Origin of the sequence: Micromonospora sp. NPDC023737 (genome assembly GCF_040639715.1) — a bacterium.
Lineage (GTDB): Bacteria > Actinomycetota > Actinomycetes > Mycobacteriales > Micromonosporaceae > Micromonospora.
This window is the reverse complement of record NZ_JBFAAL010000008.1, coordinates 173,014-230,684: the sequence shown is the minus strand read 5'-3', so window position 1 is coordinate 230,684 and position 57,671 is coordinate 173,014. Positions and strand designations below refer to the sequence as shown.

Below are 57,671 nucleotides of genomic sequence, written 5' to 3'. Positions count from 1 at the left end.
TTGTTGGTGATGCTCGCTCCCCCTATTTGGTTGCAGGATTTCCTGTACGCCCGGCGCCAGGCCCGTCGAGCCGCGAAGCCTTCGCGTTGTGTTCAAATTGGGCCGGCCCACCCGGGGCCGTCGTCCGGCAGCCCTTCGGAGCTGAGGGCCGGAGACTTAGGCCTCGCTGTCCCACCTTCCGACTTCGGTAGCGGGGGTGACGTCGGTGGCGGTGGGGCGGCGGTGGCGGCTTCTGACCAGTCCTCGGCGGAAGCCGGTTACCTCAGGTGGCAGCGACCTCGGCCAGATGCGTAGAGCGTGAGGCTGGGACTGCATGAACCCTGGAGCGGCGTCGCCTTTGTGTGCCAACCAGCTGTCCATGCCGAGCCCGCTTTCCTGAAGTCCACGGTCAGCGAGGGCGGCACGGCCTGCAGCCCGGTCACGATCGCCCGCCACAATCCGGCACGCTGTCAACGTCGGAACAGCCTGTAGACCGTCTGCCAGGGTCGTCCGTAACAACTCCGGCACGTCCTGCAACGGCGAGCCGATGCGGACCCGCCAACGGATACCGTCGATAAGCTGCCGTCTACTCCACATCGGCGGCCGGCCTGGCTTCTTGCTCCTGACAGCAGCGTCACCTTCTGCTGCTCCCAAGACGGCCAGCCTGGAAGGAAGACCTCACCCGCGAACACCGCACCATCCGCGCCCGAGTCGAACACACCCTGGCCCGGATGAAGGACTGGAAGATACTGCGCGATTACCGCCGCGCCGCCCACACATTGACCGACGCCGCCTCCGGCGTCGCCAACCTGCACAACATCACCCTGACCTGGTGACCGCCGGATTCCCGTATGGCACCTGCGGGGTGCGCGGCCCAGTGATGTGCTCCACGTCTTCCACCGGCGTGGCCTCGCCAGCCTGCTGGCGCAGCTTGTAGCCGGCGCGGCACGCACCGCTGGCCGCCGCCTTCCTCCTCCACACGGCACGGGATTTCCGGGGCGCTGCTCGCCGCCGTAGCCGTCTCCTGCGCTCTCGCCGCAACCGGGATGCTCCTTCTGCCCGCTCCTCGATATCCTCAGCCCGGTTTTCCGGCGTAACCTCGGTCAATGACCACGGTCGAGGTGCTGGTGGTCGGGGCGGGGCCGACCGGTCTGGCGCTGGCCCGGCAGTTGGCGGCCTTCGGTGTGCACCTGCGTCTCGTCGACCGTGCCCGCGATCGGGTTCACGAGTCCCGGGCGTTGGCGATCCAGCCTCGTACGCTCGAGGTTCTCAAGGGTCTCGGCGTGACAGACGACCTGGTGGCTGCCGGTAACCCGGCGGTGCGGATGTGCCTGCACGCGCGGGGCCGAGAGCGGTCGGTGCCGCTGTTCGACCTGGGCCTGGAGGACACCGCTCATCCGTATCTGTTGTTCCTTTCGCAGTCTGAGACAGAGCGGCTCCTGAGCGAGCATCTGGCGGCCGCGGGGGTTGAGGTGGAGCGCGGCGTCGAGTTGGTTGGACTGGACCGCACCGGCGACGGCGTCGTGGCGACGCTGCGGCACGCGGACGACCGTGAGGAGCGGGTGGCGGCCCGGTTCGTGGTGGGTTGCGACGGTGCGCACAGCACGGTCCGACACCTGGCGGGGATCAGGTTCGAGGGCAGCTCGTACCCGCAAACCTTCGTCCTGGCCGACCTGGAGGCAGACGGGATCTGCGGCGGTGCCGCGCACGTGTTCCTCTCCGAGCACGGGATGCTGTTCCTCTTCCCACTCGGCAGCCCGGCCGGTTGGCGGCTGATCGCGATGCGACCGCCCGCCGATTCGACCCCGCCAGACACCCCCGTCACCCTCGCTGAGGTGCAGCGCCTCGCCGACTCGTACAGCGGGGCGCGCGTGCGCCTGCGTGACCCGATGTGGATGACGAACTTCCGGCTTCACCACCGCGCCGCGGCCCGCTACCGCGCCGGGCCGGTCTTCCTCGCCGGCGACGCCGCACACATCCACAGCCCGGCCGGTGCCCAGGGCATGAACACCGGCATCCAGGACGCGATCAACCTCGGCTGGAAACTCGCCCAAGCCCTGCGCGGCAACAGCGACCCAGCCCTGCTGGACAGCTACGAGGTGGAGCGAGCACCCGTCGGCCGGATGGTGCTGCGCTTCACCGACCGGGCATTCAACGTCGCCACCTCCACCAATCCGTTCGTCCGGTTCGCCCGGACCCGGATCGCGCCGGCGCTGATCCCCCTCCTGATGGCACCCAGGCTCGTGCGTGCCACCGCCATCCGCACGGTGGCCGAGCTGAACATCGGCTACCGGCACAGCCCGCTGTCGGTGCAAGGCCACGATGCCCCACGCAGCGGACCCCGGGCGGGGGACCGGCTGCCCGATGCCCCGCTGACTGCCGACGGGCTGACGCTGCACAAGCTGACGGCCGAGCCGGGGTGGCATCTGCTGCTGTGCGGACCTCCCGACGCCTGGCCGTCCACCTCCACCACCGCGCTGGACCGGTATCCGCTCACCGTGCACCGACTGACGGCAGCCGACGTCGCGGCGGCGGGCCGCTCATCCGCGGCGCCGGCGCTTCGCCGGCTCGGCATCGCTGGCGCAGCCGCCGCTCTGTACCTGGCCCGCCCGGACGGGCACATCGGCTACCGATCCGGGGGCGGCGACTTGAGTGGCCTGGTGTCGTACCTGGACCGCTGGCTCGCCACGTAAGCCCGGTCGCCGGGTTCGTCCTCAACACGGACGGGAGTTGCCGGGATGACAGCCACCAAATCTTCGAGCTCGCGCTCAACGAGCGACGTCCGAGCGGTGGGCGAGTCGGGACGGCCACGACTGCCGGAGCCCACCCGGTTCGAGTGCCTCTGGATAGCCTTACGGGCCGCACACGTCCTGCAATCCACGGTCAAGGTGCCCTCGTGGGCGGATTGTTCGGCTGACCAGGAATTCAACAGTGGCAACCAGGGGAGAACAATGAGGGAAGACGATCTGCGGGACCTGGTCGAGCGCAGTCCGTGGCTCATCCGGGCGCTGGGCGTCGTTCGGGCCTCCGGCCTGCCGGACGCGTGGATAGGGGCGGGCGTCATCCGAGACCTCGTCTGGAGCGAGCGGTACGGCGACGGGTTCGACCCCTCGCTGGTGCGTGACGTCGACGTCGTCTTCCTCGACCCGGCCGACCTGAGCCGCGACAACGACGACCGGGCCACCGCGCGGCTGCTGGCGGCCTGGCCGGAGCCGCCGTGGGAGGCGAAGAACCAGGCCGCCGTGCACACCTGGTATCCGGCAAAGTTCGGCGGCGACCCGGTGGCGCCGTTGCGGACCATCGCCGATGCGGTCGCCACCTGGCCCGAGTACGCCACTGCCGTGGCCGTTCGGCTCGACGCGCACGACCAGGTCACGGTGTGTGCGCCGCACGGCCTAGATGACCTGCTCGACGGCGTGTGGCGGCGCAACCCGACCAGGGTCAGCGCGGAGATCTCCCGGCAGCGACTCGCCCGTCATCGCCCCGCCGAACGCTGGCCCGGCGTCCGCGTGGTGAACTAGGCCGACGCTCGAAGCCCGCGGAGGGTTGCCGCCCAGGTCTGCGACGTTGATTCTCTCGCCCCACCGGTGCCCAGCGTGGAAACAGGCCCTACGACGAGGACTGCTCGCATGTCCCCACCGCCCACGGTCCGTAGGCCGCACTACCTGACCTTGCGATCGGCCAGCCTCTATCCCGGTCGCGGCGGCCGAGATGTAGTCCGAGCGCACGCAGTGGTGCCGCGCGCAGGTGGCCGTAAATAGCGGCACCCTGGATGTGGTCGACTTCCGCGAGGTCGACCACATCGGCGCCGCCATTGGCGGCCGGCGTTGATTCGCACCTGGTGCCCTCAGCTGGAATCCGACCGGTAGCGCCACCATGGGCGGGCCGCCGTCGTACGCGAGCCTCCGGAGCCGCCAGACCACATGGGATTTCCAAGTGGCGGCCACGTGTCAGGCGGACTCCCGCACCGCCGTCCCAACAGCATTGTCGATCAGGTACCGCCAGCGTCCATCCGCGCCGCGGCGCACGACATCACTTGCCGATCCTTCGATGTGCACCTGCTTGCCGTCGGGACCGGTGCCTTCAATTGACCAGTCCAGAACGATCTGGGCGATATCGCCGGCGACGAACACGTGGCGCGCCTTGGCCTTCAGCGGCAGACCGAGACTGATGTCGCGCTCGAGCTGGGCAGCGATCTCAGTGGGATCGGTGATGGCTCGGCCGTCGCGTGCGACGAACACGATCCCCGGCTCGAACTGCTCCATCATCGCGCTGACCTTGCCGGAGTTGAATCGCTCCATGAGCGATGCGACGACGCCTTCGGGTTCGGTGGCGAGTGGAAAGGACTCAGACATTTCGGCTCCCTGTTCGTGTTGGTTGAACGGTCCGGCGACCAACTGGCGGCCTCGTCCAGCGGTCCTGCATCTTTCCGGCGGACAGCGCGCGCTCAGGCGCGATGGCTGGTGTTCAATTCCGATGCTCGGCCAAATGCGACCCGGGGAATGCCGGATCCAGAACGTCGGCATATTCGGGATGGGACCTGACGAATGATGCCGCGAACGGACACGTGACGGTGGCGGTCTTTCCCTGCGTTCGCAGTTCGTCGAGGACGCCGCCGATGAGCTTGGCGGCCAATCCCTTTCCCCGGAACTCGGGGAGCACGGACGTTGCCATCAGCACGACGCGGCTTCCGACCTTGTTGTAGACGATCCCAGCGGCTGTCCGGCCCTTTATCTTGGCCTCGTAGATGCCGAGCGCGCTGTTGTCGGTGATGACGACGTCTTCCGCGTCGGGCGCGATGGCTCCCGGCAGATCCGAGCCACCCACATCTTGCGCGGCGCTGGTCAAAGTGATCATGTCCTCGGCGTTGGCCGCCATGTTGTCTCCTGAATCTCGCCTCTGGTCAGCGACCTGGGGCCGCGGGTGATCACTGCCATGCGCCCCTCCCATGTGGCCGGCGGAAGCGATCTCGCTACCACCCGTGCTTCCACTCAGCCAGTGGATGTCGGCGTGGTCGCCGCCCATGAGTCCATCGCCAGCGAGTACCCCAGGTATGGGATTCTCTGCGGCGGCGATGTGGTCGGCCGTAATCCGGGGTGGATTAACTGGACCATTGCGTCCAGCGTAGACAGGCGTGGTGCCCGCCGCCAAGCCTGATCGGCCGTCGGTGGCGTGCGGCACAACGGCGCACCTGGGGATCATGTCGGTTGGCCCCTATTCGGCGTATGTCTCCCAGGCGGCGCATGATGGACTAGAGGGTCCATGATGTGCGGCTAGGGATTGTTCCGAGTTGGTCGTTGGACATGTCGGTTCGGATGGATCCCCAGCGTCGAGGGAGTCGCTGGGCGGCACCTCGGACCAGGGACTCCTGTGGGAGGGCTTCAGCGGGCCGGCGTCGATCAGCGCGGCCGGCCGATTTCCTTTCGAAATCGTCGATCTCCGCACCAGCGGAGCCATCGGTGGTGCCAGCTGCGGCGATATCTGGCCGGGATCGTACGGTGGAGATTGGCTCAACCCGAATTATCGCGAGCCATTGAGGCTCTGGCGCGAATATCGAAGCTTGTCGCCGCCGCCTGCGCTGTCTGGCAGCAGGCAACCGCCGCTCCCTCAGGGTGGGGGAGCGCGCTGCTACAGTCTAGTCGACAACGGGACCGTAGGGTCCGGCGTATGGCGTTCCTTGGGGCGTCGTTGAGGGTGCCGGCCGACCGCGTGCGTCAGCAGGTCGGGCCGTAAGGCGGTGGTCTGACCTGCTCAGGGTCGAGGCGAGTCGCAGACCTGGCATGGTTGGGGCGCACGTTTGCGAGCGGTGCTGCGGGCTCGTAAACTGGACCAAAGCGTCCTATTACCTGATGGTCGGCGGAGTGGCCGAACTCGTCGGGCGGATGTGCCGCATATCGAGGACGGGGCAGGTAGGAGTCATCAGCCGCAGAGCCGACTCCGGTGGGCGGGCGTCGAGGCCCGACCGCGATTGCGACGAAGTCGGCAGAACGACGCGACGAACACCAACCAGCGGAACAACCGCTCACGACACACCGCAGATGTGGCACGGAGCGACATTCCAGCTTCAGCGGAAGTCGAACTTTACGGAGCAGGAGCACGAAATGATCGATACCGAGCAGTCTGCTGAAGATCTGGCGATTCTCGAACAGCTCAACCTCGGCTACAACCACTCGGGCCGGGCCGGCGGCGCCAAGCGCTTCACAGAATTCCTCGCCGACGATTTCATCGGGTGCCTGACCCGCCACCATGTCTGACACTTCCGCCCGGACGCGCTACGAGCAGTTCGTCGAACTTCATCGTGGCCCCGATGCGTTCATCATGCCCAACGCATGGGACGGCCCGTCGGCTCTGCTCTTCAAAGAAGCCGGATTCAAGTCCATCGCGACCTCTTCAGCGGCTTTCGCCGCGACACTGGGCCGGCTCGACGGCATCCACGCAATCAGCCGTGACATGCACCTTGACCATGCGGCCCTACTCACGTCCGTCAGCGGCCTGCCGATCAACGGCGACTTTGAGGATGGCTACGGCGAGACTCCCGAAGATGTCGCGGCCACTGTCGGCACCGCCGTTGCCCGCGGTCTCGCCGGCATCGGAATCGAGGACACCACTGGTGACCCCTCGAACCCGATCCGTCACTTCGATGACGCGGTCCGCCGCATCGCCGCCGCCGCTGCAGCCGCGCGCGGACGGATCGTGTTGACCGGCCGTACGGACAACTTCCTGTGGGGGATTCCCGACCTCGATGACACCATCCGCCGCCTCACGGCCTTCGCGGAAGCAGGAGCTGACGTCCTGTACGCGCCGAACCTGCCGGACATGGCCTCGATCAGCGCAGTCATCAAGGCAGTCGCGCCCAAGCCGGTCAACATCCTCGTCAGCCCCAAGGACACGGCCACCCTCGCGGAACTTCAGGCGATCGGTGTGCGCCGGATCAGCCTCGGGGTCGACCCGTACACGCACGCTCTCGCAGCTACACAGGTGGCCGCGGCGAAGCTGGCGCAGGGCGACCTGACGGCGCTCGCATCGAAGCTCAGCTTCGGCCACATCATCAAGCTCATCAAGGCCTGACACGGCCACCCAACCACGCAGCCCTGCACTGCTCTCATTCCGCCGAATCGGAACGTGAGTCGTCTCGAACACGCGCGTGAACCGCGCGGAACGTCCTCGGGTGACCACCGAAGGGAGCCCTGTCAGGAGCATGCGATCAGCGAGGAGAACATGACCGACACCGAACAGGCGGCGCCGACCCACCACCCATCGCCGGTGCGCGTGGTCACGGCAGCGTCGTGCACCGCCGCCATCCCGATCGAACCCGCAGCTGACCGCACCACCCCGGAGTCCGGCAGCAGGCGGGGCTGGTTGTCCGTCGGTGCGCTCGCGCTCGGCGCGTTCGTCATCGTCATGACGGAGACGCTCCCGGTGGGGCTGCTGCCGCAGATCGCCGACGGCCTGGATGTCTCGCTCGGCCTCGCAGGGCTGATGGTGCTCGTACCGGGTTTCAGCGCCGCGGTGTCCGCACCGCTGTTCTTCCTCCGTTCCGGCCGCTTGAACCGGCGCTCGGTCATCCTCGTCCTGGGTCTGACGGTGCTCGTGTCGAACGCGGCCGTCGCGGTGGCGCCGAACCTCGCGTTGGTGCTGATCGCCCGCATGCTCTTCGGCGCAACCCTCGGCGCCTTCTGGACCGTGGTCTCACCGGTCGGACCCAAGCTGGTGGGCCGTGGCGGCGGGACTCGCGCCATCACCATCATCGCGGCGGGCATTTCCGGTGGAACGGTGGTGGGGTTGCCCGCGGGCCAGTTCCTTGGCAACCTCGTCGGCTGGCGTCTCACGTTCGCCATTGCGGCGGCGGCGACACTGCTTGTCGTGGTCGTGCAGGCGGTCGTGCTGCCGGGTATTCCCCCGGACGGACGTACGCACCTGCGTGATCTCGTAGCGGTCGTGACGCGACGGGCCGCCCGGTTCGGGATGGCAGCGGGCGCGGTGGTGTTCATCGGCCAATTCACCGCCTGGACGTACATCACTCCATTCCTCATGGACCACACACAACTGTCCAGCGGCGTGATCTCCCTGCTCTACGTCATCTACGGCTGCGGTGGCATCGTCGGCTCAATCGTCGCCGGATCGCTGTTCAAGCGCGGAGTGATCGGCAGCTTCGCCGGGGCGGCGACGGTGGTGGCCGCATTACTCATCGGGCTGGCGTACCTGGGCTCCTTGCCCTGGCTGGCTGGGCTGTTGCTCGTGCTGTGGGGCCTGTTCTGGGGAGTCGTGAACCCGGGAACCCTGGTCTGGATACTCGACGCGGCCCCGGAAACCCCAGAGGCGGCGTCCGCGGTGAATGTGACGAACCTTCAGGTGGCCCTGGCGGCAGGGTCCGGCCTCGGCGCGGTCCTTGTGTCATCGACAACCTTGCAGATGGTGTTCCTCACGGCGGGCTTCATGGTCCTTGCCGCCGCCCTGCTCGCCGCGGTGGCGGCGCGGCTCGTGACCCTCGCCCGGAGGGAATGAGGGGACCGGGACGAGGTGAAGGGTGGCCGGGCGCGTGGGCGTGCGGCCCCCGAACCCTCAGAAGCGCCAGCATGGTTCATAACAAGAGAAAGACGGCTCTATGCAACACGTGACCCCAACGACCGATCTGGGCCGCCGGGACGGAAGGCTCGGGCTCGCATTCTTGTCTGCGGTGGTCTCACTGGTGGCCGTGTTCGCCGCAGTGGGCTCGACGATCCCTCTTTTCAACATCTACCGGGCCGAGGACGGGTTCACCAACGCCGGCATCTCGCTGACCGTCGTCGCCTACTCCGCCGCTACTCTCGGCACACTGCTGGTGCTGGGACGACTGTCCAACCATGTGGGCAGGCGGCCTGCGGCGATCGCCAGCCTCGGCCTGCTCGTACTGGGTTGTCTGCTGCTGTTGAACGTGCACCACATCGGCATCCTCATCGCCGGTCGGCTCCTGATGGGCCTCGGCGCCGGGCTGGCCAGCAGCAGCCTCACCGCCTACATCGTCGACGCCGCACCCAGCAGGCCGACCTGGCTGGCCTCCGTCGCTTCCAGTCAAACCGTCATGCTCGGTCTCGCCGTGGGCGCCATCGCCTCCGGCGCCCTGGTCCAATTCGGCCCCTGGCCACGTGACCTCATCTACCTGGTCGTCATCGGGTTGCTCCTCCTGTCTGCGGGGCTCGTCGCGATCAGCCCGGAGACGGTTACCCCCTCGCCGGGCGGTTGGGGTTCACTGCGACCGAGCGTTCGGGTACCGGTCCGCGTCCGGCATCTGCTCCCCGTCGCGGCCGCGGTGATCCTGGCAACCTGGGCAACCGGGGCCTTCTACCAGGCCTTCGTGCCCGCGCTGGTCGAGGAACAATTGCACACCAGCAGCTCGCTCGTCATCGGGCTGGTGTTCGCCGCATACATGGGCCCCAGCGCTCTGGGAGCCCCCCTCGGCGGCCGGTTCTCACCGGCAGCAGCTCAACGCATCGGCATGATCGGCTTCCTGGCCGGATGGATCGGCATACTGACAGCGATCATCACCGGTACGCTGCCGTTGTTCATCGGCGCGACGATCGTTGCGGGAGCCGCTCAGGGCATCGCCATCAGCGCCGCCACCCGCGGCCTGCTCTACGGCAGCGCTCCGCGCGACCGGGCGCCGATCTTCGCCGTCGTGTATCTCCTCAGCTACAGCGGCGCGACCATTCCCAGCCTCATCGCCGCCCAACTGTCCAGCGTCTTCTCGGTGCCGCACATCGCGATCGGGTACGGCGCACTCGCGCTCCTTGCCACCGCGTTCACCGTCGTCGCTGGCGGGACGCTGGAAGTCGATCATCAACGCCTTCGCCAGAAGGTCCGCTGACCCCGGCCTCGAGACCTGGAGAAATCCTGACCAAGCCGCGCTTCAGCTGGTCCCGGACGACCGCGAGGGTGCAGGCCAGCCTGGTCCTGCACCACGCGGAGAACCCGATCCATCGAGAAGGAGACGTTCGCTGATCAGCGGCAACGCCGCCCGTCGCATCGCCTGCGCGTTATCCGGCATCGGTGAACAGGCCGGCGTAGCGGTCCAGGTACAGCGGCCAGCCCTGGTCGTGAGCGACGCCGTCACGAACCGACTCCCAACCTGGGCCGTGCCGGTCCAGGTGGCGGTGCTCCAACTCGACCCGGGTCCGCTGCGGTGTCTCGGCGACGAACCGGACCTCGACCTCGCTGGCGTTGCCCGGATCCTGTTCGACCTGCCAGGCCGGGCTGATGTCCCAGCTGAACACGACCCGGTCCGGCGGCTCGAAGGCGAGGATTCGCGCCCAGGCGCACTCACTGCCGTCCTCGCCGCGGTCATAGATGTGCCCACCGACCTTCGGTTCGAACACGGTCTCCGCAATCGGCGACCCCAGCAGGTTGTGCTCCTTCGGCTTGAAGTCGCCAAACCGCTCCGTGAACACCGCGAACGCCCGTTCAACTGGCGCGTCGACCACGATCTGCCGCCGCACCACCGCATCCGTACCACTCATGATTCCTCCTCGTCAGGACGCTCGGTAGCGTCCCTGAAGCCGTCCAACGCCCGGCTCCAGTAGGCGTCGAGCTGATCTCGTAAAGCGGCCACGCCGGCGGGATTGAGCCGGTAGACACGCCGCGTGCCCGCCGTACGGTCCGTCACCAGACCAGCGCCCTTCAGCACCCGCAGATGCTGCGACACCGCCGGCCGGCTGACCGGCAGCACCTCGGCCAGCTCGCCGACCGCCCTTGGCCGCTCCGCGAGACACGCGATGATCGCCCGCCGCGTCGGGTCGCCCAGGGCGTCCCACCCATCCTCAATTCGGTAAGTGGCCACGAACGGTAAGCTACGGCTTACCAACGGGATCCGTCAAGCCCCGCCACTCAAAGCCTCCGAGTCGGCCAAGCGCCGGTAGCCCCGAGTGTCCCCGTGAGACACAGGCGTGGCTGTAAAACAGGATCGCGGTGGGGTGAGACAGCGCAGCGATGCTCCTGTTCGAGGCACCTGACCCTGGTCGACTGCTGGCTCACCTCGAGCCCCGTCCTCATCGACCTCCGGCCCGGGCGCACTCACCCCCGACCTGCAAGATCAGGGCGACAAGGCCTCACTCACCGTCGCCGCAGCCCGCACTCCCGAGCCAGGGTCTCGCGCGAGGGCCTTCTTCATCGCTCGCCGAAGCGCCGTGGAGTAGGCGGGCATACGTGATCGGCGCAGGTCGGTGATCAGCTCTTCGCCGTACCGGAAGCGGCGGTCAGCCACCGTCTCGACGGCACTGTTCGAAGTTGGGCGGGACACGTACGAGGCTCCCGCAACGCGAGTCTGTGAGATGTACTTGCGTCCGAGCATCGAAAAACGAGATCATCACGCATGCTCGACCCCTCGCCCGAGGACGACAAAACTTCACCAACGGTTTCCACGCCGGATTTCGTAGGTCGTGATCGCGAGATGGCGGCACTCACCGGCGCCTTGGCCCGGCCGCCGGCGATCGTGCTGGTGGAGGGCGAGGCGGGGATCGGGAAGAGCCGACTGCTGCGAGAGTGGTTGGCCGCGCCGCACCAGCGCACCGCCCTGGTCTCGGTGTGCCCACCGCTTCGAGAGTCGCTGACGTTAGGTCCGATCGTCGACGCGTTCCGTGGGATCGACCGGCCGGCGTCGCGATTGCGGCTCACCGAGCTTGCGGGCGCGTTACGGCCCTTGTTCCCGCAATGGTCCTCGGACCTGCCGCCCGCGTTGGAGCCTCTGGACGATGCGAAGGCGGCACGGCATCGCCTGTTCCGCGCCCTGGACGAGCTGCTCCGGGCTCTGTGTGTCGACGTTCTCGTGCTTGAGGACGCGCACTGGGCCGACGAGGTGACCTTGGAGTTCCTGCTGTACGTCACCTCCCGGCAGCAGTCGGACGGGCCAAGCCTTGTGATCTCCTATCGCCCGGAGGAGGTGGACGCCGGATCGCTGTTGCTGCGGCTGACGTCCCGGCTGCCTGCCGGCGTGACCCAGCTGAGGATCGCCCTGGCGCCGATGCGACCCGACGACACGGCGGCGCTGGTGTCCTCGATGCTAGACGGTAACCCGATATCGCAGGAGTTCACGACGTTCATGCACGAGCGGACCGGTGGCGTTCCGCTGGCGCTGGAGGAGTCGGTTCGCCTCATGTGCGACCGTGCCGACCTCGTCTTCCGCGGCGGGCAGTGGGTCCGGCTGAAGTTGCGCGAGCTGCAGGTGCCGCCGACGGTGCGCGACTCCACCCGGGAGCGGGTGGGCCGTCTGTCACCGACGGCGCAGCAGGCGTTGCGAGCCGCAGCGACGTTGGCTCAGCGGTCGTCGGTCGCCACGATCGCGGTGACTGCCGGCCTGTCACCAGATGCGTGTCGCGGCGCTATCGCGGAGGCGGCCGCGGCCGGCATCCTCGACGGAGACGACCGCGGCCAGTGGCGGTTCCGGCATGTGCTGGCCGCCACGGCTGTCTACGAAGCGATCCCGTTGACCGATCGCAGACACTTCCACCTGCTGGCCGGCCGGGCGTTGGAGGAGATCCAGCCGACGCCTGTCGCGCGCCTTGCCCGGCACTTCCGTGAGGCGGGGGAGACGGAGTCCTGGGCGCGGTACGCCGAGCAGGGCGCCGAGTTGGCCATGGCCTCCGGTGACCACACCAAGGCGGTCGCCCTGCTGGTCGACCTGTTGTCGTGGCCCGAGCTGCCGCCGTCGGATCGGGCACGAGTCGCGCGGATCGCCGGAGTAGCCGCGCTGGGCCGTCGTGAACCGGTCGACGAGGTCTACCACCGCGTGATCCGTACCTTGCGTGCGGTGCTGGATTGCCCCGGCCTCTCCGCACGCCAGCAGGCCGAGATCCGCAACCCCCTGGGTCGGCTCCTGATTCTCGGGGGAGAGGCGCAGGCCGCACTCAGCGAGCTTGAGCAGGCGGTGGTCAACCTCGACCACGACCCGATCGAGGCGGCTCGGGCGATGACCTATCTCGGCTGGGCCTATGCCGGCCCGTGGCCGGCGTCGACTCATCGCCGATGGCTGGATCGCGCCGCTGAGCTCACCGCCGATTTCGACTCTCCCGCCGAGCGGCTGAACCTGGCCGGCAACCGTGCCGCCGCGTTGCTCATGCTCGGCGAGGAGGAGGCCTGGGACGTCGTCGCCAACCTGCCCATCGACGGAGCGACCTCGGCGGAACGCCTCGACGTGGCCCGCATCCACGCGAACGTCGGGACCGGCGCCCTGATCTGGGGCCGGTACGCCGAGGCGGCGGAACACCTCGTCGTGGCCATGCGCCTTGCCGAGGCCGAGCAGGCGTCCCGGTTGCAATACAACGTCCGACTCGAACAGGCCAACCTGGCGTGGCTCACCGGTCGGTGGGAGGGTCTCGCGGAGCGAAGCGCAGCGCTCGCCGATGCCGACCGGGACCGGCCGGCGCTCTACCTCGGCACCGTCCGGCTCGCGGCCCGGCTGGCCGCCGCGGCCGGACGGCGGCGCGCTGCGGAGGAGCAGTTCCGGCTGGTTCTCGAGGAGTCTGCCCGTCTCGGCGCAGCCGACGACACGATGGAGGCCGCCGCCGCGCTGGCCAGGTTGTGGCTGACGGACGGAAACAGCGGCCGGGCGTTGCAGATCACGAACGAGCCGATGGACACCGTCCGGAGAAAAGGCATCTGGGTCTGGGCGACAGACCTCGTCCCGGCCCGGATCGAGGCGCACCTCGCCGCAGACGACCGCCAGGCCGCGACACGCCTGGTCGACCAGTTCGCCAGGGGACTGCGTGGCCGTACGGCGCCCGCGCCTCGCGCGGCGCTCACCGTATGCCGTGCCCTGCTGGCCGCCGCGGCCGGAGACCACGCCCGCGCGGCGACGGCATACGACCGGGCGGCGCGCGCCTGGAGCGCGTTGCCGCGCCCCTACGACGCCATGCTCGCCCGCGAGCGTCAAGCCGAGGCGTTGATGGCGCAAGGCCAGATCGAACAAGGCCGAGAGTTGCTGGCCGCACAGTACGAGCAACTGTTCAAGCTCGGAGCCCGCGGCGATGCGGACCGTGTCGCACAGCGGCTTCGCGAACACGGTGCCGACGTTCCGCGATTGTGGCGCGGCGGTCGACGTGGGTACGGCGACCGGCTCTCACCTCGTGAGCTCGACGTGGTCCGACTGGTTGTCGCCGGCAAGACGAACCGGGAGATCAGCCGGATTCTGGCCAAGTCGCCGGCGACTGTGGATCAACAGCTGCGGGCGGCGATGCGTAAGTTGAAGGTGAGCTCCCGGACCGCGCTAGCGGTCAAGGCCGTGGAGGCCGGAGTGTTCGCTGAAGAGGAAACTCTCGGCGACCTGTCGTGAAAATTGACGTATCCGCTGGATAGCTAAGGCCGCTCGCCGCCCCGAGCATGACTCCATGATCCATGGCCCTAGGGCAGTTCATGCCTGAGCGACCTATCGAGCGTGACGACGCGGTCATCGAGGACAAGCCGCCACTCGAGTTGTCGCGTGAGCCGCGCGTCGGCGCCCCCGACACCCCTGACGTCGCCGACGATGCCGACGACCACGAGAGCCACGACCCCTACCAACCCCTGTAGGCCAAAGGACTCCACATGAGACTCAAAGCCCTCACCGCTGCGCTGGCCGCAGCGGTCGGCCTGAGCATGATCCAGCCGCCACCGGCGTCCGCAGCTGAGCCGGATCCCGGCGCGGCCGCCGACAAAGTCGCATCGGACCTGAAGGACCGCTTCCGCACGGCGCCGGTCTCCGACTTTTTGATCACGTTCGACACCAAGGCCGATCTCGCCCCGGCCAAGAAGATCGCGGACTGGACTGCCCGCGGCCAGTTCGTCTACGACGCGCTGAAAGCGGCAGCGAAGAGCTCCGCGGCGTCCGTCTCCGCCGAGCTCGACGAGGCGGGCGTGAAGTACACGTCCTATCCGCTCGTCAACGCCGTGCTCGTCAAGGGCGGCACGCAGCAGCTCGCGCTCGACGTCGCCTCGATCGGGCAGGTCGCCGAGATCCACGCGGCGCCGCAGGTCGCGCTGGTGGAACCCGTGGACGAGAAGACGCCGGCCGACCAGGCCGTCCGTCCCGCCGCCCCGAAGGCCGCCGCCGAGGATGGCACCGTCACGTGGGGTCTGGACGCCATCCACGCCCCCGAGGCATGGGCCATGGGGGCCACCGGTGCGGGCATCACCGTGTCCAACCTCGACTCGGGCGTCCAGTTCGACCACCCGGCGCTGATGCACCAGTACCGCGGTGCGAAGCCCGACGGTACGGTCGACCACAACTACAACTGGATGGCCGCCCGCGGCACGTGCACCGCCGTGCCGTGTGACGACAACGGACACGGCACGCACACCATGGGCACCATGGTCGGCGACGACGGCACCAACCACGTCGGCGTCGCCCCGGACGCGCAGTGGATCGCGACGAACGGCTGCTGCGACAGCAGCGGCGTCGAGTCGCTGCTCAAGTCCGGCTGGTGGCTGCTCGCCCCGACCGACCTCCAGGGGAACAACCCCGACCCGTCCAAGCGCCCCCACGTCATCAACAACTCGTGGGGCCAGACCCTCGAGCACAGCTTCGACGGCTTCTTCCAGGCCATCGACGAGGCCTGGAGCGCCGCGGGCATCTTCAGCGTCTGGTCGTCGGGCAACACCACGCCGTACGCGGCCTGCGACACCGTCTCCTCGCCCGGCTCCGCCGAGAGCGCCTACTCCGTAGGCGCGTACGACTCGGACGGCACGCTCGCATTGTTCTCCCGCAAGGGCGAGGGTGAGGGTGGCCGGATCAAGCCCGAGATCTCCGCTCCGGGCGTCGCGGTCCGTTCGTCCTACCCGAACAACAGTTACGTCGAGATGGCCGGTACGTCGATGGCAGCTCCCCACGTCGCCGGCGCCGTCGCCGACCTGTGGAGCTACGACCCGACGCTCATCGGGCAGGTCGAGGAGACCCGCCGCCTGCTCGCCGATTCGGCCGTCGACGTCGACGACACCGAGTGCGGCGGTACCGCCGACTTCAACAACAAGTACGGCGAGGGCCGGCTCGACCTCGTCCGCCTGCTCGAGCTCGCGCCCCGGCAGGGCGGCACCCTCACCGGTGTCGTCACCGCCGACGGCGCGCCGGTCGCCGCAGCCGACGTGACGATCAGTGGACCGTTCAGCCGGTCGATCGGCACCGACAAGGACGGCCGGTTCAAGATCAACCTCCCGGTCGGCGACTACCAGATCAGCACCAAGGTCTTCGGTTACCTGACCGCCACCGCCAACGTCACGATCGCCCTCGGCGAGGACACCTCCGTCAAGCTGCCGCTCACGGCCGCCGCGCGCCACGACATCAGCGGCAAGGTCGTCGACGACAAGAAGCAGCCGGTCCCGAACGCCGACGTCGCCGTCAAGGACACGCCGCTGGACGCGGTGCGCACCGACGCCAACGGCGCGTTCACGATCGCCGGTGTGCCGGAGGGCCAGTACGGGCTCGCCGTCACGCCCAACGCCTGCTTCTCGCCGACGTCGCTCCCGCTGACCGTCGGCGCCGAGAACAAGTCGCTGGAGATCCCGGTCGGGCTCGTCGTCGACAAGGGCGGCTACAGCTGCGCCGTCTCCGAAGGCGAGTACCTGCGCGGCAAAGACCAGGTCGCGTTCACCAGCGGCGTCTGGGCCACGGTGAACCTGCCGTTCCCGATCGCGCTCTACAACGGCAGCCACGACACCCTCGGCATCGGCCTGCGCGGGGTGATCTCCCCGGACACCTCCACCGGACCCGGCAGCGGCGGTGCGGGCATCTTCCCGTTCTGGGTCCCGTCCCCCATCGAGTTCGCCCCGGGCGGCGGTGTGTTCACGGCGGCCGCCAAGGTCGACGGCGAGGACGCCTTCGTCGTCGAGTACCGCAACGCCAAGATCTGGTCCTATCCGATCCGGTCCGAGTACTCGGAGCCGGTCAACTTCTCGGCCACGCTCACTCGCTCCGGCAAGGTGATCTTCGGGTACGGCGACGGCATCGGCACCGACGACCCGGTGACCGGCGGCGCCCGCACCACCACCGGCATCCAGGGCTGGGCCGGCGTGGACGGCATCCGGTTCTCCGAGAACGTCCCGGTGCTCCACGACGGAATGATCGTCACCTACGACCTTCCGGACTGGGGTTACCTCGACGCGACCGTCGTTGACAAGAACGACGGGCTGCCGGTGGCCGGAGCCAAGGTCTCGTTCACCGACAAGAATGGCCTCGTCGAGAGCGTCACCACCAACGGCACGGGCATCGTGCACCGCCAGCTGCCGGTCGCCGACTACACCATGACCGTCGAGGCGCCGAACTACGTGACGGGGTCGTACGACTTCACCCTCGACAAGCTCTACGCGAAGGCGACGGTCGACGCGCGCCTCACCACGGGTGTCGCCGGCCTGAAGGGGAGCGGCCTCGACGCCGTTATGGGCACCGACCAGAACGGTGTGGGCTCGTTGACGTTGACCAACAACGGTTCCGCCCCGCTCACGTACGACCTCGCCGAGGCCGCGCGTCACCCCGAGCTCGATGCCACCGGCGCCACCACGCGCACCGGGAAGGGTGCGGACAGCACGATCGACCTCACCGCGTGGAAGGCCGGTGCGAGCGGCATGAAGCCGTCGAACGCCGACGGCAAGGCTGCGACGGCGAGCGTCACGGAAGCACAGGCGGCCGCCAAGGTCGGTACTACCTCCGGCGGCGACGTCATCACCCGCATCGAGATCCCGGGCACCATCGCGGAGAAGGAGCCCTCCGGCATCGGGTACGACGGCGACGTCTGGATCCACGACTACATCGAGCGGACCAACACCGCCTACACGGTGACGGGCAAGCCGACCGGCAAGGTCTTCGACGCCTCGTGGAACCCCGCGTACCGCGCGTTCGACATGGCGCTGGACACCAAGACCGGTGACATGTGCCAGATGGAGGACAGCCCGGCCAGCTACATCCACTGCTTCGACCGGGAGACCGGCAAGGAGACCCGGCAAATCAAGGGTGACTGGTCCACGCTGCAGCTGACCGGACTCGCCTACAACCCGACCGAGGACGTGTTCTACGTCGGCGGCCGTGCGAACGGCATGATCGGAACCGTCGCCGGCACGTCGCACGACAACGCCGGTGCGCTGCTGTCGTTCTGCGCCCCGCCGCTGCCCGAGGTGATGGGCCTGGCCTACAACCAGGCATCCGACACCATCTGGTACACCGACCTCACCTCGGACCGGCCCACCCGCCTGCTGCAGGTCGACCCCGTCGACTGCTCACTCGTCAACGCGTGGTGGTTCCCGGGCCAGAAGGCGACGCAGGGCGGCGGCCTCGAGACCGACTCGACCGGCGCGCTGTGGGCGGCGGACCAGGTCGCCGATGACGTCGTGCTGGTCGACGTCGAGGACGATCTGCTCACCGACCTGCCGTGGCTGTCGCTCTCCTCGACCGGCGGCACCCTCGCCCCGGGCGAGTCGACGACGGTCAAGGTCTCGATTTCCTCGAAGGACGCCAAGCCAGGAGTCCTCGGCGCGAACATCGTGGTGCGGTCCGACTCCGGACGGCAGTCCAAGACCTACGTGCCGGTGACGCTCACGACCACGAAGTACCAGGTTGGCGTCAACGCCGGCGGCGCGAAGTTCACCGACGCCTCCGGTTTCACCTGGTCCGCCGACCAGGCGGCCGGTCACGGGGCGTGGGGCTACGACGGGAAGGGCAAGACGATCTCGGCGGGCTCCGCGATCGAGGGCACCGAGGACGACGCGCTGTTCCAGTCCCAGCGCACCACGTCGGCCAAGGACCTGGTCTACACGTTCCCCGACGCGCCGAAGGGCACCTACACCATCGACCTCGGGTTCGCGGAGGTCGCGCAGGTGAAGCAGGGCAAGCGGGTGTTCGACGTCCTCGTCGACGGCGAGCTCACGCAGTACGCCTACGACGCAGTCGCGGCCGTCGGCCCGAACACCGCCGACTGGCACAGCGCCGTCGTGCAGCACGACGGCGGTCCGCTGACCGTGGAGCTGCGGGGCGGGAAGGGCCTTCAGGCCCCGAGCATCGCGGCCCTGCGGGTGACGCTCGACCCGCGCGGGGACAAGGCGGAGCCGGAGCCCCAGCCGGAGCAGCCGGAGCCGGGCCCCGTGCCGGTGGCGCCCGCCAACCGTTCGTACTCGATGAAGGTGACCGAGGGGCTCTACCGTCAGGGCACGGAGGAGTCCGGGTGGCACGGCGATGACGTCTGCGGTGTGCTGTGGTTCGACTCCAGCTTCCTGTTCCCGTTCTACGACACGGCCTGGGACGGCGTGTGCGTGACGACGAACGGTGCGCTGGTCTTCGACCGGGCCAGCACCTTGGGCGGTAACACGGAGCTGCCGTCTTCGTACCCGATGGATGCGATCTACCCGCTCTGGGACGATCTCGTCGTCGACGACCAGGCGAACATCTACTTCGGCAGGACAGAGGTGGACGGCCTGGCCGCTGAGGTCATCGAGTGGCGCAACGCTACATTCTACAGTGACCAGACGGCTCGGGTGAGCTTCTCGGTCACGCTGATCGCGGACGGCCGCATCCAGATCGGCTACGGCGACGGCATCGGCGGCGACAACCCTGTCACCCGCGGGTCGTCGGCGACGGTCGGCGTGGAGAGTCTGACGCGCAACCCCGCGAGTCAGTACTCCTTCAACCAGCCCGTCCTGACCGCCGGTCTGGGACTGGAGTACACCCTTCCGGCCGCGGGCACGATCGAGGGCACGGTCACCGACGCGAACGACGGCAAGCCGATGGCGGGCGCGATCATCACCCTCAAGGGGCCGAACGGTGACCGGGTCATCACGGCCGACGAGAAGGGCCGGTGGAAGGCCCAGGCGCTGGTCGGCGAGAACACCGTGGAGGTCGGGGCACCGAACTACGTCACCGCCAGCCACCCGGTGACCATCGCCAAGAAGGACCAGGCCGAGGTGGTCGACACCGCGTTGACCACGGGCGTGGCGACCGTAACCGGAGGTGACCTCGACTGGCTCGTCGGCCCGGACCAGAAGGCGACGGCCGACGTGACCGTGACCAACAGCGGCTCCGCGCCGCTCGAGGTGCGGCTCAGCGAGCAGAAGCGCACCAGCGACGGCGGGCACGAGGCCGCCGACCTTCCGTGGCTGACCCTCACGGGCGCGGCCGCAACCGGCACGGTCACGCTCGCCGCCGGCGAGTCCACCACGGTCACGGCGACGGCCGACAACGCCGACGTCGAGCCCGGGGTGCTCGTCGGGGACGTGCTCGTCGCGTCGAACGCCGGCAAGGGCGAGACCCAGCTCAAGCCGGTCCGCCTGGCGACCTCGGCCTACTGGACGGGTGTCGACGCGGGCGGGTCCGGGCACGTCGGTGCGGACGGCTTCGTCTGGTCGCCCGACCAGGAGCTCGGCTCGGCGCCCTGGGGCTACGTCGGCGGCACGGCGCGCGCCACCAAGGCCGACATCGCGGGCACCGAGGACGACGAACTGTTCCGCACCCAGCGGACCGGCAAGACGTTCAGCTACGTGTTCAAGAACGCGCCCGCCGGGACGTACCGGGTCGGCCTCGACTTCGCGGAGATCGAGAATGTCAAGGTCGGCAAGCGTACCTTCGATGTTCTGGCCGACGGCGAGGTCGTGCTCTACGACCACGACGTGCAGGCGAAGGCGGGTGCGCTGACCGCGGACGTGAACGCGGTCACCGTCGAGCACGCGGGCGGCGATCTGAAGATCGAGTTCCGCGGCGAGACCGGCGAGCGCGATCCGATCCTCAACGCCCTGAAGGTCCAGGAGGACCCTCGCCTATGAGATAGCCGAACCGGTCCACCAGTAGTGTCAGAGCCTCCTCGGCGAAGGATTGCCGAGGAGGCTCTGACCGTGTGGTGCGACTGGCCTCAGCGGGCGTTGCCCGCGCGCAGCCAGGCCATGTAGTCGGCGGCGGCGCGCTCGGTGTCGTACGAGGGGACGTAGCCGGTGTCCTCGTGCAGTCGAGTGATGTCGAGCCAGGATGCCGGGGAAGCAGACCCGCGCGACGGCAGGGTCAGGTCGGCGGACGGGACCACGGTCTTGATGGCGGCGATCACGTCGGCGTTCGACGTGGCCCGGCCCGAGGCTACGTTGTACGTACGGTGGTTGAGCTTGTCCGTCAGGTGTAGCAGAGCGATCGCGCGCGCCGTGTCCTTCACGTAGCACAGGTCGAGGGCGTCCTCGGCGTACGGCGTCCCGGCCTGCGACGACAGGTCGAGTTCGGTGCCGCGTGCGGCCGCGTGGATCAGGGCGGGCGCCGCGAAGAACGGATCCTCGTGGCCACCCGGGCCCCACGTGCCGGAGATCCGGTAGTTGACGACGTCGAGGCCGGCAGCAGGGGCCAGCCAGTCGTCGAGCAGCTCACCGATCTTCTTGAAGGTGGGGATGACGTGGGACGAGTTCATCGGCAGCGGCAGATCCTCCCGCAGCGCACCATCCACGGAAAGACCGTGGTAGACGCCGATGGTGCTGGCGACACCCACTCGCCGTACGCCCCACTCTTGCGCGGCCTGGAAGATGTTGAGCAGGCCGCCGAGCGCCCTGCGGGTGGCGGGGATCGGCTCGTCGGCGCCGACCGGCCAGGGCATGGAGCCGGCCAGATGGACGATCCCCGTGATCTTGTGGCGGGTGCCGAGGTCCAGCAGGGTCGGCAGATCGGCGACGTCGCCCCGTTCGATCGCGACCTGGGTGTCGGCGAGGACGGGCGGCAGCCCGGTGGCGCGGCGCTGCATGAGTACGCACTCCTCGCCCTGGTCGAGCAGCGCCCGTACGGTGTGCGACCCGATGAAGCCCGTGCCTCCGGTGACCAGAACGGCCATGACGCGTCTCCCTTCAAAGACAAACGGAACCGTGTTCCACAACTATACGGAACATGATTCCGGATCTCCAGGTGGAGTGCTGGGGCCGCTCGGTATGGACGCGGGGCACTGGACAGGTCGTCCTCGCCCTGACTGGTGCGTGACACGAACCAGTCGGACCGTGCGGGCGGCTCGGAAGCGGCGAGGTGCTTCGCTGGGAGGCGGCCAGCGGGGGTGACGCCCGGCGGATGGTGCAGCGCCTGGTCCAGGCCGGCGGCGTGTGCGGTGGGAGCAAGCACCGCTCAGGGGTGCCTCAGCGGGTGGTAAACCGTTCGGCCCGACGCTCTCCCCTTGTTCGAGCGCTGCGCTGTGTACATGAGCGAACAATCCGGAACACCGGCACTGGTTGACACTCGAACGACAGGCTGGCAGCATCAGAATATCGGAGATCATCACTGAATCATGGGTCTGGAAAGAGCCCGGCGAGCTCGATTCAGAATACGTAAATGTGCCCCGCTTCCTTGTCTCGACACCTTCCGCGGTGGACGGGCGCCGTATCCAGTCACCCGCTTACCCGATTTCACCTAACAGGCGTACTGCTCTCCGCGCCATGAAGCCTGGCGCGTACTGCATCTATTGGAAACATGGTCCTGGAGTCAGTGTGCGCGGCGACGATTCGCTGGCTAGTTCGGTCGGGAATTCGTCCGGCCTTTATGGGTCAATGGCAACTCGGAAGAGTGTACGTACCTATTTTGGGAGGATGCCGGTGTTCGAGACGGCGAAAAGCAGGTCGGACGGGTTGACGCGCCGGCAGATGGTCGGCCTGGTGGGGGCGGCCGGCGCCGGTCTCGCGGTATCCCCGGGGCTCGGCGGAGTTGAACCGGCCGCGGCGGCCCCGGCAGCCGCCGTGCCGGCGGCGCCGCAGGACCGACGACTGCAGGCTCTGAAGGAAGAAGCGATCAGGGCCGTCAATAAGCGCAGCAAACTTGTGCAGGAGATCGTCGACTCGATCTTCAGCTTCTCGGAGCTAGGCTTCCAGGAATTTCAGACCAAGCGGTATCTGCTTTCCATACTCCGCAAGAATGGGTTCTCGGTTCAGGAAGGGATCTCTGGCATCCCGACCGCATGGATGGCCACCTGGGGTTCGGGTGGGCCGGTGATCGCACTCGGATCCGACATCGACGGCATTCCGCGGTCGAGCCAAAAGCCAGGAGTCATCGGTCGTAACCCGCTGGTCGAGCCGATCGGCTTTGACCACGCACCCGGGCATGGCGAGGGGCACAACTCCGGCATGGCCGCTGTGATCGCCAGCGCCATCGTCCTCAAAGAATTGATGCAACGCCACAACATCAAAGGCACCCTCAAGCTGTGGCCGGGCGTAGCCGAAGAACTGGTGGGCACCAAAGCCTTCTACGTTCGCGACGGGTACTTCGACGACGTGGACGTCACGCTCTTCGCACACGTCTCCTCCGGTCTGTCCGTGGATTGGGGTGCGGCTTCCGGCAACGGCCTGCTCTCGCTCGAGTACACCTTCCGCGGATCGCCCGGGCATGGCGCGTCACCGCACCTCGGGCGGAGTGCCCTCGACGCCGTACAACTGATGACCACGGGTATGGAGTACCGACGCGAGCACCTGCCCATCCAGCAACGAACGCACTTCGTCATCTCCGAGGGCGGCGACCAGCCGAACGTCATCCCCGAGATCGCCAAGGTCTGGTACTACCTGCGCGAGGACACTGCCGACGAGATCATCGCGCTCCGGGCCCTGGCCGAGAAGATCGCACGGGGCGCGGCCCAGATGACCGACACGGAGCTCGTGAACATCCAGGTGCTGGGCGCGGCCTCGCCACAGCACTTCAACCGACCCGTCGCCGAGGCGGCAGCGGCGAACATGACGCTGGTCGGGATGCCCGCTTGGAGCGAGGACGACCACACCTACGCCAGAGCGGTCCAGAAGGCCGCCGGCAGTAGCAACCCGCGCGGGCTGGCGACGGAGGTGGCCGGGCTCTCCGGACCCATCCCGAACCAGTACCGGCAAGGTGGCGGCTCCGACGACATCGGTGACATCACCTGGAAGACGCCGACGATCACTATCCGGTACCCCGCGAACATCCCAAGCGGCGGACCGAGCCACACGTGGTGGAATGCGCTGGCGATGGCCACGCCGATCGCGCACAAGGGCACGACCACCTGCGCTGCGGTGTACGCGACGACGGTTCTCGACCTGCTGCTTCGTCCTCAGCTGGTGCAGGATGCCTGGGAGTATTTCGAGACGGAGCAGGCCGGCCGGTACAAGCCGCTGATCGGCCCAGACGACAAGCCGGCGATCCACCTCAACCGGGAGCGGATGGAACTATGGCGTCCACGCCTGGAGAAGCTCTACTACAACCCGTCCAGGTACAAGACGTACCTTGACCAACTCGGCATCAACTACCCAAGCGGGAAGAGCAGGTAGCCGATTTCGGATACGTGCGTGGCTGGCCTTTGAGAGCGCCAGCCACGCACGTGGCAGGTGCTCGTGTGCGTGCCCTGACTGGTGCCCTCATCACCGATCGCCTGCGATGCCCGGCGTACGTCTGCGCAGGCCCGTTCATTCCGTGAGGGGCCGCTCGTCGACGACCTGGACGAGCTTTCCCGTGCGCGGGTTGGTCATTAGCCCGTCGCGAGCCACCCATTCGACGCGGAGGTGGTGGATGGCACCGGCCTTCACCTCGGCTGGATACATCGGGCGAGCCTCGTAGACGGCTCCGATCAGCCGCTCGGTCAGCCCGGCCGGCGGCTCGTGAAGGCTCGCCAGGCGAAGGATGAGGCCGTTTTTGCCTTCCCAGCGGCGCGTGACCAGCTGCATCCCGGCGATGACGCGGTCGGTGTCGGCCGCGATGAGGACGGCCCGGATGTCCTCGGTCGGCATGGACACCGCACCGAGCCTGGCGCCCTCGCCGGCGCGGCCCATCAGCCGGAAACGCCGGCACTGCGGATCGACCCACTCGGCGCGGTCTCCAGCGGGATACCGGATGACGGGCATCAGCGTCCGGAAGAGGTTGGTCACGAGGACCCGCCCGACGACTCCGGTCCGCGTGATCGGCTCGCCCGTCGTGTCGTCGACGATCTCCACCATCGTCCGGTTGGGGAACGCTTCGTGGACGCGTACGTCCTCGCCCGGCACAGGAGCGCCGACGAGACCAGCGTCGACCGAGGCGTAGCCGAGCGAGGCGATGGCCGCCTTGGGAAACGCCCGGGACAACAGCGGTCGCAGGTCGTTGAAGAGGATGTCGCCGGCGAACAGCACCAGTTCGACGCAGTCGGCCGAATATCCGCTCCGCACTACGTGTTCCGCCAGCGACGCCAGCTTCATCGGCTCGCTCGCGATCACGTCCACGCCGAAGTCCTCGATGAGTTGGACGATGTATTCGTTCGATGCTCCGCCGACGGGCAGGCGTACGTTGTCCACCGGAGCGTGATGCAGCGCGCCCTCGATATAGAGGAAGCCGCCGTAGAGTTCGCCAGCTCGGAACAGGTTCGCCACCTTGTGCCCCGGACGCAGGCCCGCTTGGACCATCCCCGCGCCGAACGCCGTCAGCGAGTCCGCGTGCTCGGTACGCGTCCAGGGTGAGAACTTCGGAGCACCGGTCGTGCCCCCGGATTTGTAGACGCCCGCGTCCGTCAGCGGTCCCGTGAGCAGCCGGTTGTCCGGCCAGCTGTTCGCGGCCCAGAACGCAGCCTGGTCAACGATCGGCAGTTGAGTGAGGTGGGTGATGTTCTGCGGGATATCGCGGTAGAGCTCACCGTAGAACGGCGAGTTGCGGCGGGCGAAATCGACGAGGTCGGTTAGAGATTTGGCCGGCATGGATTCTCTCCTGTGGCTGCTCAGCGGATGGCTGCGACGGTCATGCTGTTGCCGCGGAAGATGGCGATGACCTCATTGGGGTGGCGGGTGATGGTCACGTCGTAGATGCCGCTTCGGCCGTAGCGCTCCACCTCCACGGCCGCGGCGACGAGCTCGTCGTCGACAGCGGCGGCCCGCAGGAACGTCACTTGCGCGCTGTGGGCGACGGCTAGGCGGCCGTGGCTGTTGCTGGCGTAGGCGAAGGCAGCGTCGGCGAGTAGGAAGAGGTAGCCGCCGTGGACGAAGCCGTGCATGTTGGCCATCTCCGCGGTGGCCCGCATGCGCAATCTCGCACGGCCGGTGCCCACCTCCTCCAGTCGAATGCGCAGGGCCCGGCAGGTTGGATCCTCGAGGTCGGTCATGCGTCGCCGATCCATGTACGGGCCAGGGCCTGGATGCGGCTTCCGTCGCGGTCGGTGAGCTTCTCCGAGAGGTAGTCCTCGACCCATTTGTTGGTGGCCACGCGGAACGGCGGGTCGTCGGAGGTCAACGTGCGGATGACGGTCTCGGCCACCTCTTGAGCCTTCTGCCCGGCCGCTGCCCAGCCTTGGCTGACGACCCAGTCGAAGTACGCCTTGAACGTCGGCGCGTATGCGCCGGAGATGGCCTGGATGGTCTTGCGGTTGATGTCGGGGAACACGCCGAAGTTGGTGCCGAGGACGAAGCCGGGCACGACGACGGAGACCTTGACGCCGTGGGCCGCCGCGACCGGTGCGAGGCTTTCCATGAAGCCCTCGACAGCGAACTTGGCCGCGCAGTATGCCTCGTTGAAGGGCTGCCCTACAAGGCCGTGCACGCTGCCGATCGTCACCAGTCGGCCGCGGGCCGTCCGCAGGAGCGGCATCGCGACGCGGCTGAGCGCGATGACGCCGAAGAAGTTCACCTCCAGGTTGGCGCGCAGGTTGTCCATCGTTGACATTTCCATGGTTGGATCGAAGTTCGAGACGCCCGCGTTGTTGACCACTGCGTCGAGCCGCCCGTATCGCTTCACTACCGCGTCGATGCACGTGTCGATCGATTCAGCGTCGGTGACGTCGAGATGGCGTACGTCCACCGTGATGCCGGCCGCGCCGGTGGCGTCCAGCAAGGGCCGCGCCCGACTGGGATCGCGCATGGTGGCGATCACGGTGTATCCGGCGTGCGCCGCCGCGACCGCCGTCGCCAGACCGATGCCCGATGAGGTTCCGGTGATGAGAACCGTCTTCATGACGCACTCTCCGCCAGCTTTGCCGCCGGCTCGGCCGCCACGGCCGCACGATCGCGGCCGGCCTGATCCAGCAGCGGCTGGACACGGATCGCGGAGACGAACGAGAACGCCGCCAGGATGGTGCCACCCGCCATCGTCCACCGCGCCGCGTTCAGCACGCCTAATGGCTCGGTGAGCGCGTCGACCGCCAGACCACCGACGAGCGCGGCCAGCGGAATGACGCCCCAGGTCAGGGTCCGGAAGGCGGCATGCATGACGCCCTGGTTCTCGGCGCTCATGCGTGACTGGCGAATCGGCGCGCTGCAGACGTTGATGCAGGACATGAAGAATCCGTAACAGCCCATCGTCACGGCGATCACCGGCCCGGTCGGGAGCGCCGGTGCGGCGAGGACCCCGAGGCCGATCAGGCAGTGCAGCAGCAGGGACCATGCCATGGTCCGCCCGGCGCCCAGCTTGCCGGCCAACTTCGGCGCGACGACGGCACCCAGCAGCGCACCGACGGCGGCGATCGACATGGCCGCGCCGAAGGCGCCGACCGACAGCCCGAGTCCCCGATACGCCAAGATCGGCAATACGGTGACGAAGATGGGACCGCCCGAGTTCAGCGTGATCGCCGCGACGCAGACGCGACGCAGGACCGGATCGGCCCAGTTGAGCCGGAATCCCAGCGTCAGCCGGGACCACACCGATCCTTCCTGGGTCGCCTTGACGCCCCACGGCCGCATGTAGCGGAAGCAGGTCGCGGAGACCAGGTAGCTGGCTGCGTCGACGAGCAGGGTGGCGACACCGAGGGCGCTGTAGAGTCCGGCGGCGATCGACGGTCCGGCCACCTCGGACACCGAACGCGTTCCCTCCAGGCGGGAATAGGCTCGGACGAGCTGCTTCTGGTCCATTGCGGCGGGCACGGCCAGCAGGGCGCCGACGTTGAAGAAGATGGTCGCGCCGCTGATGGCCGCGACGCACAGGAACAGCAGCGGCATGGACAGTACGCCCAGCCAGTACGCCACCGGGATGGCGGCCACGGCGGCGAGCCGGATGAGGTCGCATGCCAGCATGGTCAGCCGCTTGTCCCAGCGGTCGACGAGGACTCCGGCGATCGGCCCGATCAGTGGGATGCCCAGATACTGCGCCATCGCTACTATGCCGACTTCGAGGGCCGACGAGTCAAGCGCGAAGATCATGACGGTGGGCACCACGAAGGACGTGATCCGGTCACCGACAGTGCTGACGGCGTGCCCGGACCAGAACAGGTTGAACTGGCGTCCCAACGACTGCGGCAACTTCACCGCTGCTCCCGCTGCACGAAGTTGGCGGTCTTGCCGGTGCGCTCGTTGGTGATCAACGAGTCGGCGGCTTTCACCTGGAACGACTGCGGGTCGTGCGCGAACGCCGTGCTGAGCGTGAATGTCGACGAGAGCAGCTCCTGGCGCAACCGCTGGGTCGCATCCGCGTCGAAGCCGCTGCTCACCAGCAGCAGCAGCTCCACGGCAACTGCTCGGCCACCCTGCTCCGTGATGACGACCTGCGCCCGCGAAACGCCCGGCTCCCGTTCCGCCCGCGCGATGATGTCGTCGATGTGCAGGCCCAGGCCGCGTACCTGGACGACGCTGTCGCGGCGGCCCAGGACCCGCATTGCCCGGCCGTTGCCACAGGGGCAGTCCACGAACTCGCCGGCGTCACCGGTCTGGTAGCGCAGCACCGGGTTGAGCATCTCGGGGTTGAGCGTGGTGAAGTCGAGCAGCTCGTTCTCGCCCACGCGCACCAGCTGCTCCGGCAGCGTGTGGAAGGCCTCGGCCGGGCACTGTGGCGAGTTGGTTCCGACGACCCAGGTCTCGGTGCTGCCGAACATTCCCCAGCGCTGGGCGTGGGGAGCCACCTCGGCTATGTCCTCGTCCAGTGCGTTGTGCCAGGCTTCGCCGAGCCACAGCACCTTGCGAAGATGGGGCAGCTTGAGCCCCGCCGATCGGGCGTTGGCGAACCACAGGCGAAGGACGCTGGGCGTACCGCCGAGCGCGGTCACCTGTCGCGTGTTGAAGAACGACAACCAGCCGGCGTACTCGTCCTTGGCTACCGCGCCGAGCGCTATGACCTGCGAACCGGCGAGGTCGGCGTACGCACCGGCGAGGAAATGGGCGCCCCACATCCGGCCCGCACCCCATGCGTTGACGAACACGTCATCGCGGTCGAGCGCCTTCCAGTGGTCCCATACACCCTTCATGTAGAAGCCGGTGGGCGCGTAGCCGACCTTCGGCGCGCCGGTGCTGCCCCCGCTCTGGAACAGCCACGTGGCACCTTTGTCCGCCTTCGGCTTCAGGTGCGACAGGGCGACGTTGAGGTCGTCCTTCAGCAGCGGCGGCACGGCGGCCAGGTCGTCGAGCGTTAGCAGCTTGTCGTGGTCGGCGTACCGAGGCGCCAGGCCGGGCACCGTCTTGAGCAGTTGGAGCGATCGCTGGGCGATGGGCAGGCGCGGTTCGGCGGCCGGGGACGTCAGCGAGAAGGTGGCCATCATGTCACCAATCCAAGGTTCGCCGGGTTGAAGGAGAGCGTCCCGCCGGACTCCAGCCATCGCCGGTGTCCCCTGCGGTACGCGGTGAAGCGGGCGCGGATCATGTCGCGTTGCAGCGTCCGGTCCGGGTCGTCGAAATCGGGTGCGATCACCCCGTCGGGTTCCAGCTCGGAGAACCAGAAGCGCTCGCCGTCGTACAGGAAGTCGATGGCGAAGAAGGGGATCGGCAGCTTGCGGGCGAAGTACTCGGCCGCGTCGGCCAGTTCCGGCGGCACGCGTGGGAAGTCCATGATGCCGCCGCGGCTGGCGTTGGAGACGGGGGATCCCGCCTCGGGCGTACGTCGCAGCACATGGGGATGAGGGTTTCCGTCGATGACGTAGACCCGGTAGTCGATGGTGCCGTCGCCGAGGTAGGGCTGGATCACCAGCGAGGTGTCGCCGCCCTGCGCCAACGTGGCCAGGCCCCGGATGTCCTCGGAGCTGCGAGCCAGGTTGATCCCGCCGCCGCCGCACCAGCCCGACGGTTTCACGATCACCGGGTAGTGCAGGTTCTCCAACGCGACCTCGTAGCCGTACTTTCCGGTGTCCCGGCCGGTGCCGATACGGACGGTGGGGATCGGCGGGATAGGGGAGTCGGCGAAGTAGAGCAGCGTCGCGAGCTTGTCGTTGGCGATCGGCGACAGTCCCGGCGGGAACGGCAGGTAGAAGCCAAGCTGTTCGAGGATCGCGTAGAGGGCGTACTGGTTGAAGACGTCCATCGCCTGGTACGGCAGGGAATAGAGCGCGGTGATGAACAGGGTGTCCTCGGGGGCGACTGGTTCGCCTTCGTGGAACACCCGGGGCTTGCCGCTGTTCAGGCCGTCGACGGTGATGGCGTCGGTCGCGTGGCGGCACCAGGTCATGCCGAGTTCGTCGGCCACCTCTGCGTAGATGTCCCAGAAGAACGGGTGCCACATTGCCAACGCCTTGGTCGACTCCCGGTCGGGAAAGATCCAGCACAGGCGGCGCAGCGTGCCGCCCGAGTCATACCTGAACACGGATCTCCTCCTTGGCATGCGCGTCCCACCACACCCGTCCCGCGGCGGGATGGCTGGAAATCGGGTCGTGGTGGGGATGAGCGGAGGCGTACGTGTGCCGGCCGCTTTCCATCGTCATCCCCGCAGCAGCGAGGAGAACCTGGTGCGAAGCTCCCGCTTGAGCACCTTGCCGGTCGGTCCCAGCGGATAGTCCTCGGCGGTGGCGGCGATGGTGACGGCGGCCAGCGGATGCATGCCCTTGTCAACCAGTTCTTTGTTGACGCGGTCGAGAATCGCCTCGGGCGTCCGGTCGTGCGCGTCCGCCTGCAACTGCACCACCGCGATCGGCTCCTGCGCGATCCCGTTCCGGGCCGGTACGCCAACCACCACGCCGTCGCGAACGACATCAGCACAGTCCGCCAGCAGGATCTCCTCCAGCTCAAGGCTGTAGACCGGTCCGGAGGCGGTGTCGATGACGTCGACGGTGCGGTCGAGATGATAGAAATTGCCTTCCGCGTCCTTGCGCGCCACGTCGCCGGTGAGCCACCAGCCGTTGAGCGCGAAGCTCTCGGTCAGGCGCTCGGCGTTCCAGTAGCCGGGTGTGAGCGACGGGGACTTCACCGCCAGCAGGCCGGCCGTCCCGACCGGCACCTCGTTGCCGTCGTCGTCGAGCACGGCGGCGGTGCAGACCTCGGTCGGCTTGCCGACGCATCGGTCGTTGCGCGGTGTCTCGGGCGTGAACAGCCCGCCGAACAGAGCCATGCCCATCTCCGACGAGCCCAGGCCGTCGACGTACCGCGATCCCGGCAGCGGCTGCTCGTCGGCCGCCTCGGACGGCAGCAGCCACGGCTTAATCAGCCCCGCCGGGCGCTCGCCCAGCGTCACCAGGCGCCGGATGTGACCGTAGTGAGCCGCGTCCGCGGTGTTGAACCACGAGTGCACCTTGGCCGCGCCCTTGACCGGCAGGTCCCCGGTGGCCAGTTCGACGTAGGTGCGTGGGAACGAGGCGAGCGTGGTCGGCTGGAACGCCTCCATCACCGGCTCCACCGTGACACGCCGCCAGTCGCCCATGACGACCGTCGGCAGCCCGAGCAGCGTCGCGGTGAGGAAGTAGCTCAGGCCGCCGGCGTGGGTGTGCGGCATGAGCGACATCAGCCTGTCGTAGGGCTCCGCCGGGAAGCGGACCATGCGGGGCTGCTTGCCGTCCCAGAACGACTTGTGGCCAAGCATCGTCGACTTGGGTGTACCAGTGGTGCCCGACGAGTGGATGAGTGCCACGATGTCGTCGTCCGCGTGCCGGTACGGATACTCGGCCGGCAACGACACCACCGAGGCGTCGAAGGCCGCGACCTCGGCGGCGAGGGCGATGAAGCGCGGACGCTGTTGTGGGTCCTGCCGGTAGGCGCTCAGCAGCCGCGTAGTGTCGTCGGCGACCACGCCCACCACACCCACGTGGTTCAGGTAGCGGATCATCACATCGACCCGCATCGCATCGTTGACCAGCGCGGGGATCGCGCCCAGCGCGTTGAGCGCCATGAAGTGCACGAGCGGCTGGAGACCGTCCGCGACGACGATCCCCACCGGCTCACCCGGGCGCACACCATTGGCGTGGTACCAACTGGCATACCTGTCGCGCATTGCGACCAGGTCACGCAGGCTGTGCCCACGCAGCACCACCGAGCCTCGGTGATCGGTGTGATGGGTGAACACGTAGGGCACGTCGCGGTGGGGGTTCATCGCGGCGGCGAACTCGAGGAAGTTGCCCGCGCCGAGCCGCGGCTCGGTCATGAACTGCTGGCGGACCGCCAGGGGTGCGATGGGGCTGCTGTCGCTCACAGTGGTCTCCTCTCACCAGGGCAGGGGTTGTCGGTGTGCGAGGACTTCGGCGGCGGCGCGGTGTCCGGAGCGGATCGCGCCCTCCATGAGCCCGAAGTACTCGGTGCTCGTCTCCGCGCCCGCCCAGTGGACGCGACCGTGCGGGGCCGTCAGATGTGGGCCGAGCAGTTTCCAGTCGCCGGGCCCGAACAACGCCGCGTAGCAGCCGCGGCTGTACCGCTCCCGGACCCAGTTGCTCACCCGGAAGCCGGTCGGTTCCGGCAGGCCCGGGAAGACCTCCGCCGCCTGGGTGACCGCTTCGCATCGCTGCTCGGCGGGGGACAGTGCCGCATACCGGGTTGCCTCGCGTCCCGTGACGAAGCCGGTCAGTACGCCAGCACGTGCGCCGGCCGGCGAGTCATCCACGGTCGACATCAACGGCCCGTTCGAGTTGACCGACCAGCCTGACAGGCCTTGCTCGCGCCACAGCGGTTCGGGGTAGATCAGATGTACCTTCACCGCGCGGCCCGGTGCTGTTCGCGCTGTCGTACGCCGCGCCGGCGCAATGTTGCGCAGCAGGATCTCGTCGGCGAGCGCCGGTGGCACGGCGACGACGACGGCGTCGCAGGTGTGCATCCCGGTCGCGCTGTAGACCGCAGCCGATCGGGGGGTCTGCTCGATCGTGTGGACCGCGGTGTTCAGGTGGACGACGTCCGGGCCGAGGCGGTCGGCCAGGCGCTGGCACAACTGGTGCGCTCCGCCGTCGATCCGGCTGTCTTGCGCGCCACCCTCGAATGCGTTGAGGTAACGCAGGCCGCCACCGCTGCTCAGGTAGAAGGCCATGTGCAGCACGGAGACGTCGGCCGGGTCGGTGGCCATCATCTCACCGAGAAACAGCGGGAAGAAGGCGCGGGCGTCGGGGTGCTTGAGGATTCGCTGCGCCCATTCTGCGGCGGTTTCGTCGTCGGCGACGTCCGACCGCCACGGTGCGTCCCGGTGTACGCGATGGGCCAGGTCATCAAGGTGGTCGAACAGATCACCGAGGGCCACCGCGCTCAGCGGCGGGAAACGTCCCTCGCGGGTGACGCGGTCGCGGCCGAGGACAAAACGGCTGTGGCCCACCATCGTGGTCCGCACCGTCTTGAGACCGAGGTCGGCGATCGTCTTCGCCAATTCGGTGTGACGGTTGCCGAGGTAGGCGGCACCGCCGTCGATCCACGCACCCGGTGCGACCTCGATGCCGTGTGTACGTCCGCCGACGCGGTCCCGCGCTTCGAGCACGGTCACCTCGACGCCAGCCCGGCTGAGATCGGTCGCGGCGGTCAAGCCGGCCAGACCGGCCCCGACAACAACGACACGGCTCATCGGAGGCTCGCGATGCGTTCAGCGAGCGCGGCTGGCGTAGGCGCGATGGCGAATTCGTCGAACGACAGCTCGACGCCGTAGTCCCGAGCCACCGCGCTGAGGACGCGGGTGGCCAGAAGGGAGTCCCCGCCCAGCGTGAAAAAGTCGGACTCGGCTTCGACGTCGCCGACCTGCAGCACGCGGCCGAAGATTTCTGAGACGCCCTTTACGGTCATGGCAGCTGCCTCCTCATGAATTCGCGGTCGATCTTTCCGGTGGCGGTGTGCGGCAGTTCGTCGACTATCGATATCTGGCTGGGTATGAGATGCCGGGGAACCCGGTTCCTTAGGAAGGCGTGCAACTCGGCGTCCAGGGCCGCTGGGTTGGCGTGCGGCCGTGGCACCACGAACGCGGCGAGCGACACATGATCGGCGACGGTGACCCCGGCGACCGCGACGGCCGCCACCGACGGATGGGCGGCCAGGTGCACTTCGACCTCGGCCGGGTTGACCCGGATGCCGCGGATCTTGATCTCGCTGTCTAGCCTGCCGTGGTGGATCAGCATCCCGTCCGGTTCGGCTTCGACCCGGTCGCCGGTGCGGAAGAACCGGATCCCGTCGACGGTCGTGAAGCGCTGCTCGGTCGCCTCCGGCAGACCCCGGTAGCCCAGAGCCAGGCAGGGCCCGCCGACGGTCAGTTCTCCCTCCTCGCTGATGTACTGCAGGACGTGTGGCAGCGGCCAGCCGATCGGAACCTGGCTGTGAGAGTCCGGTAGGTCCTTCGCTTGCGGCCCCCACAGGTCACCGGCGTGCGTGATGAGCGTGGTCTCGGTGCAGCCGTAGGTGTTGAGCAGCCTTATGTGCGCGGTGTCCAGCGCCGCCCAGTCGGCCAGCCGCGCCGGGCTGGCGGCCTCACCCCCGATGATGACCAGCCGCAGGTCGGGCGGTAGCGCGAAGCGGTCCTCCACCAGGTAGTGCACGAGCTCGTGCCAGAACGCCGTCGGCAGGTCCAGGGTCGTGATCCGCTGGCGCTCGACCAGCCGCAGGAATCGCGGAAAGGAGCCGGTGTGGGCCTCGTCGTTCATGACCAGGCAGGCTCCGACGGTCAGCGTCGGGAGGATCTCCTCGAAGGAGGTGTCCCAGTTCAGCGAAGCGAATTGGAGGACTCGGTCGTTCACCGAGAGGTCGAAGAGGTCCCCGAGGGAGGCGACCGTCGTATCGATCGCGCGCCGCGGGGTGACCACCGGCTTGGGCTGCCCGGTGGAGCCTGAGGTGAACAGGATGTACGCGGGCCGTTCGGCGTCGATCGCGGCGAGAGGTCTACGCGCGATGCGGGTGTCAGCGGTGTGCCAGGGCACGTCGGCAGGGTCGAACACGGTCCGGCAGCCGGCCGTGGTGAGCATCGCCTGCTGGCGCTGAGCCGGGAATCCCGGATCCACCGGGCAGTAGGTGCCTCCGGCGACCCAGATTCCCAACATCGTGGCGACCGTGCCTGGCGAGTGGGTCGCGGGCACGCCCACCGTGCCGGGACTGGGCCCGACCAGATCCGCCACCGCCCACACGGCCTGGGCCATCTCCGCGTAGCGGATCGCCCGCCCGTTGTGGATCACAGCGGTCCGCTCCGGATGCTTCGCGGCAACTCCGAGAAACGCCTCGATCAAGCTCAAGTGCACCTCCCACCCTGCGGGCCAGGAGGTGATCGTCACAACGACCGCTGTAAATCTGCTACAGATTCGATGGGGATCCACCATGCGTTCAGTTCTTCGCCGCAGCGCCGCGCGAAGCGGTGCACCACGTCGTGGAACCGGTAGCAGTCCGACCCGGACTCCACGATGAGGTCGGCCGCGACCAGCTCGTCGAACAGGCGCCGGGTCTGGCTCAGCTGGCTGCCGGCGGCTGTCCTGCACAGCCGGAAGGACGGTTGACCGGTCAGCCCCAGACGGACGAACAGGTGCGCGGCCGCCGGGCTGAGCATCCGGTACGCCCCGGCCAGGGCGGTGTGGACGCTGCGCTGATCGCCGTCGAGAAGGAGCCCGTCGCCCTGCTCCCACAGCTCGTCGGCGAAGGAGGAGACGGACTGGCCGGGCCGGGCCGCGAGGAGCGCGGCCACCGACCGGATCGCCAGCGGCCAGCCGCCACACCACGTGATGACGCGGGCAAGCGCCGGATCGGCCAGGCGTTGCGCGCCCACGATCCGCCCCAGCAGGTCGTAGGCGTCCCGCGCGCTGAGCGGCCCGAGCGGCAGCGCATGTACCGCATGGTGCGCGGCCAGTGCCGGCAGGCGCCGCCGGCTGATCACCACCAGAGTGCTCGACGGCTGCGGAGGCACCAGCGGCAGGACCTGCTCGACGGAGTCGGCGTCATCGGCGATGATCAGCATCTGCCGCCCACTGAGCAGCGTACGGTACAGCGCCGCCCGGCCGTCCATCGTCAGCGGGACCTTGTCGCGCGCCGTTCCCAGCGCCGCCAGCACCGCCGCCAGGGCGTCCTCGGGCGCAGTGTGACCACCGTGCAGGTCCAGGAAGATCTGGCCGTCCGGGAAGCGGGCGGCGTTCAGATGAGCCCAGCGCACCACCAACGCGGTCTTTCCGAGGCCGCCGGCTCCTGACACGAGAAGCACCTGGGGTTCGTCGTACTCGGTCTGCACCCGTCGGGTGAGCGCCGACAGCTCCCGGCTTCGGCCGGTGAAGTGGCCGACGCTCGGCGGGAGCTGGGCCGGTTTGAGCTCGCCGCGCCGTGGGTGCTCGGCCGCGGACGGTGAGTAGGTATCTTCCCCGCGAAGAATAGACGCATGTAGATTGCGGAGTTCTGCACACGGGTCGCTGCCCAGCTCCTCGGCCAGCCGGTCCCGCAGCGCCTGGTACGCCTTCAGCGCGTCGGCCTGCCGGTGGCACCGGTACAGCGCCGCCATGAGCTGTCCGGCCAAGCGTTCCCGCAGCGGATGCTCGGCCACTGCGGCGCCGATTTCTCCGACCACCTCCGTATGGTTGCCGGCGTCCAGTTCGGCGGCGAACCGCTCCTCCACCAACGCGATCCGCAGCTCGTCTAGGCGCGCGCGGTCCACGTCGACGCCCGGCGCGTCGACCCCGTCCAGCGCCTCCCCACGCCAGACGGTCAGCGCCTCCCTGAGCCAGCGTGCGATCTCGCCGGGCGACTCGGCCAGGCGCGACTGCCGCGCGAGCTCCTGGGCTCTGTCCACGTCCACCAGGCAGGCCGCCGGATCGAGCAGGTACCCGGGATGCCGGGTCAGCAGCGCCGTGCCCACCTTGCGGCGCAGCGAGGAGACCAGCCCCTGCACCCGCGACCTCGGCGACGCCGGGGGCTGCTCGCCCCACATGCAATCGATGATCCTGGCCGTGGACACGACGGTTCCCTTGGCGAGCGCGAGGATGACCACCAGGTTGCGTTCCAGCGGCGACAACGAAACGGTGTTGCCCCGCTCTCGGACCTCGACCGGTCCCAGCAGGTCGACCTCCAGCATCTGCACACCCGTCCGATACGCGTCGAGGCGAATTGTTGCGCGAGACCGAGAGATCAACTGCCTCGGCCGCATTGGCCAATCATGTCGATGGATCGACGCGCCCGCGACGCCAAGGCCGCCCCATGGCGCCATCCGTTCGGCCACATGGTCAGTGTCAGATCAGCCGATTGTGGATCGATTCGCAAGGCCGTGTCGCCGGCGTTACGGCATCCCTGGCGGTAGGGAGGTTGGTTCCTGCCAAACCGATCGATGCCCGAGTCGGCCGTTCCCGGCTCGAGTGCTCGGACAGCGACGATCGGCTTTCGGAGGCGAGCTGCCCGGTTCGGGGTCCCGGGTCGAGCCGGGCCCGCGGATTGGTCACAAATGGCCTACGCGGGAGCGCCGATCTCAGGATCGCAGCAGGACAGCGAGCGCCAGCTCGTCCCGATGCGGGCCGACCAGCGCGGTGCTCCTGACCGAGGTGAGCCTGGCAGAGATGGTAGATGGCGCGAGACGTTCGACGCGCGGCCCAAGGCCGACAAAAGCCGAAGATGTGGATCAACTGCAAGGTGTCCTCGACCAGTGGTCGCAAGCCGGTGAGCGGCTGCCTGCTCACGGACCTAAGGTTCCTGAGGTGTTTAGGCTAGAGGACGAGACCCGCATCCAATGGCGCACACCGCTTCTGAATCCGGTGGCGCAACGATTGATATCCTCCCGCGCGGCAAAGGGTGTCTGAAAGTTCATGTCGAATATCCTGAACGCAGTCATCCGATCCCTGTTGGACGAAGGGCTTGACGACTGGATTCCAATAGACCGGATTATCGGAGCCTCTCAAGAATGGGTAGCCGAGAGGGGACTCGACTTCAGGGTGGTCGCCTCCGGCGTTGCGGCTGAGCTGATAATGGACGAATTGATGGTCCCAGGCATGCTCGGTTCTATCGGGTTCGAGCCTTGGTCCGGGCCGCCTGAGCAGCTCCTGCGACGAGTGATTGCCGAGTGCGAAGCCGTAGGCTGGGAGCCGTTTGGTGATGGGTGCTGGATGGCGAACACCGAGCGCGGCGACCGCGTAGCGCGGGAGCAGAGAGGCGAGCCAGAAGGCTAGGGCTCGAGGGGACTGCTCCTGCTTAGTTGTCGTCCCTGTGGCGCGGAAACGGGGGAGCGGCCGGGGTGGCCACTCCCCGTCACGTCACCCGCTCCTGACCTGTGAGGACGCGTCACTCGCCGGGAGGTCGCCTCCTATCCTGGAGGATCTCTGTCGGAGTTCCGCCGTGATGTCGCCACGGTTGTCCGCAAGGGTAAGGCGTGGATCGCGCAGCGAAGGAGTTCGGGCAGGGCCCGGGTGAGAGCGTGAAGTTCTGTCCAGGTTCGCTGGCGGTTGCAGCTGCTGAGCTCGCGGGCGCCATAGCGTGCGCTCACGCTGCCGGCATCCCGATCTTTTCCTTGCCCAGCCGAGCCGGTGCCGGGCGGGAGGCATTCTTCGATGCCGTCCGGGCGGCGCTGCCGCTGGATCCGCCGCTGCTGGGCAACCGGAGCTGGGACGCCCTGTCTGATTCGTTGTTCGGCGGACTGCTCGCGCTTGGTGCCGATCGCATCCTTCTGGTGTGGACCAACGCAGCGCGGATGGTGGCTGTGTCCCCCGACGAGGCAGACACAGCGATGGCGGTGCTGGCTGATGTCGCCGCCATGCTGGCGGAGCCGAAGTTCACGCAGGGCCGACCCGTCTCGTTGGCGGTGTTGGCCGTCACGGAATCGCCGTGACGAAGCACAGGTGCGGAGCCGACGTCATCGGATCTGCAGTCGGGTCGTCTACACCCAAACGCGATAGTGCGCGGCCGCGGCGTCGCCCCAGGTCGGGGAGGCTCGAGAGGGGTTGGTCGGTCGGCGACGAGACCGTCGTCGACCGGTGGCCGGTTCGACACCGGCGGCGACGGCTACACGGGATGAGGAAGTACCCCAAGCAGTGGCCGCACCGGGTCTGGGCGATCGAGGGCTGCCAGGGCATCGGCCGACACATCACCAACCGGCTACTCGCCGACGGCGAGCAGGTCGATGACGTCCCGCCGAAGCTATCCGCTCAGGCGGGGATGTTCGCCACCGGGCAGGACCGCAAGACTGATGCCACCGACGCCCACTCCAACGCGCTGGTCGGCACACGAATGGCCGGCTGCGCTTGGTGGTCAACGATGAGCGGCCGGCGACCGGGTGTCAGGTCAGATGCTCGACCTTGCGGGTGTCCAGCGGGGCAGCCAGTCGTACCAGGACAACCGATTCCTGGGCGATCGCCGGGCACTCCTTCCCGGCTGCGTCAGGCAGCAGGCCCACCCTGACCCGGACGCGCACCGCCGCCTCGCTCTCCGCCACCTCCGGCTCGGCGCCGTAGCAATCGATGGGCCCGGCCGTCACGGTCACCTCAAGCGTCCGGTTGTCGACCGCGCGCCAGGTGCGCCAGGGAACGACCTGTGGGTTGACCAGGTCGTTCCGGACCGGCAACGTCCCTGGGCTCGGTGAAGCGTTCGGCGCCGGGGTGGCGGTGGTGTCGTCGTCGCTGCTGGACTCGGCCGCCGGGCCGCAGGCGCTCAGCGCGACCATCACCCCGACCAGCAGCAAGACTGCCAGTCGAGGCGATTGTCGCGTCGGCATCGACTCAATTTACCAGTCGCCGTCGGCGGCGTTCGTGCCGTCGAGGACCGCCGTATCGAAGTACGGTCCCCGGTTGACCCCGCTGTCATCAACAGTGGACATCACGGAGCGGACCCAGCCGAGCCCGCTGCCGTTGTCGTAGTCCCAGATCCAGGGGCCCCCTGAGGAGCCGGGGCCGAAGTTGCAGCCGATCTGCGAGCGGTCGTCCCAGATGCTGCTGTCCGTGGCGACGCCCCAGCAGGCCCACATCGTGTTTCCGCCGTCGTGGTTGCTCGGGTAACCGAAGATCGACACGTCGAACTCGGTGCCGCCGTTGTAGGCCAGGCCGTGCCCACCGACGGTGTCGACGACCGTCGCGCCCCAGTCACCACCGGAGAACGTGGTCACCCAGCCAACGTCCCGGTTGAAGTTGCTGTTGTTCATCCATTCGTTGAACGTCCGCAGCGAGTACGCCTGGAACCGGCCGACCGGGTCGTGGTCGGCGTTGAAGGCGTTGTACCCGGGCACGAAGACCAGGTTAGTCAGCCAAGTGCCGCCCTGTCCGCCGTGAACGCAGTGACCGGCGGTGATGAGCACCCGGGTGGACGGGGTGTTGATCGCCGACGCCGAGCACCACGAGCCGCTCTCGTAGCCGCCGATGAACAGCTTGCCGTTGGTGATCGAGAAGTTGGTCACCGGCGGTGGGTAGTTGGGCACCTTCTTCGCGATCGTGGCGGGCATCGGCTTGGTTGCGACCGCGGGCGTCTTGCTGGCAACGGCCCGCGCGGTGTTCTCGATCCATGCGGCGTCCCCGGGCGCATCCAGCGGCTTGGCCGCCTTCATCCGCTCCTGCGTCCAGTACGCGAGCACCGCAGGGTCACCGCCGGTGCGCTCGAACGCCTTCAGCTGTTCAGGCGAATACGTGTGGGCGGCCTTGTCACCCGGCAGCTGCACCGGCGCCAGCGAGCTGCTGGTGCTCAGATCGGAGCCTGCGGCGCGGGTCGGTTTGGTGTCTGCCCAGGCCGGCACCGCGGCGGTCCCGGTGGCGGGCAGTATGGCCGCGACGGCCGCGGCCAGCGCGATGGCGCCCAGGCGCCTGTTACTGCGGGAAGTACGTGTTCTACCGGACACGCCCATGCAACTAACTCCTCACGTAGAGAAACCATGCCGGTTGCTTCCGAAATCCACGGCGACGCACCCAGACCCCGTCGATGCACACGACGTCCACGACCAGCCCAAGTCGAAGCAAGCCATCCCGCGTGAGACGGCCTCACAAGTTGCGACTCCGCAGACGACCTTTCCGTTCTCCTGCCAGACCTGGTCCGCGGGCGCTGGCTACCCCTGCCACACCGGCCGACGGGCGTAGTCACCGCGGTGGTGTGGGCGGTCGTGGCCGGCTACCGCCTTCCCTCGACGACGTCAACCCTCTCTTGTGGAGACATCACATATATCGTTGTCTATCTACTTACCCATGTCAACCCTGAGTAGCTGGGCCATTACCAGAAGGTGTTGTGGCCGACTGCGGATTTCGAACATCGCCGGCCGCTCGTTCGCACCATGGTCGTCTCGCTTGGCGCAAGCTCGCAGGTCAACTGGATGGGAAGTGTCAAGTTAACGGCTGATCTTGGTTGTTGAGGTGGTCAGTGGTCGGCCGGGGTGCGCCGGCCTTCGAAGGCGATCTGGAAGGCGTTCAGGGGTGTTTTCCAGCGCATGGTCCAGCGTCGGCGGCCGGCGCCGGTGGGGTGGAGGCCCATCAGTCCTATGTAGACGCACTCGAGCGCGGCTTTCGTTCGGCAGGTGGACTCGGCGCGGACGGCCTCGCAGATTCGGGCGTTGACGGACTCGATGACGTTCGTGCTGCAGATGACCTTGCGGATCTCGACGTGCGTGGTGCAGCAGCTCCAGGCTGACGCCGGATGCCCGCGGAGCGGGCGGACGTCGCCGCGTTCGAGGCGGTCCGTGCGGCCGGGCGACTCTTCGGCCCGGGCTCGACCCTGCCCCTCGCCACGATCATCAGGCAGGTGCGTGCCACCGCGATCGACTTCATGCGCGGCGTCGGCGCGACGACGACGCGTCTGTGCTGAAACCGGGTCGACACGGCGGTCGCGGGGCCGGCTTCGTGACCACACCCGCGGCGCCGTGGCCGAACCGGTTGCCTGGAGGACAGCGCGCCGAGCGCCCGTCAGGACCAGGTCATGTTGATCTCACCCTGGTAGTTCTCGAAGCCGGCCCGTGCGAATGCGCGCGCCATCGGGGCGTTGCCGACATCCGTCGTGGCGCGGATGCGCGGGACGTCCTCGGCGGCCAGGATCCGGGTGCCCTCGGCGAGCACATCGTCGATGTATCCGTGGCCGCGGTGCTCCGGCAGCACGCCGATGTACGCGATGATCGGGTTGTAGGCGTTGCGGGCGGGGAAGACGAAGCCGACCGGTTCACCGCCCGGCAGCGTCGCCACCCGCCACCACTCCCGCGGGGTCGGATAGCGCGCCAGCTCGTCCTCGAAGTGCTTCCTCGCGACCTCGCCCGCGGGCATCCGGGCCATTTCGGCCAGGCTGTGCGCATCGAGGGTGCCCGCGAGCGCCCGCGTCATCAGCTCCACCGCCTCTTCGGCACCACTGAAGGACCGGAACCTCAGGCGATCCGGCCGCGGCACCGCGCCGCCGCGCCACTCGAAGCGCAGACGCTCCACCAGCAGGCGGGCCCCGAGATTCTCGAGCACGGCCATCCGTTGCGTGACCGGTGTCGGGTCGTCGTGCCAGTCCGGCGGCACGAAACGGATGTACTCCGGCCGCGTGGCACCGTCGGGCAGGACGGCGGCGAGTGCCGTGCGCAGCAGCTCCACGCCGACATCGGCGGCGCCGTCGGCGAAGTCGAAGATGTCCATCAGGTCTGGCGCGTCCCGGTGCGGCCGGGACCACCAGGCAACACGGGCGAGGAGCTGGTACTGCTCGTCGACGGCCACCCACATCCACTGCGGATGTCGGAGCCCGGCGGCCAGGTCGGCAGCGATCTCGGCGTTCTGGACGTAGGAGATGCTGCGGAACAGGTCGAGTTCTTCCGGCCCGCTGATCGGGCGGTAGGTCAGGCGGTGGTTCACAGGCACGACACCCCAGGGTGCGGGCGCCCGGCCTGTGTGGGAGCCGGGCGCGGATGGTGTTGCGGACGTGGCCGCACGCGGCCGTAACGATGACCGAGGCATTATCGGGCGTCACCGCCACCGGCGCTGTTGAGATCGGGTACGCGGTTGCGTCGCCCGCCGCGCCCGGCGAGGAAGCGGCTGGGGACCGGCACACGCCGGGCGAGCCGGAATGTCGTCAGTGGGCTGCTGGTGACGGCCTCTTTGTAGAGCACGGCCGGTCGGCCGGTGAGCAGCCAGCGGCGGGGGGTGTCGTCGGGATACGTGAACTGGATGACGGCGTCCCGACGGCCCAGGCTCACCGGCTGGTGCAGGTACCCGAAGCGGAACCCCTTGGGGTGCCTGCCGCGCAGTCGGCGGCTGATCGCCTCGGCAAGGTACGCGCCGCTGGGTATGCCGCTCTGGCAGGTGCCGTGGATCACCCCGTACGACTGGCGGATCGCGGCCGCGTCACCGATGGCGTGGACGGACGGGTGGGAGACCGAGCGCAGTGTCGGATCCGTGATGACCCGGCCGCGCTCGTCGGTGGCGATGCCCGCCTCGACCGCGAGCGGGGCGACCGTCACCCCCGCGGTCCACAACCGCGTGTCACACGGGATCAGCTCGCCGTCGGCCAACTCCACCGCGTCCGGCAGGACCTTGGCGATGCCCACGCCGGAACGCACCTGGACGCCCAGCCGGCGCAGCGCACGGTTCAGGTGTGCCCGCGCCTTCGGCCCCATCATCGAGCCCGGCTCCTCCCGGCTGATCAGCATCACCCGCAGGCCGGGATTCGTCTCGGCCAGTTCGGTGGCGGCCTCGACGCCGGTCAGGCCGCCGCCACAGACGGCGACGACCGCGCCGTGCGGCAGCGCGGTGATCTCGGCCGCGAATCGGGCCGCTTCGTCGGCGGTGCTGAACGTGTACGCGTGCTGGCCGGCACCGGGGACCGCCAGCGTCTCCGTCCGGGGCCCGATCGCGTAGACCAGGGTGTCGTACCGCAGGCTGCGGGTGCTCCCGGCGGTGTCGACCCTGACCCGCCGGTCGTCGGCATCGATCGACGTCGCGGCCCCGCAGACGAAGTCCACGCCGCTGCCGGCGAGAATGGTCGGGATGTCGTATTCGTTGAGCCGCTGCCCCGCGGCGAGCTGGTGCATCCGCAGCCGCTCCACGAACCGGGGCCAGGGGTTGACCAGCACCACCCGCCCTCCGTAGCGGCGGGTACGCCGGGCCGTGGTCAACGCGGCCGTCATGCCCGTGTAGCCACCGCCGAGCACGACGATGTCGTGCCGTCCTACGTCGTGTGTCATGTCGATCCTTCCTGTACGTCTTCAAGCTGACGGCAAATGCCTGCGGAACCAGTCGGTGACCGCCGCGTTGACGGTCGGGGCGTGCCGGACGTCCGGCACGGTCACCAGCGACGTCCGCTCGGGCGCGCCGCCGTACGTGCTCATCAGGGACCACAGCCGCTCGGCGGGTTCGCGCATCCCGGCATCGCCGGACGCGTCGCTGAGCACCATCACGGCGGGACGCGGCCGGCGGTCGAGGATCGCCCCGGCGCGCTGGAGGAAGTCCAGGCGGTCGGCGACGCGACGGGACGCCTCCCGCCATCGGCAGGCCGTTTCGCAGCCGGAGCGCGACGATGCGGCCCGGAGCTGGACGACCGGGTCGACCAGCGCCGCCGCGTACACCGGACGGTCGCTCTCGGCGAGGACGAGCTGTGCCACGGTGGCGCCCAGCCCGCTGCCGACGAGCCCCAGTGGGTTGCGGATCGCCGCGTCGCCGAGCGGCGTGGCGCTGAGCGGAGCGGCGTCGCGTGCCGCGCTGCCGGGTTCCGCGGCGTCGAGAGGTAGCTGCCGGCGCAGCTCGGCCAGCACCCGAGGCAGCGTGGCGGCGGCGTCCATCACCGCCGGTCCGACCACGTTGGCGAGCAGATCGTCGGCGCACCGGGCCTCCGCCGCGACCAGCGCGTCCCTGGTCGCGCCGCCGGCCAGCGGTGGCGGGAGGTAGACCCGCCAGGCGTCGAGCCCGGCGAGCGGCAGCTCGGTCTCGATTGACCGGTCGGTCTGCGCCGGCCGCGTCGCGTGCCACACGACGACGATCGGGGCCGGGCCGCCGGTCGACGCCGCACCGTCGCCCGCGGCCGGTACGCCGTCTCCGGGGTCGGGTGGCACCGCGAGATAGCTGATCCCCGCCGCGGTTCCCGTGGTGGTTCCGGCAATCGTCACACGTCTAGGACAGCAACCCGCGAGGCACGTGGTCCAACAGCCGTTTGTCCACCCCGCCAACCGGTGGTTGTCGGGCGAGCTGGCGCCTGCGCCCGGAGATCGCCGCGCCGGTGCTACCCGGTCGCCGGTGGCGTGCGGCGTTCGCCCCGTGCCCGCAGGTCGGCCAGGTCCGGCTCGGGCAGCCAGTCGTGCCTGGGGTCGAAGGCGAGCCAGCCTTCGGCGTTGCCGAGCGCCACCAGCTGCCGGCGGAGCAGCGCGACCGCGGGGTTGCGGTCCTGGCGCCGCCACACCATCGCCCACGGCCACCGGGCGCAGGGCCCGGTCACCGGGATCATGCGGGCACCCGAGTCGGCCGGGATCGGCAGATCCATCGAGACCACCATGACGAGCCCAGGGAAAGCACGCAGATGCTCGATGACGTGCTCGAGGCCGAGGTTCGGGCCGTCGGTGTGCATCGGGATCCCGAAGTGGGTGGCGAATCGCCGGTAGTACCCGAGCAACTCCGGGGGGCTGCCGGCCGCGGGCAACCACATCCCGGTCTCGACCAGCTCGGCCGGGCGCAGCGCGTCGGCCCCCGCGAACGGGTGTCCCGCGTTCATCAGCGCCCCGTTTCGGCCGAGCTGCACCGGCTGGTGTCGCAGCTCCGCCGGGAGCGGCCGGTCGAGGTCGTGCACCCGGCCGAACGCGACATCGATCTCCCCGCGCAGCAGCGCCTCGGCCGCCGCGCCCATGCTCCGCCGCATGCTCACTTCGATCGCGAGCGCGGGCTCGGTTGTGCTGAGGCGGCGCATCCAGCGCAGCGGCGGGTGCAGGTGGCCCCAGACGTCGACGCGTACCGGCCGGCTGACCGCGCGGGTGTCCGCGGCGGCGGCTTCGGCGATGGTGAGTAGCGACATGGCGTGGGTGAGGAAGCGCGCCCCGGCGCCGGTCAGCTCGACACCCCGGCTGTCGCGCACGAACAGCGCCTCGCCGAGTTGCTGCTCCAGCCGCCGGACCCGCTTGGAGAGCGCCTGCTGGGTCAGGTGCAGGCGGGCCGCGGCCTTGCCGAAGTGGCGAAGCTCGGCCGTGACCACGAATGCGCGCACCTGCGAAAGGTCGAAGTCCATCGCTCAGCCGGTCAGCCCGAACCTGCCACTTGCTCCTCGGGCTGCGCACCGAGCAAGGGTGGGGCCGGCACGCGGTCGCCGGAACGCAGTAGAAGCAGGGCGATCGCGCTGAACCAGACGAACCCGACCACGAGCGTGACCCGCTGGGCGAACCCGTGGTACGTGGCTCCGCCGTCGCCGTTCACAGCTGCGCGGCCGGCAAGGACCGCCATCGCGACGGCGGAGAGCAGCACGGTCGTCCCGGTTCCGATCGAGTACCACCGCCACGGGCGGCGGCCCGGCTCGCGGGCGAACCGGGTCGCCAGCGTGAAGATTGCTGCGCACATCGCGAGCACCATGACGTACCCGGCGAAGTCGTGGAGTGTCCCGTGGACAGTGGCGGCGCCGGCGGTGTCGCCGGTGCCGGGCGGGAAACCGGGCTTCGGGTCGGTGACGAAAATCCCCGCGACGATGAGGCTGAGGCCGAAGACACCGGTCAGGATCGGGGTCGCCCTCGAGCCTCGACCGGTGCGCAGTGCCCGCCGGAGTCCGACGGCGAAGCAGAGCGCCAGGACGCCGGCGACGATGAAGTTGGTGATCTGGATCCAGCCGTACTCGCCGAGGCTCAGCTCGCTGCTGAACCTGTGTAGCGCGTTGTAGCCGGGGCGGGTGACGCCCTCGAGCAGCACCACAGCCGCGAACATCGTCGGCGCCAGGCCGCAGGCAAGCAGGAGCCGGCTACCGCGCATAGCAGGCTGTCGCTTGCTCACGGACCGTAGCCTATGAGTTCCGTGAGGTGATCTCAACCCCGTCGGTCGTAGCCCCGGGCCACGCTCAGAGTCCGTCGGGTAACCGTGCGGTCACGTGAGGATATTTCGGTGCATGCCGATTTGGGGGTTCTCGATAAACAGATCATTCCCGCCATGATCTCGATGGGTGTGCAGAGTAGACCTTGGTGGGGTGAGCCCGCAGGTGCTACCCGTCCAGCCTCACCAGGCGCGATCCGGGCCGCCCCCGCTGATGCCCGTACGTGACCAGTGCAGAGGCGGCCGACCCCGGAAGTGGGGCGACAGGCTGATCCTCGACTCGATCCTCTACTGCTTCGGTCGTGCTGCCCGTGGCGGATGATGCCGAGGAGTGCCAATGGAGCACCGTCATCGCTCACATCCTTCCCCAGACGTAGTGGTTTCGAGATTGACAAGGGTCGGGGTCGGCAACCGGTCGGACAATCGCAAGGCTGACGATTCCTGGCGCCCCCAAGCGGATGGACGCCAGGTCCGATGGGGAGATCTTCGCGTAGCGGGTCGTCGACGACGCTCAGCTTGCCGTTGGGCTGCAGACGACCGGTGATCAACCCCCCTGGTTCTCAATCGGTGCCGACGGTGCGCCGCCTCCCGTCTGCAGTTCTGTACCGGGAGGCCTACACCTGCACCATGTCAGCGATGGCCCGGACGATCAGCGATGGGCGGAGCACTGGCCCGCATCCCGGTAGCCACGGGCGTTAGAGGCCTTGCGATCAGGAGCGATCGATTGGCCGCATGCGGGATGGTTGCAAGCCCATGGATCAGTCATGATCACGAGATGGACATGGGGAACTCGAAGGAAGTCAGGAACAAGTTCGAGGCGATGATGGTTGCCGCCGAGTTGGCGACCCCATCCGAGCTTGACTCGCGTGGGCGTGCCAAGCTCGGCAAGTTCGCGGCCAACGTTCGCCGGCTGCGCCAGGGTGACATCACCCCGCAGGAGTTCGAGCACATCATGAGCGAGGAAGATTGACGGCTGCCGGGGCTTAGCAGCCAACGAGAACTCGACGACCCATCGCAATCGGGGCACCGAAACCGGCGTTCGCCCAAGGTCTTCCGCTGGATCGTCTTCTACAACCACAACCCCCGGCACTCCGCACTCGGCTACCTCAGTCCCGCAGACTACGAACGGACCCTCGCACCGACTCCGCTGCATCCGATCGCGGCATAACCCGGTGTGCACATCCCGGGGGACGCCTCACCCTGCCGAGGACCACGCAGGTTGGGCCAAGGGCAATCCTGGCCGAACAGGTCCACGGTCGGCTGGGTTTCCGTACGCTGCGCTGAGTGAACTGGGCACGATGCTTCGTCGCGTTGGCGGCGACCCTGCTTGTTATGGCGTGCGATCCCGCCCGGACCCCGCCGGCCGGTGCGCCTACCCGCTCCGCCTCTCCGGCCTCTCCATCGCACCCCACCGAGATCACCTTGGCCTTCGCAGGCGACGTGCACTTCGCCGACCGGACGGCCGACCTGCTCGGCGACCCGGCCACCGCGTTTGGGTCGATCTCGTCGACCCTGTCAGCCGCAGACCTGGCGATGGTCAACCTGGAAACGGCGGTCACCACGCGCGGCACCCCCGAGCCGAAGGAGTTCCATTTCCGAGCGCCGGCCAGCGCGTATGACGCCGTAAAGGCCGCCGGCATCGACGTCGTGTCGATCGCCAACAACCATGCGCTGGACTACGGGCGGACGGGGCTGACCGACACCGTGGACGCAGCCAGGGCCGCCGGTATGCCCGCCGTTGGGGCGGGCGCCGACACGGCGGCAGCGTACCGGCCGTGGATCACCGAGATACGCGGTACCAAAATCGCCGTCCTCGGCTTCAGCCAGGTCTCCGAGCTGTGGTCGGAATGGAGAGCCACCGACAACCGGGCCGGCATTGCGATGGCCCGGGACCTGCCGCGCGCCGTCGAGGCGGTACGCGCCGCCCGACGCCAGGCCAGCGTGGTTGTCGTCTACGTCCACTGGGGCACCGAGGGCGACGCGTGCCCACCCGCCGAGGCTCGCGGGTTCGCGCGCGAAATGGCCGAGGCGGGTGCCACGGTCGTGGTCGGCACCCATGCCCACCTGTTGCTCGGCGACGGGTGGCTCGGTAAGACCTTCGTGCAGTACGGTCTCGGAAACTTCCTGTGGTGGCGTGACGACGCGTACAGCAACGACACCGGAGTGCTGCGGGTGACCCTAGACAATACGGCGATCTCGAAGACGGAACTGCTGCCCGCGACGATCTCCCGACGCACCGGTCGACCCGAACTCGCCAGCGGGGAGGACGTGACCCGGATTCACCGGGAGTACGCGGACCTGCGCGCGTGCACCGGACTCGCCGCGAGCCCCGTTTCATAGGGTGGCGGCCGTGCTGCCGGCGGCGGGTCAGCGACGGGAGCCGCTGGGAGCATGAGGCGATCGCCAGCGGCACCGTCGTCTGCGAACGTAGGCGGGAAAGGCGTGGGCTGAGCTGCTGCTGCCTTCAAGAAGCGGGTGCTAAGAGCCGGGGCGTCGCCCACCACCGGCACTCACCGGTTCGATCACCTGCCAGAAGTCCTTTGAAAGCTGGGCCGCCGCGTTCTGGAACTCGTCGCGGGTGACAGCCTCACGGAGCGTGGTGAGCACCGCGATGACCCCGGGACCGGCGAGCGCACGGTCGATGTTCGGGCGGTCTGCCACCCGCCGCACGAACTCTTCGAGCCCGAATGACGTAGCCTGTTCCCGTCCACGCGGTCCGCGCAGGTGGTCGGCCAGCTTGTCCGGAAGCTGATAGGCAAGGTCCTCTGCCTGGCCGGCGCTGATCCGATCTGCCAACGTATCAAGCGTCGTGGTGGTGAGTGTCGCCGCCTGATCGGTCGAAACCTTTGCCCGCGTCGCCACTGCGTTGATGAAATCCTGGTATTCCACCTGATTCCCCTCTCCAGCCGGATCGCCCTCGAAACGCCAGTTACGAGCCATGACCGCAATGCGCCGCGGTTGGGTTCAGATGCGCCTTCGACGCGTACGGCAACACCCACACCCCCCGCACGGGAAAGGCTCGCGTCGAAGCTGCTCGAGTCGACGTCGCCCGACAACGTCACGACGTGTTCGAACTGGCCTACCCGTATAGGGGAGGCACATGCAAACCTCACCAGTCGGCTGCCGAACGAACTGCTACGTCGACAGCCTGCTGGGGCCGGGGGTGACCCTGCCTCATCCCCATCGTGCGAATACGAAGCGACCAGGGGAGAGCAAAGATCCACAACCTGAATGAACGCCTGAGCTATCTGCCGCGCCACGTGATCGCCGCGTCCGCGCCCGCTGAAATTGAACACCGCCTACTCTGCTGGCTTGTTCGCTGCGGGAGGCGACGTTCGTCGTGGTAGGTGTCCAGCAGGCCCGCGGGCGCCCAGCCGTAAATGTCGGCGGCCAGCTTCCGGGCAGGCTGACGCGTCGAGCATGCCAGCGTTGGGTGCGACACCGGTGGCCGGAAACAGATGCGCCGCATCACCGGCCAGCTGGATCCGCCCGTCAAGGGAATGCACGGCCTGCCGGGCCTCGCACATGAGCGACAGTCGGATCGGTTCTCCCACGGGTAGATTCACGCCGAGCACGCGCCGGACGTCGTCCTGGAGTCCGGTTACGTCATCGGTCGTCGCCGTGCTCGATGGGCTCGGCTCGGCGGGCCGGGCCTGAAGAAGCGGATCCGGTGTACGACGCCGATGAAAACCGCGCCCCTTGGGGGTCGCTGGAACGGTGGCGAGGAGGTTCGGCTTGTCCATCGTCAGACCATCGGAGAGTTGTACGCTCCCCGCCCACGGCCTTAACGGGCTGCCCGGCACCCGCCAGCGGCGGGAGCCGGGCAGCCACCCAGTCAGCCGTTCCGGGCGGGCCTCAGCGGGAAGGAGCCGCGGCCCACGTCGCTGAGCGTGGTGGTGTTCGCCGCCAGGTACGAGTCCAGGTACGGCGAGCGGTCACCCTGGGTCGCCACGTCGAACCGCGGGTTCTGCACGTCCAAGGTGATCCGGGCGCCGGAGACCTTGATCGTGTGGCCGGAGGGCACGTCCCGCCACCTGTTGGAGGTGATGGTCCCGATCTGGACCCCCAGCTGGTGCCCACGTTCGAAGGTCCAGTCGGTCGACTTCAGATCGAACGAGATGCGTCCGCCGCGCTCCACCAGCGCGACGTTCTCGTCGAACATGGTCGCCGTGTCGTCCGGAGCGACGTCCCACAAACGCACCATCACGTTCCCGCTCGTGCTCGCGTTGAGCGTGATCCTCGGCGTACCCGTGATCCGGAGATTCTGGGGCGCGGGCATCGACCAGGTCCAGAAGGTGTTGGCTGGGGCGTCGCCCTGCTTGGCGGTGTTCTTCTCGGCACGCGACAACAGTTCGGTTCGCGGTGCCCGCTCCATGTCCCACTGGCCGTGATCCGCCGCGGTGGTCTCGGCGACCGCCGCCGAGGCGCCGCCGTCGTCGACGTACCGGCCGTCAGCGAGCCGCGCGTCGTACGACGACGCGGTCAACGGCCAGGTCCTCTGCGCGCGCCAGTGGCCGAGGTTGTCCTCGATGGCGTACGCCGGATCGGTCACCGACGGGCGGGTGCCCTGGAGGTACTGGTCGTAGAAGCGCATCACCTCGTCGAACCAGCCGGCACGGCCCATCGACAACCGGCCGTCGCGTTCGGTGTCGTTGCCTCGCACGTGGTCCCACTGGCCGAGCCAACCGCGCTCCGGACCCTGGTGGTTGTCCAGGTACTCCTGCATGTCCTCAGGCTTGGTGTTGGACTCGATGAAGCCCTGGGTCACGAACAACGGGGTCCTGGTACCGGCAGCGTCCGTGGCCAGGTTCCTGGCCCTCCAGTACGCGGAATCGGCATCGGGATTGTTGTTGTTGGTCATGTTGTCGCTCAGGCACTCCGGATGGCTCGCCTCGTAGAGCGCGTTCGCCTTGTACCGGTCGCTGTCGTCGGCCATCGGCGGCAGCACCGCGATCGAGTTGTACGCCGCCGGCGTGCCCGTGACATTGGGGCGGGGCACCATGTTGCTGAACAGATAGTTGTACATGTCCCAGACGGGTTCCTGGGCGACGACCGCCTTCAAGGCGTTCATCTTGAGGTTGTTGCCCACCAGCCCCGTGACGGCGTCATAAGACTTGCCGTACATCCCGACCTTGCCGTTGGACCACGACTGGCTGGCCGACCACTGGATGGCCGCGCGGACGTCGGCCTGTTCGCCCGGACCGACCCAGTCCAGGCATCCGGTGCTGCCGCCGAAGCCGCGCAGGTCGACCATGACGAAGGTGTAGCCGCGGGTCATCAGGTCGGCGCCGTCGATGAAGTCCTGGAAGCGTGCCGAGGGTCCGACCCGGTCCCAGCCCTCGGGGCCGGTCTGCCCGGCGTGGGCGAAGTAGGGGCCGATCGAGAGGATCACCGGCGTCTTCGCGTTCGCCGGGAGGTGCGCCGGGCGCAGCACGTCGGCGTGCAGCTCGACTCCGCTGCCGTCCGAGGACGGGAAGTACGCCTCCGTCCAGGCTGCCCCCTCGGGTACCCGCGGGTTCTCCTCGTGGGTGATCGACTTGTCGGTTGCCGCAGTCGCCGTCCCGGCTGCCTGTGCGGCCGCGGGCGATCCGCCCGCAGCTAAAATCGTGACGATGCTCAATGCACCGGCCGCCGCGGCGGCCGATACCTTCCTGCCACGGATCATCCCTGCTCCCCTGAGGTCGACTCCAGACGAGGCCCGCCTGCTTGCCCAGCCGAGCGTAGTGATGATCGTCGTTCTTGTCTGCCCTGGACGCTCCTCTTCGACCTCACCGGCTCGAGCGCCGCGAGGTGACCGATCGCGGTGACCGAACTCGCCGACGGGGGACAGCAGTGACCTCCCCGCAGCGGGTCCGAGTGCTCGGCGACCTGTATCACAGGCAGATTTCGACCGGCGCGGTCTACGTCGGCCGCGCCGAGCCCGGCCTGCCGGTCAGCCGGTACGCCAACCCGCACCGCGTCGCCGCCTGCCGCCGCTGCGGCCAGGAGCACGACCAGGCTGATGCGGTGGCCGCGTACGCCGCCGACCTCGACCGGCAACCAGACCTAACGGCCGCCGTGCGACGGGACCTCGCAGACGTCGACATCGCGTGCTGGTGCCGCCAGAACGTGCTCGCCTGCCACGGCGAGGTGCTGCTGCGGGTCGCCGCCGGCGCCACGCCCCCCGCCGCCATAGCGTCCGTACTCGGCGGAACCCTGCCGCCACCTCACTGTTCGCGCGGTTGGGGTCGTGCTGGAACACCCCCCGGCCACTACCTCCGGACCCGAAACCGCTGAGCAGCATCCCCGAGACAACCGAAAGGCAGACCCGGGCGCGGATCCGCGCCAACCAGCGGGTGCGGACGAGCACGACCACGTCACGGCGGCGTTCGCTGCGGCCTGGGTGCGCCCCGACCTGCCGACGCCTGTGTGGCGGCGGGAGGTGGCGGCGCGCTGCAACGAGGCGATCGCGTGGTCGCTGCGCACCGTCGACCCGGCACGGGTACCGGCCAGACAGGTGACGGGTCGGCCGGTCGCGAAGCAGGGACCCAGAGACGGTGCGGCGATGTTCGAGGTGCCGACTGACGCCGGCACGCTGACGCTCTGGCTTGCTGGCGTTGACGGCCGATGGTCGTCACGGATAACGACTTCCGCCGGGCGGTCAGCTGATGAACCGTCAGTCGGTCATTGTCAATGAGGTGGTGCTGGCGGTCGTTGCGGACAGAGGTGGCGCTCGGGCCAATTCGCCGGCAATGCGCTGGACAGCTGGCCGGCGGCGGATCTCCTCGGGTGCCATCGCGTACCCGGTGCGCAGCGCCCTGAGGTCGTGCTCGTAGCGGCCCCACTGGATGCAGGCACGTGCCACGTCGACGAACAGGGACGCTTTGCGCTCAGCCAGCGTCACATTCTCCAGCGGCACCCTGCGGGCGATCGCGATGGCCGTCCCGGCGTCGGCGAGAGTCAGCGTCAGCATCGAGCGGTGCTCGGTCACCGACTCCCGCTTCACCGGAACTCGACTCATCGATGTGCACCTGAAGGACATCCTGTTCGATAACCGCCGGTTCGACTACGCGACCCTGAACCGCGTCAGCGCAGCTGGTTCGGTGGCCTTCGCCGACTGCACCCTCGCCCACAGCACCTGGTCGTCCTGCCGGCTCTCCGGGGTTGCATTGCGGTCGTGCGATCTGAGCGACCTGGAACTGGAGTCCTGCCGTCTCGACGGCGCCGACCTACGGGGCAGCCGCCTGCACGCCTTCGCGGCACCACTGGAAAATCTGCAGGGCGTCGTCCTCACCGAGGATCAGTTTCCCGAACTGATCCGGATGACCGTCAACGCTCTGAGCATCGACGTCCGCGCCGACACGGCACGCGGCCACCACCGCTGACGCCGTTACCGGCTGCGGCCTGATTCGGACGGCAACCGCAAGAGCCGTTCGTTGCATACACCGTTCACGGCCCGTCCGGCGGTCACCGGGTGGGGAGCGGCCGCGGCTTTGTCCTCGAGGTAGACGCCGCCGCGTCCGATCGCGGTCACCCCTGCGTTGACCAGCCGCGCCAACCGAGGAGCTAACACCTCGCGGACCCGCGTCACGTCGGCGATGAAGGAGACTCAGGCTCGGTCTGCATCTCGGCTACGCGACCGACCTACGGGGAATGCCTCAGTAAGGGCTGGGAGAAGCTCGCCGGTAATCGTTAGGCCCGTCGCGACACAAGCCAGGGTGAGAGTCGCCGAGGCAATGGGGGTTCGGGTGGGTCCACCGGAGAAGAGGGACGAGGGCTGGTTCACCGGCCTCTACGTCGCCGAGTACGCGAACATAGTGAGGTATGGCCTTCGCAGACTCGCGGACGCCGACGCGTCGGCGGAGCTCGCCCAGGAGGTCTTCGTCGTCGCCTGGCGTCGTCGCAACGAGGTGCCGGACCACAGCCTGCCCTGGCTGTACGGGGTGGCCCGGCGACTCCTTGCGAACCACTGGCGGTCGCGGCGCGGCGCCCCCGACGTCCTGCCCATCACCGGTGCCGACCTGGCACGGGTCGCCAGCTCGCCGGGTGTCGACACCGCCATAGGGGTCGCCGACGTCCGGGCCGCGCTGGCCATCCTCAGCGAACTCGATCAAGAAATTCTCCGGCTGATCGGCTGGGAGGAGTTGACGGTGTCCGAGGCGGCCCAGGTTCTTGGCTGCACTCGGGCAACCGCGGCGGTGCGCCTACATCGCGCCCGCCGCCGCCTCGCCGAAGCGATGTCGGACCGGCCCGCTCAGTACCGGCGCCGCCCGGTGTTGGCGACCACGCGAGAGGAACTGTGATGTTCGGAGCAGAGCGCACCCGTACCCTCCTCGGCCCGGTCGACCCGGCCCGGACCGCCGCCGTCGCACCGCCGCTGGTCCCGGCACACGAACTGATCAACCGCGCCGGCACCACCGAGATGGTCGCCCTGCGTCGTCGCGTACGCCCGACCCGCCGGCTGGTGCTGACGGGTGGGACGCTGGCGGTCGCGGCCGGTGCCGTGGCCGTTCTTCAGCCGCTCGACAGGCCCTCACCGGATGTTCCGGACGGGCCCGGGAGCACAGCGGGATCGGTGCTCGTGCCGGTCTCGTACCAGTTCGATACGGACCCACCAGACGCCGGCCCGCATCTGCGCGCGCTGGCCGGCAAGATCAAGAATGCGGAGTACGACCACCTCGGCGGGCGCTACATGTACCACCACACGAAGGTGTGGGGCGATCCGGTAATGACCTCCGCCGACGGCCGTCACCACGTCGCCTTCGCCGGCGACACGAAGGTCTGGCAGGCCGCCGACGGGACCGGTGGCCAGATCAACACGCAGCTGGAGCCGCAGTACCCCGACGAGGAGTCCCGCGACTACTGGCAACGCAACCTGGACTCGCGTCCCCCAGTCGGCGCCGCGGCGGCTCCGGCCATGATTCCGCTGCCGCCCATGCAGCTCACGCCACCGTCGGACGACCCGTCGCGGCTGCGCGAACTGCTCAAGGTCGAGTATGGGCCGGGCGCGGCTAGTAAGGAGGTCAGCACTCTCTATGCGCAGTTCGTCGTGCCGCGTGCGGCCCGAGCGGAGATCCTGCGGGTCCTCGCCGGCGTGCCCGGCTTCCGCTGGCGGGGGCAGGTGACGGATCGCGCCGGTCGGGACGGGGTCGCCGTCACCTTCGACGACCGCGAACACGACGCGCAGTCTCTCCTGATCTTCGACCCCAAGACGGGTGAGCTGCTCGCCCACGAGCGACTGACGCTGTCGCCGGTGCGGATCAGCGCGTACCAGGTGATCCTCGATGCCGCCTGGACTGATCGAATGCGTTGAACGCCGAACTCCGGGGCCGCTCCTTCCGGGAGCGGCCCCGCCGCAATCTCAGTGCCGAAGCGTGGCTGGGCAGGGCGCGCGCGTTGTTACTTTAAGTAACCACCGTCTCTACCACTCATGGGTTGTCATCGGCGTCTCTGAATGCTTGTCGGTACATCGGCGGTGATGCTCCGTGGTGTCCGGACCGCGCAACATTCCGGCTCTCGATCGATCGCCGAAGGCTACGGGATACTGCCTCAATGATCCGGTTCCGGTTCGAGCTGTACCCACTGGACGAGGTGTCGCCGTGGGGCAGCGACCAGCCGAGGCTTCACTGGTTCGCGCTTACCGAGGGTTGGTACTGGCTCGAGGCCAGCGGGCAGGAGCTGCTGCGCCGCACCCGGCAAGTCCACCCGCACCCATACACCGACTACTACTTGGTTCGGCTCTGGGAAGACGTCATTGTCCTCACACCCAAGGTGCTGGAGCCGGTCCCCGACGATTTGCAGCCGTTCATTGCCTCTGACCCCGCGCAGTGGACGTGTGACGCGCTTGAGTTCGTGCCCGAAGCGGATGACGAACGGATTGACGACGGGAACGCGGACGTGCCCGACCGCCCGGTTGTCACGGCCGCGCTCTGGCACGGCGAGCACTACCTCGACTTCGGTTACCTGCGCAATCCTCCCAAGCTCCGGCTCTGGCGTACCAGCCGCGGCGATCGCGACGAGATCACGATGGATTGGCGGCACGAGGACGACGGCGAGATCGGTTTCACCGCCGATCCCACCGTCCGGCTCAACGTCTCGACCACGGCATACGTCGAGGCCGTGCACAACCTCGATCGCGAGCTGATGGCCACCATGGGGCAGCGGGTCGAGGAGTTGGAACGCTGCGGCGCGCCACCTGGCGTGGACCTCGATCTCGTTCAACTACGGCGAGAACACGAAGACCGGCGGCACTGGCTTACCAGGAACCTCGACCGCTTCCCAAAAACCGACTGGGACGTTGTCCGCCAAGGCGCCCGACTGCTGCTCGGTGACGTTCAACGCGCCTAACGTCCAGCCGGACTAGAAGTAGCGCTCCACATGGCAGCGACCGAAAGCCCGACCCGCGACGTCCGCCGCAGATCCGGACGGCCTCTGTCGCGCTCCTGGTAGGCATGATGGCCGCACCAGCTACCGGCGGATGTGGCCCGACACGGAGACGTGCCGGTCGTCTTACAGCCCCACGAAGGTCAGCGCTCGGACTGCGGCCGATCAACCTTCTTGAGCCCGGATCAGGCGGCTGGCCCAGCTGGTTCGGACGTAGTAGACATCACGCCCCTGCCGGTGCCGGCTGAGTAGCCCGGATCGCAGCAGGACGCCGAGGTGGTGTGAGACGGTGGCCGGGCTGAGGTGGTGCCGTTGCGCGAGCGCAGACGTGGTTGCCGGCACGGTCAGATCGGCCAGGAGTGCGGCGCGGGTGGCGCCGAGCAGGTCCGCGAGGGCGTGGACGGGACGCTCCACCGGCCGCCACAGTCGTGCGGTGTCGCCGGCGGGGTAGGTCAGCCGCAGTCCCCGTGCGCCGTGGCGGGTCAGGCC

At 68.5% G+C, this 57,671-nt stretch carries 45 protein-coding genes and 4 pseudogenes (1 of these 49 running past the window's edge); 21 read left to right on the top strand and 28 right to left on the bottom strand.

The annotated features are described in order from the left end of the window. Positions 1–452: 452 nt before the first annotated feature. A pseudogene (locus AB0F98_RS19415) lies at positions 453–642 on the bottom strand (transposase); the annotation flags it as partial. Between AB0F98_RS19415 and AB0F98_RS19410 the strand changes: the two are divergent. From AB0F98_RS19410 to AB0F98_RS19400, 3 genes and pseudogenes are all read left to right on the top strand, one after another. Next, positions 639–815, top strand: a pseudogene (locus AB0F98_RS19410) (IS5/IS1182 family transposase); the annotation flags it as partial. The pseudogenes AB0F98_RS19415 and AB0F98_RS19410 sit on opposite strands and share 4 nt — an antisense overlap. Before the next feature lie 270 nt (positions 816–1,085). After that, positions 1,086–2,672, top strand: a complete 1,587-nt coding sequence (locus tag AB0F98_RS19405; protein ID WP_357737104.1) for an FAD-dependent monooxygenase — start codon at positions 1,086–1,088, stop codon at positions 2,670–2,672. Positions 2,673–2,930: 258 nt separating this feature from the next. Continuing rightward, positions 2,931–3,500: a nucleotidyltransferase family protein gene (locus AB0F98_RS19400; RefSeq protein ID WP_357737102.1), complete on the top strand. Its 570-nt coding sequence runs from the start codon at positions 2,931–2,933 to the stop codon at positions 3,498–3,500. Positions 3,501–3,929: 429 nt separating this feature from the next. On the opposite strand, the gene AB0F98_RS19395 is transcribed toward AB0F98_RS19400, so the two are convergent. Both AB0F98_RS19395 and AB0F98_RS19390 read right to left on the bottom strand, forming a co-directional pair. Further along, positions 3,930–4,334 carry a DUF4440 domain-containing protein gene (locus AB0F98_RS19395; RefSeq protein ID WP_357737100.1) on the bottom strand — a complete coding sequence of 135 codons (405 nt, stop codon included), beginning with the start codon at positions 4,332–4,334 and terminating at the stop codon, positions 3,930–3,932. 112 nt (positions 4,335–4,446) lie between these two features. Beyond that, positions 4,447–4,857, bottom strand: a complete 411-nt coding sequence (locus AB0F98_RS19390; protein ID WP_357737098.1) for a GNAT family N-acetyltransferase — start codon at positions 4,855–4,857, stop codon at positions 4,447–4,449. 1,223 nt (positions 4,858–6,080) lie between these two features. Here AB0F98_RS19390 and AB0F98_RS19385 point away from each other — a divergent pair. The 4 genes from AB0F98_RS19385 (at position 6,081) to AB0F98_RS19370 (ending at position 9,823) form a co-directional block, all read left to right on the top strand. Beyond that, complete coding sequence (locus AB0F98_RS19385) at positions 6,081–6,233, top strand: hypothetical protein (protein ID WP_357737096.1); 153 nt, start codon at positions 6,081–6,083, stop codon at positions 6,231–6,233. Then, positions 6,226–7,047, top strand: a complete 822-nt coding sequence (locus AB0F98_RS19380) for an isocitrate lyase/phosphoenolpyruvate mutase family protein (protein WP_357737094.1) — start codon at positions 6,226–6,228, stop codon at positions 7,045–7,047. Before AB0F98_RS19385 ends, AB0F98_RS19380 begins: the two co-directional genes overlap by 8 nt. Positions 7,048–7,197: 150 nt before the next feature. Further along, the gene (locus tag AB0F98_RS19375; RefSeq protein ID WP_357737091.1) at positions 7,198–8,484 is read left to right on the top strand and encodes an MFS transporter; all 1,287 of its coding nucleotides are present in this window, start codon (positions 7,198–7,200) and stop codon (positions 8,482–8,484) included. A 172-nt stretch (positions 8,485–8,656) separates the two neighbouring features. Next, entirely contained in the window at positions 8,657–9,823 is a 1,167-nt protein-coding gene (locus AB0F98_RS19370) for an MFS transporter (RefSeq protein ID WP_357737089.1), read from the top strand. A 169-nt stretch (positions 9,824–9,992) separates the two neighbouring features. Here the strand turns inward: AB0F98_RS19370 and AB0F98_RS19365 are convergent, their stop codons facing one another. Together AB0F98_RS19365 and AB0F98_RS19360 are read right to left on the bottom strand one after the other, a co-directional pair. Beyond that, positions 9,993–10,472: an SRPBCC family protein gene (locus AB0F98_RS19365; RefSeq protein ID WP_357737087.1), complete on the bottom strand. Its 480-nt coding sequence runs from the start codon at positions 10,470–10,472 to the stop codon at positions 9,993–9,995. Then, entirely contained in the window at positions 10,469–10,816 is a 348-nt protein-coding gene (locus AB0F98_RS19360) for a metalloregulator ArsR/SmtB family transcription factor (RefSeq protein WP_357737085.1), read from the bottom strand. Before AB0F98_RS19360 ends, AB0F98_RS19365 begins: the two co-directional genes overlap by 4 nt. Before the next feature lie 507 nt (positions 10,817–11,323). Between AB0F98_RS19360 and AB0F98_RS19355 the strand changes: the two genes are divergently transcribed. The 3 genes from AB0F98_RS19355 to AB0F98_RS19345 all read left to right on the top strand — a co-directional run bounded on the left by AB0F98_RS19355 (position 11,324) and on the right by AB0F98_RS19345 (position 20,718). Further along, positions 11,324–14,278, top strand: a complete 2,955-nt coding sequence (locus AB0F98_RS19355) for an AAA family ATPase (protein ID WP_357737083.1) — start codon at positions 11,324–11,326, stop codon at positions 14,276–14,278. A gap of 80 nt (positions 14,279–14,358) precedes the next feature. Beyond that, positions 14,359–14,514, top strand: a complete 156-nt coding sequence (locus tag AB0F98_RS19350; RefSeq protein WP_357737081.1) for a hypothetical protein — start codon at positions 14,359–14,361, stop codon at positions 14,512–14,514. Between the two features lie 15 nt (positions 14,515–14,529). Further along, positions 14,530–20,718: a S8 family serine peptidase gene (locus AB0F98_RS19345; RefSeq protein ID WP_357737079.1), complete on the top strand. Its 6,189-nt coding sequence runs from the start codon at positions 14,530–14,532 to the stop codon at positions 20,716–20,718. Positions 20,719–20,804: 86 nt separating this feature from the next. Here the strand turns inward: AB0F98_RS19345 and AB0F98_RS19340 are convergent, their stop codons facing one another. Further along, positions 20,805–21,755 carry an NAD(P)-dependent oxidoreductase gene (locus AB0F98_RS19340; protein ID WP_357737077.1) on the bottom strand — a complete coding sequence of 317 codons (951 nt, stop codon included), beginning with the start codon at positions 21,753–21,755 and terminating at the stop codon, positions 20,805–20,807. Between the two features lie 739 nt (positions 21,756–22,494). Here AB0F98_RS19340 and AB0F98_RS19335 point away from each other — a divergent pair. After that, the gene (locus AB0F98_RS19335) at positions 22,495–24,189 is read left to right on the top strand and encodes an amidohydrolase (protein ID WP_357737075.1); all 1,695 of its coding nucleotides are present in this window, start codon (positions 22,495–22,497) and stop codon (positions 24,187–24,189) included. Between the two features lie 135 nt (positions 24,190–24,324). On the opposite strand, the gene AB0F98_RS19330 is transcribed toward AB0F98_RS19335, so the two are convergent. The 11 genes from AB0F98_RS19330 to AB0F98_RS19280 all read right to left on the bottom strand — a co-directional run bounded on the left by AB0F98_RS19330 (position 24,325) and on the right by AB0F98_RS19280 (position 36,988). Further along, positions 24,325–25,260 carry a hypothetical protein gene (locus AB0F98_RS19330; protein WP_357737073.1) on the bottom strand — a complete coding sequence of 312 codons (936 nt, stop codon included), beginning with the start codon at positions 25,258–25,260 and terminating at the stop codon, positions 24,325–24,327. 341 nt (positions 25,261–25,601) lie between these two features. After that, the gene (paaI, locus tag AB0F98_RS19325; RefSeq protein WP_357737071.1) at positions 25,602–25,982 is read right to left on the bottom strand and encodes a hydroxyphenylacetyl-CoA thioesterase PaaI; all 381 of its coding nucleotides are present in this window, start codon (positions 25,980–25,982) and stop codon (positions 25,602–25,604) included. Then, positions 25,979–26,827 (bottom strand): SDR family NAD(P)-dependent oxidoreductase, encoded by an 849-nt coding sequence (locus tag AB0F98_RS19320; RefSeq protein WP_357737069.1) that lies wholly within the window; start codon positions 26,825–26,827, stop codon positions 25,979–25,981. Before AB0F98_RS19320 ends, paaI begins: the two co-directional genes overlap by 4 nt. Continuing rightward, a complete protein-coding gene (locus AB0F98_RS19315) occupies positions 26,824–28,113 on the bottom strand; it encodes an MFS transporter (RefSeq protein WP_357737067.1) in 1,290 nt (429 codons plus the stop codon). Before AB0F98_RS19315 ends, AB0F98_RS19320 begins: the two co-directional genes overlap by 4 nt. Next, positions 28,110–29,336 (bottom strand): AMP-binding protein, encoded by a 1,227-nt coding sequence (locus AB0F98_RS19310; protein ID WP_357737064.1) that lies wholly within the window; start codon positions 29,334–29,336, stop codon positions 28,110–28,112. The genes AB0F98_RS19315 and AB0F98_RS19310 overlap by 4 nt, the downstream gene beginning before the upstream one ends. Continuing rightward, entirely contained in the window at positions 29,333–30,370 is a 1,038-nt protein-coding gene (locus tag AB0F98_RS19305; RefSeq protein ID WP_357737062.1) for a hypothetical protein, read from the bottom strand. Before AB0F98_RS19305 ends, AB0F98_RS19310 begins: the two co-directional genes overlap by 4 nt. 114 nt (positions 30,371–30,484) lie before the next feature. Further along, the gene (locus AB0F98_RS19300) at positions 30,485–32,185 is read right to left on the bottom strand and encodes a class I adenylate-forming enzyme family protein (protein ID WP_357737060.1); all 1,701 of its coding nucleotides are present in this window, start codon (positions 32,183–32,185) and stop codon (positions 30,485–30,487) included. A gap of 12 nt (positions 32,186–32,197) precedes the next feature. Next, positions 32,198–33,529, bottom strand: a complete 1,332-nt coding sequence (locus AB0F98_RS19295) for an FAD-dependent oxidoreductase (protein ID WP_357737058.1) — start codon at positions 33,527–33,529, stop codon at positions 32,198–32,200. Continuing rightward, entirely contained in the window at positions 33,526–33,744 is a 219-nt protein-coding gene (locus AB0F98_RS19290) for a phosphopantetheine-binding protein (protein ID WP_357737056.1), read from the bottom strand. Before AB0F98_RS19290 ends, AB0F98_RS19295 begins: the two co-directional genes overlap by 4 nt. Further along, positions 33,741–35,174 carry an AMP-binding protein gene (locus AB0F98_RS19285; RefSeq protein WP_357737054.1) on the bottom strand — a complete coding sequence of 478 codons (1,434 nt, stop codon included), beginning with the start codon at positions 35,172–35,174 and terminating at the stop codon, positions 33,741–33,743. Before AB0F98_RS19285 ends, AB0F98_RS19290 begins: the two co-directional genes overlap by 4 nt. 35 nt (positions 35,175–35,209) lie before the next feature. Next, positions 35,210–36,988 carry a BTAD domain-containing putative transcriptional regulator gene (locus tag AB0F98_RS19280; RefSeq protein ID WP_357737052.1) on the bottom strand — a complete coding sequence of 593 codons (1,779 nt, stop codon included), beginning with the start codon at positions 36,986–36,988 and terminating at the stop codon, positions 35,210–35,212. A 721-nt stretch (positions 36,989–37,709) separates the two neighbouring features. Between AB0F98_RS19280 and AB0F98_RS19275 the strand changes: the two genes are divergently transcribed. Together AB0F98_RS19275 and AB0F98_RS19270 are read left to right on the top strand one after the other, a co-directional pair. Continuing rightward, positions 37,710–38,069, top strand: a complete 360-nt coding sequence (locus AB0F98_RS19275; RefSeq protein WP_357737049.1) for a hypothetical protein — start codon at positions 37,710–37,712, stop codon at positions 38,067–38,069. Between the two features lie 200 nt (positions 38,070–38,269). Continuing rightward, the gene (locus AB0F98_RS19270; RefSeq protein ID WP_357737047.1) at positions 38,270–38,725 is read left to right on the top strand and encodes a barstar family protein; all 456 of its coding nucleotides are present in this window, start codon (positions 38,270–38,272) and stop codon (positions 38,723–38,725) included. A 447-nt stretch (positions 38,726–39,172) separates the two neighbouring features. Here the strand turns inward: AB0F98_RS19270 and AB0F98_RS19265 are convergent, their stop codons facing one another. Both AB0F98_RS19265 and AB0F98_RS19260 read right to left on the bottom strand, forming a co-directional pair. Beyond that, positions 39,173–39,607, bottom strand: coding sequence for a hypothetical protein (locus AB0F98_RS19265; protein ID WP_357737046.1), 435 nt, complete (start codon positions 39,605–39,607; stop codon positions 39,173–39,175). A gap of 9 nt (positions 39,608–39,616) precedes the next feature. Further along, positions 39,617–40,723 carry a hypothetical protein gene (locus AB0F98_RS19260; protein ID WP_357737045.1) on the bottom strand — a complete coding sequence of 369 codons (1,107 nt, stop codon included), beginning with the start codon at positions 40,721–40,723 and terminating at the stop codon, positions 39,617–39,619. A gap of 779 nt (positions 40,724–41,502) precedes the next feature. Here AB0F98_RS19260 and AB0F98_RS19255 point away from each other — a divergent pair. After that, entirely contained in the window at positions 41,503–41,670 is a 168-nt protein-coding gene (locus tag AB0F98_RS19255) for a hypothetical protein (protein ID WP_357737043.1), read from the top strand. A gap of 98 nt (positions 41,671–41,768) precedes the next feature. On the opposite strand, the gene AB0F98_RS19250 is transcribed toward AB0F98_RS19255, so the two are convergent. The 5 genes from AB0F98_RS19250 to AB0F98_RS19230 form a co-directional block, all read right to left on the bottom strand. Then, the gene (locus AB0F98_RS19250) at positions 41,769–42,689 is read right to left on the bottom strand and encodes a GNAT family N-acetyltransferase (RefSeq protein WP_357737041.1); all 921 of its coding nucleotides are present in this window, start codon (positions 42,687–42,689) and stop codon (positions 41,769–41,771) included. Positions 42,690–42,784: 95 nt separating this feature from the next. Then, positions 42,785–44,011, bottom strand: a complete 1,227-nt coding sequence (locus AB0F98_RS19245; RefSeq protein WP_357737039.1) for an FAD-dependent oxidoreductase — start codon at positions 44,009–44,011, stop codon at positions 42,785–42,787. A 21-nt stretch (positions 44,012–44,032) separates the two neighbouring features. Continuing rightward, the gene (locus tag AB0F98_RS19240) at positions 44,033–44,929 is read right to left on the bottom strand and encodes a hypothetical protein (RefSeq protein WP_357737037.1); all 897 of its coding nucleotides are present in this window, start codon (positions 44,927–44,929) and stop codon (positions 44,033–44,035) included. Positions 44,930–45,042: 113 nt separating this feature from the next. Beyond that, entirely contained in the window at positions 45,043–46,035 is a 993-nt protein-coding gene (locus AB0F98_RS19235; RefSeq protein WP_357737035.1) for a LysR family transcriptional regulator, read from the bottom strand. Between the two features lie 11 nt (positions 46,036–46,046). Beyond that, a complete protein-coding gene (locus AB0F98_RS19230) occupies positions 46,047–46,784 on the bottom strand; it encodes a DUF998 domain-containing protein (RefSeq protein ID WP_357737033.1) in 738 nt (245 codons plus the stop codon). An 811-nt stretch (positions 46,785–47,595) separates the two neighbouring features. Between AB0F98_RS19230 and AB0F98_RS19225 the strand changes: the two genes are divergently transcribed. Continuing rightward, positions 47,596–47,790: a hypothetical protein gene (locus tag AB0F98_RS19225; RefSeq protein WP_357737031.1), complete on the top strand. Its 195-nt coding sequence runs from the start codon at positions 47,596–47,598 to the stop codon at positions 47,788–47,790. 452 nt (positions 47,791–48,242) lie between these two features. Then, entirely contained in the window at positions 48,243–49,160 is a 918-nt protein-coding gene (locus AB0F98_RS19220; RefSeq protein WP_357737029.1) for a CapA family protein, read from the top strand. 138 nt (positions 49,161–49,298) lie between these two features. On the opposite strand, the gene AB0F98_RS19215 is transcribed toward AB0F98_RS19220, so the two are convergent. Together AB0F98_RS19215 and AB0F98_RS19210 are read right to left on the bottom strand one after the other, a co-directional pair. Continuing rightward, positions 49,299–49,709: a DUF2267 domain-containing protein gene (locus tag AB0F98_RS19215; protein WP_357737027.1), complete on the bottom strand. Its 411-nt coding sequence runs from the start codon at positions 49,707–49,709 to the stop codon at positions 49,299–49,301. Between the two features lie 946 nt (positions 49,710–50,655). Beyond that, positions 50,656–52,485 carry a CocE/NonD family hydrolase gene (locus AB0F98_RS19210; RefSeq protein ID WP_357737025.1) on the bottom strand — a complete coding sequence of 610 codons (1,830 nt, stop codon included), beginning with the start codon at positions 52,483–52,485 and terminating at the stop codon, positions 50,656–50,658. Positions 52,486–52,652: 167 nt separating this feature from the next. On the opposite strand from AB0F98_RS19210, the gene AB0F98_RS19205 reads away from it, so the two are divergent. Then, positions 52,653–53,096, top strand: coding sequence for a DUF4326 domain-containing protein (locus tag AB0F98_RS19205; RefSeq protein ID WP_357737023.1), 444 nt, complete (start codon positions 52,653–52,655; stop codon positions 53,094–53,096). A gap of 439 nt (positions 53,097–53,535) precedes the next feature. On the opposite strand, the pseudogene AB0F98_RS19200 reads toward AB0F98_RS19205, so the two are convergent. Next, positions 53,536–53,793 (bottom strand): annotated as a pseudogene (locus AB0F98_RS19200) (hypothetical protein); the annotation flags it as partial. Between AB0F98_RS19200 and AB0F98_RS19195 the strand changes: the two are divergent. From AB0F98_RS19195 to AB0F98_RS19180, 4 genes and pseudogenes are all read left to right on the top strand, one after another. Continuing rightward, positions 53,765–54,184: pseudogene (locus AB0F98_RS19195) on the top strand (pentapeptide repeat-containing protein); the annotation flags it as partial. The pseudogenes AB0F98_RS19200 and AB0F98_RS19195 sit on opposite strands and share 29 nt — an antisense overlap. A 363-nt stretch (positions 54,185–54,547) precedes the next feature. Further along, positions 54,548–55,102 (top strand): sigma-70 family RNA polymerase sigma factor, encoded by a 555-nt coding sequence (locus AB0F98_RS19190; protein WP_357737020.1) that lies wholly within the window; start codon positions 54,548–54,550, stop codon positions 55,100–55,102. Further along, positions 55,102–56,112: a CU044_5270 family protein gene (locus tag AB0F98_RS19185; RefSeq protein ID WP_357737018.1), complete on the top strand. Its 1,011-nt coding sequence runs from the start codon at positions 55,102–55,104 to the stop codon at positions 56,110–56,112. The genes AB0F98_RS19190 and AB0F98_RS19185 overlap by 1 nt, the downstream gene beginning before the upstream one ends. Positions 56,113–56,351: 239 nt before the next feature. Continuing rightward, on the top strand, positions 56,352–57,146 hold the full coding sequence (locus tag AB0F98_RS19180) for a DUF5984 family protein (RefSeq protein ID WP_357737016.1): 795 nt from the start codon (positions 56,352–56,354) through the stop codon (positions 57,144–57,146). A 201-nt stretch (positions 57,147–57,347) separates the two neighbouring features. Here AB0F98_RS19180 and AB0F98_RS19175 read toward each other — a convergent pair whose 3' ends face one another. Further along, positions 57,348–57,671: the 3' portion of a helix-turn-helix domain-containing protein gene (locus AB0F98_RS19175; RefSeq protein WP_357737014.1), read on the bottom strand. 681 nt of this gene lie beyond the right edge of the window; the window shows 324 of its 1,005 coding nt (coding positions 682–1,005); the start codon falls outside the window, past its right edge — the gene reads right to left on this strand; it ends in the stop codon at positions 57,348–57,350.

Excerpts from the sequence above, each read along its gene's own strand:
- AB0F98_RS19210 (WP_357737025.1), bottom strand. The coding sequence starts at position 52,485 with ATGATCCGTGGCAGGAAGGTATCGGCCGCCGCGGCGGCCGGTGCATTG.
- AB0F98_RS19405 (WP_357737104.1), top strand. The coding sequence starts at position 1,086 with ATGACCACGGTCGAGGTGCTGGTGGTCGGGGCGGGGCCGACCGGTCTG.
- AB0F98_RS19335 (WP_357737075.1), top strand. The coding sequence starts at position 22,495 with ATGCCGGTGTTCGAGACGGCGAAAAGCAGGTCGGACGGGTTGACGCGC.
- AB0F98_RS19380 (WP_357737094.1), top strand. The coding sequence starts at position 6,226 with ATGTCTGACACTTCCGCCCGGACGCGCTACGAGCAGTTCGTCGAACTT.
- AB0F98_RS19225 (WP_357737031.1), top strand. The coding sequence starts at position 47,596 with ATGGACATGGGGAACTCGAAGGAAGTCAGGAACAAGTTCGAGGCGATG.
- AB0F98_RS19400 (WP_357737102.1), top strand. The coding sequence starts at position 2,931 with ATGAGGGAAGACGATCTGCGGGACCTGGTCGAGCGCAGTCCGTGGCTC.
- AB0F98_RS19245 (WP_357737039.1), bottom strand. The coding sequence starts at position 44,011 with ATGACACACGACGTAGGACGGCACGACATCGTCGTGCTCGGCGGTGGC.
- AB0F98_RS19265 (WP_357737046.1), bottom strand. The coding sequence starts at position 39,607 with ATGCCGACGCGACAATCGCCTCGACTGGCAGTCTTGCTGCTGGTCGGG.
- AB0F98_RS19365 (WP_357737087.1), bottom strand. The coding sequence starts at position 10,472 with ATGAGTGGTACGGATGCGGTGGTGCGGCGGCAGATCGTGGTCGACGCG.
- AB0F98_RS19390 (WP_357737098.1), bottom strand. The coding sequence starts at position 4,857 with ATGGCGGCCAACGCCGAGGACATGATCACTTTGACCAGCGCCGCGCAA.
- AB0F98_RS19280 (WP_357737052.1), bottom strand. The coding sequence starts at position 36,988 with ATGCTGGAGGTCGACCTGCTGGGACCGGTCGAGGTCCGAGAGCGGGGC.
- AB0F98_RS19290 (WP_357737056.1), bottom strand. The coding sequence starts at position 33,744 with ATGACCGTAAAGGGCGTCTCAGAAATCTTCGGCCGCGTGCTGCAGGTC.
- AB0F98_RS19275 (WP_357737049.1), top strand. The coding sequence starts at position 37,710 with ATGTCGAATATCCTGAACGCAGTCATCCGATCCCTGTTGGACGAAGGG.
- AB0F98_RS19185 (WP_357737018.1), top strand. The coding sequence starts at position 55,102 with ATGTTCGGAGCAGAGCGCACCCGTACCCTCCTCGGCCCGGTCGACCCG.
- AB0F98_RS19235 (WP_357737035.1), bottom strand. The coding sequence starts at position 46,035 with ATGGACTTCGACCTTTCGCAGGTGCGCGCATTCGTGGTCACGGCCGAG.
- AB0F98_RS19310 (WP_357737064.1), bottom strand. The coding sequence starts at position 29,336 with ATGATGGCCACCTTCTCGCTGACGTCCCCGGCCGCCGAACCGCGCCTG.
- AB0F98_RS19295 (WP_357737058.1), bottom strand. The coding sequence starts at position 33,529 with ATGAGCCGTGTCGTTGTTGTCGGGGCCGGTCTGGCCGGCTTGACCGCC.
- AB0F98_RS19180 (WP_357737016.1), top strand. The coding sequence starts at position 56,352 with ATGATCCGGTTCCGGTTCGAGCTGTACCCACTGGACGAGGTGTCGCCG.
- AB0F98_RS19320 (WP_357737069.1), bottom strand. The coding sequence starts at position 26,827 with ATGAAGACGGTTCTCATCACCGGAACCTCATCGGGCATCGGTCTGGCG.
- AB0F98_RS19375 (WP_357737091.1), top strand. The coding sequence starts at position 7,198 with ATGACCGACACCGAACAGGCGGCGCCGACCCACCACCCATCGCCGGTG.
- AB0F98_RS19385 (WP_357737096.1), top strand. The coding sequence starts at position 6,081 with ATGATCGATACCGAGCAGTCTGCTGAAGATCTGGCGATTCTCGAACAG.
- AB0F98_RS19395 (WP_357737100.1), bottom strand. The coding sequence starts at position 4,334 with ATGTCTGAGTCCTTTCCACTCGCCACCGAACCCGAAGGCGTCGTCGCA.
- paaI (WP_357737071.1), bottom strand. The coding sequence starts at position 25,982 with ATGACCGACCTCGAGGATCCAACCTGCCGGGCCCTGCGCATTCGACTG.
- AB0F98_RS19340 (WP_357737077.1), bottom strand. The coding sequence starts at position 21,755 with ATGGCCGTTCTGGTCACCGGAGGCACGGGCTTCATCGGGTCGCACACC.
- AB0F98_RS19260 (WP_357737045.1), bottom strand. The coding sequence starts at position 40,723 with ATGGGCGTGTCCGGTAGAACACGTACTTCCCGCAGTAACAGGCGCCTG.
- AB0F98_RS19255 (WP_357737043.1), top strand. The coding sequence starts at position 41,503 with ATGCCCGCGGAGCGGGCGGACGTCGCCGCGTTCGAGGCGGTCCGTGCG.
- AB0F98_RS19350 (WP_357737081.1), top strand. The coding sequence starts at position 14,359 with ATGCCTGAGCGACCTATCGAGCGTGACGACGCGGTCATCGAGGACAAG.
- AB0F98_RS19355 (WP_357737083.1), top strand. The coding sequence starts at position 11,324 with ATGCTCGACCCCTCGCCCGAGGACGACAAAACTTCACCAACGGTTTCC.
- AB0F98_RS19345 (WP_357737079.1), top strand. The coding sequence starts at position 14,530 with ATGAGACTCAAAGCCCTCACCGCTGCGCTGGCCGCAGCGGTCGGCCTG.